36 protein-coding genes and 1 tRNA gene are annotated in these 45,542 nt (G+C 56.7%); 21 read left to right on the forward strand and 16 right to left on the reverse strand.

Annotated elements, in window-relative coordinates:
- Positions 1–753: 753 nt before the first annotated feature.
- Positions 754–1,401 (reverse strand): TetR/AcrR family transcriptional regulator, encoded by a 648-nt coding sequence (locus tag VFU50_09205; protein ID HEU5233025.1) that lies wholly within the window; start codon positions 1,399–1,401, stop codon positions 754–756.
- A gap of 80 nt (positions 1,402–1,481) precedes the next feature.
- Here VFU50_09205 and VFU50_09210 point away from each other — a divergent pair, with 80 nt between their 5' ends.
- Complete coding sequence (locus VFU50_09210; GenBank protein ID HEU5233026.1) at positions 1,482–2,123, forward strand: NAD(P)H-binding protein; 642 nt, start codon at positions 1,482–1,484, stop codon at positions 2,121–2,123.
- A gap of 25 nt (positions 2,124–2,148) precedes the next feature.
- Complete coding sequence (locus tag VFU50_09215; GenBank protein ID HEU5233027.1) at positions 2,149–2,523, forward strand: DoxX family protein; 375 nt, start codon at positions 2,149–2,151, stop codon at positions 2,521–2,523.
- Positions 2,524–2,618: 95 nt separating this feature from the next.
- Here the strand turns inward: VFU50_09215 and VFU50_09220 are convergent, their stop codons facing one another.
- The gene (locus tag VFU50_09220; protein HEU5233028.1) at positions 2,619–3,104 is read right to left on the reverse strand and encodes a hypothetical protein; all 486 of its coding nucleotides are present in this window, start codon (positions 3,102–3,104) and stop codon (positions 2,619–2,621) included.
- A 134-nt stretch (positions 3,105–3,238) separates the two neighbouring features.
- Here VFU50_09220 and VFU50_09225 point away from each other — a divergent pair, with 134 nt between their 5' ends.
- From VFU50_09225 to VFU50_09240, 4 genes are all read left to right on the forward strand, one after another.
- The gene (locus tag VFU50_09225) at positions 3,239–4,516 is read left to right on the forward strand and encodes a vanadium-dependent haloperoxidase (protein ID HEU5233029.1); all 1,278 of its coding nucleotides are present in this window, start codon (positions 3,239–3,241) and stop codon (positions 4,514–4,516) included.
- Positions 4,517–4,750: 234 nt separating this feature from the next.
- The gene (locus tag VFU50_09230; protein ID HEU5233030.1) at positions 4,751–5,275 is read left to right on the forward strand and encodes a hypothetical protein; all 525 of its coding nucleotides are present in this window, start codon (positions 4,751–4,753) and stop codon (positions 5,273–5,275) included.
- Between the two features lie 128 nt (positions 5,276–5,403).
- A complete protein-coding gene (locus VFU50_09235) occupies positions 5,404–5,766 on the forward strand; it encodes a metalloregulator ArsR/SmtB family transcription factor (GenBank protein HEU5233031.1) in 363 nt (120 codons plus the stop codon).
- Entirely contained in the window at positions 5,747–6,274 is a 528-nt protein-coding gene (locus VFU50_09240; GenBank protein ID HEU5233032.1) for an SRPBCC domain-containing protein, read from the forward strand. The genes VFU50_09235 and VFU50_09240 overlap by 20 nt, the downstream gene beginning before the upstream one ends.
- A 254-nt stretch (positions 6,275–6,528) precedes the next feature.
- Here the strand turns inward: VFU50_09240 and VFU50_09245 are convergent, their stop codons facing one another.
- The gene (locus VFU50_09245; protein ID HEU5233033.1) at positions 6,529–8,040 is read right to left on the reverse strand and encodes an IS1182 family transposase; all 1,512 of its coding nucleotides are present in this window, start codon (positions 8,038–8,040) and stop codon (positions 6,529–6,531) included.
- A gap of 189 nt (positions 8,041–8,229) precedes the next feature.
- On the opposite strand from VFU50_09245, the gene VFU50_09250 reads away from it, so the two are divergent.
- Positions 8,230–9,966: a SulP family inorganic anion transporter gene (locus VFU50_09250; protein HEU5233034.1), complete on the forward strand. Its 1,737-nt coding sequence runs from the start codon at positions 8,230–8,232 to the stop codon at positions 9,964–9,966.
- 229 nt (positions 9,967–10,195) lie between these two features.
- The gene (locus VFU50_09255; GenBank protein HEU5233035.1) at positions 10,196–10,456 is read left to right on the forward strand and encodes a hypothetical protein; all 261 of its coding nucleotides are present in this window, start codon (positions 10,196–10,198) and stop codon (positions 10,454–10,456) included.
- A gap of 793 nt (positions 10,457–11,249) precedes the next feature.
- On the opposite strand, the gene VFU50_09260 is transcribed toward VFU50_09255, so the two are convergent.
- Positions 11,250–14,324, reverse strand: coding sequence for a hypothetical protein (locus VFU50_09260; protein HEU5233036.1), 3,075 nt, complete (start codon positions 14,322–14,324; stop codon positions 11,250–11,252).
- Positions 14,325–14,879: 555 nt separating this feature from the next.
- Entirely contained in the window at positions 14,880–15,410 is a 531-nt protein-coding gene (locus VFU50_09265; protein HEU5233037.1) for an ankyrin repeat domain-containing protein, read from the reverse strand.
- A 173-nt stretch (positions 15,411–15,583) separates the two neighbouring features.
- Here VFU50_09265 and VFU50_09270 point away from each other — a divergent pair, with 173 nt between their 5' ends.
- Positions 15,584–16,459, forward strand: coding sequence for an alpha/beta hydrolase (locus VFU50_09270; protein HEU5233038.1), 876 nt, complete (start codon positions 15,584–15,586; stop codon positions 16,457–16,459).
- Positions 16,460–16,588: 129 nt separating this feature from the next.
- Here VFU50_09270 and VFU50_09275 read toward each other — a convergent pair whose 3' ends face one another.
- The 4 genes from VFU50_09275 to VFU50_09290 all read right to left on the reverse strand — a co-directional run bounded on the left by VFU50_09275 (position 16,589) and on the right by VFU50_09290 (position 21,497).
- Positions 16,589–18,169, reverse strand: a complete 1,581-nt coding sequence (locus VFU50_09275; protein ID HEU5233039.1) for an alpha/beta hydrolase-fold protein — start codon at positions 18,167–18,169, stop codon at positions 16,589–16,591.
- A gap of 163 nt (positions 18,170–18,332) precedes the next feature.
- Positions 18,333–19,487 carry a VWA domain-containing protein gene (locus tag VFU50_09280; GenBank protein HEU5233040.1) on the reverse strand — a complete coding sequence of 385 codons (1,155 nt, stop codon included), beginning with the start codon at positions 19,485–19,487 and terminating at the stop codon, positions 18,333–18,335.
- A gap of 58 nt (positions 19,488–19,545) precedes the next feature.
- On the reverse strand, positions 19,546–20,373 hold the full coding sequence (locus tag VFU50_09285; GenBank protein HEU5233041.1) for a hypothetical protein: 828 nt from the start codon (positions 20,371–20,373) through the stop codon (positions 19,546–19,548).
- Positions 20,370–21,497, reverse strand: coding sequence for a peptidoglycan recognition family protein (locus tag VFU50_09290; protein ID HEU5233042.1), 1,128 nt, complete (start codon positions 21,495–21,497; stop codon positions 20,370–20,372). Before VFU50_09290 ends, VFU50_09285 begins: the two co-directional genes overlap by 4 nt.
- 289 nt (positions 21,498–21,786) lie before the next feature.
- Between VFU50_09290 and VFU50_09295 the strand changes: the two genes are divergently transcribed.
- Both VFU50_09295 and VFU50_09300 read left to right on the forward strand, forming a co-directional pair.
- Positions 21,787–23,109 carry a GAF domain-containing protein gene (locus tag VFU50_09295; protein ID HEU5233043.1) on the forward strand — a complete coding sequence of 441 codons (1,323 nt, stop codon included), beginning with the start codon at positions 21,787–21,789 and terminating at the stop codon, positions 23,107–23,109.
- 235 nt (positions 23,110–23,344) lie between these two features.
- Positions 23,345–24,325, forward strand: coding sequence for a PAS domain-containing protein (locus VFU50_09300; GenBank protein ID HEU5233044.1), 981 nt, complete (start codon positions 23,345–23,347; stop codon positions 24,323–24,325).
- 617 nt (positions 24,326–24,942) lie between these two features.
- Here the strand turns inward: VFU50_09300 and VFU50_09305 are convergent.
- Positions 24,943–26,208, reverse strand: a complete 1,266-nt coding sequence (locus tag VFU50_09305) for an MFS transporter (GenBank protein HEU5233045.1) — start codon at positions 26,206–26,208, stop codon at positions 24,943–24,945.
- A 141-nt stretch (positions 26,209–26,349) separates the two neighbouring features.
- Here VFU50_09305 and VFU50_09310 point away from each other — a divergent pair, with 141 nt between their 5' ends.
- From VFU50_09310 to VFU50_09325, 4 genes are all read left to right on the forward strand, one after another.
- Positions 26,350–27,075: a cytochrome c biogenesis protein CcdA gene (locus VFU50_09310; GenBank protein ID HEU5233046.1), complete on the forward strand. Its 726-nt coding sequence runs from the start codon at positions 26,350–26,352 to the stop codon at positions 27,073–27,075.
- 35 nt (positions 27,076–27,110) lie between these two features.
- The gene (locus VFU50_09315; protein HEU5233047.1) at positions 27,111–27,710 is read left to right on the forward strand and encodes a TlpA disulfide reductase family protein; all 600 of its coding nucleotides are present in this window, start codon (positions 27,111–27,113) and stop codon (positions 27,708–27,710) included.
- 18 nt (positions 27,711–27,728) lie between these two features.
- The gene (locus VFU50_09320; protein ID HEU5233048.1) at positions 27,729–28,244 is read left to right on the forward strand and encodes a protein-disulfide reductase DsbD domain-containing protein; all 516 of its coding nucleotides are present in this window, start codon (positions 27,729–27,731) and stop codon (positions 28,242–28,244) included.
- Positions 28,245–28,366: 122 nt separating this feature from the next.
- Entirely contained in the window at positions 28,367–29,245 is an 879-nt protein-coding gene (locus VFU50_09325; GenBank protein HEU5233049.1) for an aldo/keto reductase, read from the forward strand.
- Positions 29,246–29,292: 47 nt separating this feature from the next.
- Here the strand turns inward: VFU50_09325 and VFU50_09330 are convergent, their stop codons facing one another.
- The 4 genes from VFU50_09330 to treS all read right to left on the reverse strand — a co-directional run bounded on the left by VFU50_09330 (position 29,293) and on the right by treS (position 36,622).
- Complete coding sequence (locus VFU50_09330) at positions 29,293–30,399, reverse strand: metallophosphoesterase (protein HEU5233050.1); 1,107 nt, start codon at positions 30,397–30,399, stop codon at positions 29,293–29,295.
- 234 nt (positions 30,400–30,633) lie between these two features.
- Entirely contained in the window at positions 30,634–31,641 is a 1,008-nt protein-coding gene (locus VFU50_09335) for an alpha/beta fold hydrolase (protein HEU5233051.1), read from the reverse strand.
- Between the two features lie 50 nt (positions 31,642–31,691).
- Positions 31,692–33,236 (reverse strand): 4-alpha-glucanotransferase, encoded by a 1,545-nt coding sequence (gene malQ, locus VFU50_09340; protein ID HEU5233052.1) that lies wholly within the window; start codon positions 33,234–33,236, stop codon positions 31,692–31,694.
- Positions 33,233–36,622 carry a maltose alpha-D-glucosyltransferase gene (treS, locus tag VFU50_09345; GenBank protein ID HEU5233053.1) on the reverse strand — a complete coding sequence of 1,130 codons (3,390 nt, stop codon included), beginning with the start codon at positions 36,620–36,622 and terminating at the stop codon, positions 33,233–33,235. Before treS ends, malQ begins: the two co-directional genes overlap by 4 nt.
- 225 nt (positions 36,623–36,847) lie before the next feature.
- On the opposite strand from treS, the gene VFU50_09350 reads away from it, so the two are divergent.
- From VFU50_09350 to VFU50_09370, 5 genes are all read left to right on the forward strand, one after another.
- A complete protein-coding gene (locus VFU50_09350) occupies positions 36,848–38,026 on the forward strand; it encodes an acyl-CoA dehydrogenase (GenBank protein ID HEU5233054.1) in 1,179 nt (392 codons plus the stop codon).
- The gene (locus VFU50_09355) at positions 38,023–38,322 is read left to right on the forward strand and encodes a PilZ domain-containing protein (GenBank protein ID HEU5233055.1); all 300 of its coding nucleotides are present in this window, start codon (positions 38,023–38,025) and stop codon (positions 38,320–38,322) included. The genes VFU50_09350 and VFU50_09355 overlap by 4 nt, the downstream gene beginning before the upstream one ends.
- 35 nt (positions 38,323–38,357) lie before the next feature.
- Positions 38,358–38,861, forward strand: coding sequence for an NADH-quinone oxidoreductase subunit NuoI (nuoI, locus tag VFU50_09360; protein ID HEU5233056.1), 504 nt, complete (start codon positions 38,358–38,360; stop codon positions 38,859–38,861).
- Between the two features lie 90 nt (positions 38,862–38,951).
- On the forward strand, positions 38,952–39,335 hold the full coding sequence (locus VFU50_09365; protein ID HEU5233057.1) for an STAS domain-containing protein: 384 nt from the start codon (positions 38,952–38,954) through the stop codon (positions 39,333–39,335).
- Positions 39,336–39,369: 34 nt separating this feature from the next.
- Positions 39,370–40,329 (forward strand): serine hydrolase, encoded by a 960-nt coding sequence (locus VFU50_09370; protein HEU5233058.1) that lies wholly within the window; start codon positions 39,370–39,372, stop codon positions 40,327–40,329.
- Positions 40,330–40,352: 23 nt separating this feature from the next.
- Here the strand turns inward: VFU50_09370 and VFU50_09375 are convergent.
- Positions 40,353–40,428: transfer RNA gene (locus VFU50_09375), tRNA-Thr, on the reverse strand.
- 136 nt (positions 40,429–40,564) lie between these two features.
- Between VFU50_09375 and VFU50_09380 the strand changes: the two genes are divergently transcribed.
- Positions 40,565–43,264 (forward strand): glycoside hydrolase family 9 protein, encoded by a 2,700-nt coding sequence (locus tag VFU50_09380; GenBank protein HEU5233059.1) that lies wholly within the window; start codon positions 40,565–40,567, stop codon positions 43,262–43,264.
- Between the two features lie 66 nt (positions 43,265–43,330).
- On the opposite strand, the gene VFU50_09385 is transcribed toward VFU50_09380, so the two are convergent.
- A partial coding sequence (locus tag VFU50_09385) for a TIM-barrel domain-containing protein (protein HEU5233060.1) occupies positions 43,331–45,542 on the reverse strand: 2,212 nt, incomplete at its 5' end.

Below are 45,542 nucleotides of genomic sequence, written 5' to 3' on the forward strand. Positions count from 1 at the left end.
GCTCTCGCCGGCATCCATCGCCCGCATCACCGATATCTTGAAATCACGACTGTAGCTGCCTCGGGCCAAGTCCATTGCCTTTCTCCATTCAATGTACTCAGTCCCTTATTTCCCTGTCTCATTTTTGGGGTTCACTCCAAGCTTCTATGCCCCTCCCCCCTCCCCCCTTTTTCGCAAAATACATCTTCCAAAGCACTTAGCTTCTTTTTTCTCGCGTTTTTCCCAATTTAGTACACAATATGTTGTATTCCGAAAATGCGAAATACCGAGATCTTGTTTATTACTACTCAGTAATTACCCTTTCTGCTTCGAGAAGCGCCGGAGGCGCGCCATATGAAAGCCCAGGACGAAGTCCCGCGGAAGGAAGCAAGCGGTTTGGGCCCGGTTAAGCAAACGCACGTTTCCCCGGGATTTTGACCCACAAACTTCGTCGATAACCATTGTGCAGTGAAGTACATAGGCGAGAAGTCCGGCGAGAATGATCGGCTGGGGTAACGCCGAGTTTTCCACGGGGTAACCCCGAAATTTCCACGGGGTAACGCCGAACTTTCCACACGGTAACCCCGAGCTTTCCGTGGGGTAACCCCAGCCCGCCGACATCCGCGCATTCATCAAGCGCGCTTGGCGCCCCATTTCGAAACTTTGTGCTGTCGGTCTCCACGCTCGAATCACACCCATACTTCTGTGCTATGACGAAACAGGGCGAAAGTCAAGCGAATTTCTGGAACACGAATTTGAAGTTGCGCCATCCTGTTAGGTGATCCGGCTCCGTCGTTTGTGAGCGAGCAGCGAATCGACTAGAGTATCGGCCAGCCAGTCCTGGTATTTCTGCGGAGACCAGCCGCGCTCGCTCACCAGCATCCTGTAGACGTCGCCACCGGTGAGCATCCAGAAAATATCGCGTGCTGTCTGAAAGGTGAGTCCTGCTCGCAGCTCTCCAGAGTCGCGAAGGGAAGTGATCATGCTTTTCTCTCCGTCATAGCGCAGACGCTCGCGCTGCTGTTCCAGCTTCGCCAGCTCAGGCGCCACCACGCCGGCGCCTCGCAGCAAATCAAAACTTGCACTTTGCGTGGCGCGGATTTGCCGGGCGACACCGGCAGCGAGCCGCAAACGTTCTTCCGGATCCTTCGCACTTAACGCCTGCCGCACCATCTCCTCGTAATCCTGACCGAACATCGATTGATCAAGAAGCGCGATTAGAATTCCGGTCTTCGATTTGAAGATGGCATAGACGGTCGGGGCCGAAACCTGCGCTGCGCGCGCCACGGCCTCAATCGTCATCCCTGCATAGCCTTCCCGCTCCAATAGCTTTCGCGTGGCTTCGACGATTCGGCTGCGCGTGTCGTCCGCCTGGCGTTCGCGTAGCAACGATTTGTAGGAACGCTTTCCTGTTGTGGCCAAATCGCGATGAATTATAGCATCATATATTAAGTAGTGTAATCTATAACCAATATGGAAGACCAAATCTGGAGAGGGTTTCCGTGACGGGGGCCAATATGCAAATCGTCGTCTTAGGGGCTACTGGCGGTACGGGACTTGAAAGTATCACGCGATCATTGCAGCAAGGTCACTCTGTAACGGCTTTGGTCCGTTCGCCGGAACGGCTCAGGCCATTTCAGGATCGAATCACTGTCAGGCGCGGGGACCTGCTAAGCTCCGCAGATCTTCAGGCGGCTATTGAAGGTCACGACGCCGTTCTATCGGCATTCGGCCCTCGTGTGCCCGTAAAGCAAAATGAAGCACATCTCTTAGAGCACTTCGCCGGCGCGCTCACAAAAGCAATGTTGCATGCGAGTGTTCGTCGCGTTGTTGTGGAGTCAGTTGCCTTCCTTTTCAAGGATTCCCTTTTGCCACCGGTGTATCTGCTCGGTCGATTGTTGTTTCCACGAACGGTTGCGGACGCTTCGGCGATGGAGCAAGTCTTTGCCGAGAGTGAACTCGACTGGACGATGGTCCGATCACCGGAGCTCACCGACAAACCATTTACCGGAAAGTACCGAGTGTTGGAGGGCCATCTGCCGGGCTTCGGCTTCAAGATTTCGCGCGCAGATGTCGCCGATTTCATGATCAGCGTCGTTGCGAATCGCTCCACGATCCGCAAAGTCATCGGCTTGTCGAACTAACCACCGAAACAGAAACGAGGTCTTCATGTTCGTTGCCTACGTTATTGTCACGATTGTGACAGCCGCAGCCAACATCTATGCGGCAACAAATGACTTCATCCGCCCAGCATGGCTCATGAGCAGCATGAGCAAACTAGGAGTGCCAGAATCGCGGCTACCCACATTGGGCATGCTCAAAGCGACAGGAGCACTAGGATTGCTGATCGGACTTGCCGTGCCATTCATCGGAGCGGCTGCAGCAATTTCTCTGATCCTGTTCTTTGCTGCCGCCATCATTACTCACCTGCGAGCAGGGGATCATGGGTTTGGCATCGCCGTGGTGTTCCTCCTGCTCGCGGTTGCCGCCTTGGTGCTCACTATCTATGTGAGAAAGCCGCCTATGTTGGCGTCAATCTCGTAATCGGCAGTTCGCACAGTCCCAAAGGCTCGAGAAGCTATCGCTAGAAGGCGGAAAACCGGGCGATCACGCTGTCCCTGATTTCCTTCGTCTTGTTGTCACTCGGCATTCAGAGAATCGGTATAGATCAGGTACTTCTGCCGGACACGCATGAGTTGTTGCAGCTTCGGCTGATAGTCCTGGGCAATACACCGTGGATCTTTGCCGGACTTAAGCTCCGCCACGGTCGACTGATTCCCCAGCAGTTCGATCAAGCGATCCAACTCCCAATTCGCGGGATAGAGCTTCAACAGCGCGGAGCCAAGTTCCAATCCAAGTTCCGGCGCATCGAGAACAGATCGGTCAGTCACGATCATCTGTAATCCGCCCACGCGCTGTCCGCCTAACCTGGCTGCGATCGCAACGTGCGATTGCCAACCTCGCGGAACCCTGGGTAGACTTTGGGGATTCGCATCCCAGCGCTCCCCAACTGCAGTTCCGCCCTGGGCTAGTTTATTTCGTGCCTGCGGCAGCGGCTTTGTGGCTCTGTCTTTCCGAAGCTGGACTTCCCGAATCGGGAAATTGGAGCTCGAAATAACATCCATCTTCCCATCTGAAATCGAAAAAAGAATTGCTTGACCCGCGATGTAGTTGGGTATAGAGTCCCTGCCCAACCCTACACTGTCATCCCTCGACGTAACGGCCCTCGAACGATCTCTTGCCTCGAAAGGAGAACACCATGTCTCACTCCAGCACTCTCTTCCAGCGCTATTCGGTATTGATGCTCTCGATCTTCCTCTGCATCGCCGCCTTCGCTCGGGCGGACGCTGTGACTGATTGGAACGTGATTGCTGTCAATACTGCAATCGCGAACGGTCAAAGTCCATTTGCTCAAGCACGCTTTGCAGCAATCGCTCAACTTGCCGTCTTTGAAGCTGTCAACTCCATCCGCGGAGACTACCAGCCATATCTCGGCACCATCCAGGCTCCCGCGGGCGCTTCAGTCGACGCGGCGGCAATCCAAGCTGCGTATCGCGTGCTTAGGACGTACTTCCCTAACAGCGCAGCGACGCTCGACATGCAGCGCGCCAACTCACTGGCAGCAATCGCAGACGACCAAGCCAAGACCGACGGCATCGCCACTGGCGAAGCCACCGCTTTGGCGATGATTGCGCTGCGCGCTAACGACGGCTCGTCGCCTCCGCAATTCAAGATTCCCGGAGCGCCACTTCCGGGTGAGTGGCAGGCCACTCCGAGTTGTCCAATAGTCAACGGAGTTGCCGTCGGGCAGTTTCTTCACTGGCAGAATGTAACTCCATTCGGCGTCACCAGTGCTGGGGCATTTCTACTGGATCCGCCACCGGCTCTTACCAGCAACGAGTATGCAAAAGCCTATAACGAGGTGATGACGGTCGGAAACGCTACTAGCACTGAGCGCCCACAGGATCGGTCTAACGTCGCGATCTTCTACGCAGCCTCGTCACCAACCTATGTAATCAACCAGGCTGCCCGGCAGGTTGCGCAGGAACAGGGGCGTTCGATGTCGGAAAATGCTCGGGCTCTGGCACTGATCAATATGGCGGTGAGCGATAGCCTGGTGGCATCCTTCCTCAACAAGTACCACTACAACTTCTGGCGTCCCGAAACGGCAATTCATCTCGGCGGCACAGACGACAATGCGAAAACCGATCCTGACACCACATATAAGCCGTTTATCCTCACGCCGTGCTTCCCCAGTTATCCCTCGAACCACGGCAGCGGCACTGGCGGAGGAGTCGAGGTCCTAAGACGTCTTTATGGTGAGGCAGGCCATTCGATCACGATCTCGAATCCCGCGGTCCCGAACATCGTCTTTCAATACACGACGTTCAAGCAGATCGCCGACGATATTTCCGACGCCCGTATTTATGGCGGAATTCATTTCCGATTCGACCAGGAGGCAGGCTCCGACCTTGGGCGCGCGATCGGCACCGCAGTATATAAAGACAACTTGCGTCGAGTGCACGATGACGAATGAGTAGTCACCTCCTGAAACATCGGGACATCCATCATAAGTAGAAGTAAGGAGAGACGGGGGTCCCTTACACTTGGGAGTTCCCAAAGTGCTGGGATGGTCGTGAACGGTCTTTGATGTGTCCGCACGGCCAAAGCGGCCGGATGCGCCACTCTTGCGCGATGTTTGCGCGACGGTGGGATTCCACGGACGTTTGAACAGTCTCTCTTTGACAGAGACACGCTGGAGGAACGCATCATGACTCTGTTGAAACAAAAATCTCTATCCCAAACTGCTGAACGTCTTGTTCTTCTCGCTGCCTCTGCGTTCCTGATAGTGGCATCCAGTTTGACTACTGCATTCTCGCTGCAGGTTGCGCCGCCGAAGGTTGATGCAGCCGACGTTCGGGCTTTCGTTGGTACCTGGGAAGCAAAATTCAGGGGCAAGACCTTTCAAACCGTCAAACTCGAGAACACGGGTGGAAAGCTCTCCGGCACAGCCAACCACATCGCGATCGCGCTGGACAGCGAGGGAAACTTGATTGACGCGCGGGCGCATGAGGGATCTGACGACATAACTTTTGCGAAAGTTGAAGGGAACATCCTTCATTTCACGTGCACCGGCAAAGCGCATATGAATACGACTACCGGTATCAGCTATCCGGAAAAGACAGAATATGAAATGAAGTTAGCGGGCGAGGGTGAGGCCGAAATTCGTCCTGTTGGAGACGGCGTCGATGCGCCACAACTCAAGCCTTGGAAGCTGGAGCGCGTAAAAAAGTAGACGGCCGATGCCGACGCTCTCTTCCCATTATGGGTTACGGTTTTCTAGTCGGAATTTCCAGGAAACCGGTGCTCCACTTGGAAAGCCAACCTTGCAGTTCCTGCGCCCGCCGTTCTATACTGAACCATATGGTTCAGTATAGAGAACCCGTCCTCGACGCTTCGTTTGCCGCCATCTCAGATTCCACCCGACGCGGCGTTCTGGAACAGCTAGGACGCGCGGATGCTTCGATCACCGACCTGGCCGAGAAGTTTCACATGACGCTGACGGGCATGAAGAAGCACGTCGGCGTCCTGGAGCAGGCAGGGCTCGTCGTCACGGAAAAGGTCGGGCGTGTGCGCACCTGCAGGCTCGGCCGACGCGCACTCGAGAAAGAGGCGGCATGGATCGAGAGGTACCGCCAGCTCTGGGCCGCACGCTTCAACGAACTGGACAAGCTGGTCGACGAATTGAAACAGAAGGAGAACGCCCATGAGCGAAAGAAAAGATAATGCAATCAACTCCACAAAGTACGGCACGACGGCAGAACGGAAATCCGATCGTGAGCTCGTCGTGACGCGAACCTTCAACGGCCCGGCGCATATCGTCTTCGATGCCTGGACCAAGCCGGAACTGCTCAAGCGGTGGTGGGCGCCGAAGTCGTTCGGAATATCCTTCGTTTCCTGCGAGGCCGACGCTCGTACCGGGGGCACATACCGTTTCGTCTTCAGTCATCCCGCCTCGGATCAGCCAATGGCATTCTTCGGCAGGTACGTCGAAGTGACTCCGCCCTCGCGCCTCGTCTGGACGAATGACGAAGGCGATGAAGGCGGGGCCGTCACCACGGTAACCTTCGAAGAAAAAAGAGGCGGCGAGACCCTCGTCGTTCTGCACGACCTCTATCCCTCAAAACAAGCTCTCGACGATGCCATCGCCTCCGGAAGTACAAGTGGCTGCAGCGAGCAGTTCGAGCAGTTGGACCAGCTTCTCGTCTCTGCGGAAACGGGCGTGGGACAGTGATGAACTCATCGAACGCGCGCGAGTGGAAAGGCATTTTGTTTCACCCCTAAAATTCAGAATGAATTTCTTCGCACGTTCCAGACGGAACGTCTTCCCGGTACGGGAATAAATTGAGAATACGTTCCGTCTGGAAGCTGTGAAGAAATTGTTTTCTGTTCATCGGGGCAAGAGTTTCTCCGCTCGCTTCGCTATTGGTACTGAGTCTCCTTAGTTAGAAGGGCTTTTGACAGGTATTGTGGCATGAGGGGACAGCGTCAGGCATATGCTATTCCCAAAGTGGTCTTTCGTTTTATGTTGAACCATCTTGCCAGGTTGTAGCTGAGGCAGGCCCAAGTCACTTCCATCGTCACTTTCAAGCGACTTCGACAACGGAACTGGCGTAATCCGCAGCGCTCCTTCAGCCAAGCATGAGGAAACTCCGCGATTTGAGAACGTTGTGAGTAGATTTGTTGCGCCGGTTCGGTCGCCATCTTCGTCTTAAATGCGGTGGTCGCTGCCGGTTCGTCGATGCGCGTGATCGATCGCCACCAGCCAGGGCGTGCACCGGCGGGAGCGCATTGGCCGCGCAGTGGGCACTTGCTACAAACCGTTTTTCCCGGACGGTACACGTGCCCGATCACGCCACTACCACGGTTTATACGAGCCTGGTGCGTGAGCTTCTGTCCCGCGGGACAGGTAAAACAATCCCGTTTGGGATGGTATGGAAAAGCGCTGGCCAGGAAATTGCCGGTGCGACCGCAGGCGTCCCGCTCCACCGCTCTCCAGCTGTCTTGCCAAGACCCGTAGAAGTCCACGCCGCAATCAGCTGCCACTTGCACCGACGCATGATTGGTGTAATCTCCGTCGGCCACGATTTGCTTTGGTGTCCGACCTAGCGTCGTCGCGCATCGTTCCAGAGCCGGTTTCAGCTGACGGTAATCGATGGCGTCGGTGGTGGCTTCCACATTCACCACCAGGCCGTGAGTTGTGTCCGTGACTAGTTGTACGTTATAGCTGGGTACCGTTCCACCCTCGCCGTTCCTCATCACGTGCGCGTCCGAATCCGTACTCGAGGCGCGCGCCACGAACTCTTTGCGATCGTGTTTCTTCTCTTTCTGCAGACGCTCTACTTCGCGCACCGCCGCTTCCAACCGACTGACCCGCTGCCGCGCCGCTCGCCGTCGCGCGGCAGCTTGACGCTTACACGTGCTCTCCTCTTGCTCGCTTTCTGCATTGAGGATGCGTACTTGCTCGCGCGCCAGTTCCAGATGCGCTTCCAGTTTTTCTTTGCGGCGGAAGCTGTTGCTGCCGGCGTTGGCTTTGATTTTTGTCCCGTCCAGCGTTACTCGTTCCAGTGTGATCAATCCCTCGGCGCTCATCATGCCCAGCACCTGTACGAACAGGTCGTCCAGCGCTGCCTTGTTCTCCGAGCGAAAGCCCGATAAGGTTCGATGGCTGATCGCTTCTAGGCCGCACAGCCATTGAAAGCCCGGCTCAAATTCGCACTGCCGTGCCACCTCGCGTGCCGAACTGATGCCACGGCTGTACGCATACAGCCACAAACTGATCAATAACTGTGGATCGGTGTGATCGCGCCCGGCACGGCCCTCGACTGCTTCAATCTGTGCGTGATAAAGACTGAGATCCAACCGTTCAACCAGTTCCCAAATCGAACGTGCGCTGTGGTCCTCTTCGATAAGTCTTTCCACATCCACAGTGCGCAACACAAGCTGGCGACGGTCAATGGACGCTAGTCGCGGAGGAGGAGCATTCCGATCATTCGTCACACCTGCAGTGTACGAGCATCGATCTTTTCCGCAATAACTTTATCGGGTCGCTCACGTCCCAATTTCTTCACAGCTTCCTGGCACCGGTTTATTCTGCGTCTGCTGTTGTTTTGAAGGCGAACCGAGGCGTTTGCCTTATTTCGCCTCCATCGCCATGCGAGCAGGATATATCGTAGGCCGCTCATTTCCATGTCAGCCCTAGCCGAATGGTCGCCGAAGTCTGTCCTTTTATTAAGGACGTACACGCTCCGCACCTTCCTTTCTGATCTCCTCGCCGGAATTACAGTTGGACTCGTTGCCTTGCCATTGGCAATGGCATTCGCGATTGCTTCAGGAATGTCGCCGCAGGCCGGTCTTTACACAGCTGTTTTTGCGGGGTTCCTGATTTCTGCGCTCGGCGGATCGAGCACCCAGATCGGCGGTCCGACCGGAGCCTTCGTCATCGTCGTTGCCGGAATTGTTGCAAATCACGGCGTCTCCGGCCTTTTCATCTGTACGCTGCTCGCCGGACTCATGCTCATCTTTATGGGAGCGACTGGGCTGGGATCTGCTGTTCGTTTCATCCCGCGGCCGGTTGTGGTGGGATTCACCAATGGCATTGCGATTCTGATCACGAGCACACAAATCAAAGACTTTTTTGGGTTGCGGATAGCCTCCGTTCCCGGCGACTTCCTGGGCCGCATGCATGCGATCGCGGTCAATTTCCGCTCGATTTCGCTCTCGGCGACGTTGTTGTCGCTCATTTCACTCGCGCTCATCATCCTGACTGCCCAATATGTGAAGCGGATTCCAGGCTACATAGTCGCGCTTTTTGTCGGGACTGCGTTGGCGTTGATTTTTAGACTGCCGCTGGAGACGATCGGCACCCGCTTTGGCGGCATCCCGTCTGGATTACCGCACTTGGCTATTCCACATCTCAAATTGAGCCTGGTTCGGCCTTTGATCTCGCCTGCAATTACGGTCGCTATGCTCGGCGCCATCGAATCGCTTATGTCAGCCGTGGTTTCCGACCGCATGAGCGGCGACCGGCACAATCCCAATGTGGAATTGATTGCGCAGGGAATTGCAAACCTGACCTCGCCACTCGTTGGAGGTCTGCCCGCAACCGGCGCGATTGCACGTACCGCAACCAACATTCGCTCTGGCGCAAAGACTCCTGTTTCGGGAATGGTGCATGCGCTCACATTGCTGAGCATTCTTCTGTTCGCCGCGCCGTTGGCGAAGTTCGTTCCGCTTTGTGTCCTTGGCGCCATCCTGATGGTCGTGTCGTACAACATGGGCGAGTGGCGCGAAATTCCGGAACTGCTGCGGTTGAGCAAGCTCGAGATTGCAGTCTGGCTCATTACTCTGCTGCTCACGGTATTCGCCGATCTAACTGTGGCCGTCGAAGCAGGCATGATGCTGGCAATCTTGATCTATTTGCGCAACGTCACGTCGACTACGACCGTCTCGGAAGTCACGGCAGAGTATTTGGAAGATGGTCGCGTCCATATCCTGCAGGACAAGCAGATTCCTCCCTACGTGAGTATCTTCCGCATTCACGGTCCTTTTCTTTTTGGAGCCACTGACAAGATCAACGACGTAGTAGCACGGCTCGACCAGATGCCAGCAATCGTTGTCCTGCGTCTTCGCAATATGACTGCGCTCGACGCGACCGGGGTGCGCGCACTCGAGGAGTTTGCGGACGCGGTCCACGGTAGTGGTCGGCATTTGATCTTATGCGGTGCTTTGCCACAGCCGGCAAAACTCATGAAACAAGCAGAATTTGAGCAGCACGTGGGAGCACAGAATGTATGCGCAAATGTTACGGCGGCACTGGCGCGAGCGCAGGAATTATTCGCGAAGATGTCGCCGGAAGATCAGTCGATGAATTTGCGCAGGCGTAAGACGGATCCTGTTGAAAGTGCCTCTGCAGCCACTGTCTAGCTTCACTCGAAGGCACTACCAAAGCCAGGCGGAACTCGGCGGGATAGCCTGAGACTGTCTCCCATTTGCTTCTCCTCTCCATGGAAGGCGGCGTGGGACTGTCATGAAGTCGTCGAACCGTCCAGCCAGGTAAGAGCAACCGCAAACATCAAAAAGCAACACCAACCGCAAAACCCAAAGACAAAAGCGCCACCCGCTACCGCAGGAGTTTCTGTTAGACTGCTCGGCCGTGGCCGAGAGCGTGCCTTTGGCTTACCTGATCATCTTTCGTTCTTACGGGACATGGTTGCACGGCGATCCGCGCGGATCGGTCGATCGATTTCACAATCAGTATGGCACGCCGGTCTTTCCCCCCAACGCTGCCCGCCTTGTTCAAACCGAGGTCCGGCTCAAGAGAGTCCCTGTTGTGCTCACGGCGGTGCAACGCCAGTCCGTCGAAGGGCGATTCGCGAAACGCGTGATATTCGGAACTGGCTTCTCCGGGCGCTGAACGTAAGGACGAACCACGTCCACGCCGTCATTTCTACCGCGGCACATCCCGATTGGTCCTGAATGCGTTGAAAGCAAATGCAACCCGCCAACTGCGGCAAGACCGCTGCTGGGAAGATTCGAGCAGTCCGTGGTCCGGCGGAGGAAGCAGGCGTTATGTGTGGACCGAAGCGGGTCTGCAACGTGCCATCGACTACGTCATCAATGGGCAGGATGGCGAGGTACCAGACAACTTGCGTTAATCAAGGGAGTCGACACTCGGCAATCGCTGTGAACAAACTTCTAAACTGCTGAGCTGCTAGCTGACTGCAAACAGCAGCGGCAAGCCTTTCATCCTGAGTCGCGTTTGCGCAAAGGATCTCCCGGGATGCTTATGCCTAACACGCGCTTACGAGGCTCTTTGGTCAATTGCCTGGGTTTTGGCGAAGGAGCCATACCGGCGGCATTTCAGTCGGAAATATTGCGGGAGATCCTTCGCCAAAATGCGGCTCAGGATGACAAGTTATAGGAGGGGTAAAACCTGGTGACGACGGGACGTTCCCAAAAACTACGGCAAAGGCTTGGACTATTTTCGCCCGCGGAGGTTCAGGCACCCATAATCCAGCGAGAATGGCGGATCGTCTTCTGCAGCCTGCGCTGTAAGAAATCCGGCGACGAAATCCGGTAACCAGTCTCTCCCGTTTTCCCAAATGCGGAATCAAAAACTTACAAATCGCGCTATGCCTGTTACTTGTTGATTCCTGATTCGGGAATCATTTATCTCTGACAGGTCGCAGGCCGTTCCCCTTTCGCCATCACCTGACGATCAACGTGACTGGCATACTTACCGGTTGTACGCTTGAATTGGAGCTGGTAGCGGTCATTGTGATCGTGTAGGTTCCGGGTGGCGTTCCGGGCGTTGCGGGTGGTGGTGGTGGCGGAGCAGAACCTCCGCCGCAGCTGATGCAGAGCAGCGCGGCGAATGCGCCAATCGCAAAGAACCTCCGTGGAATGTGCCTCCTGGCTCTGTTCCCGTGAGCAGGCAGAACCATTGCCAGCAGGCAGACAGCCCACACCGGCCAAGCATGGCCGCCGAAGTTATCCAAGGGAGACCCGAGCGTCGGCCCAGGCGCCAATTGGGCACGAGCGGCGGTGGTAGTCACGGTCATCGTCGAAGAGTTGCCGGAACTCGGGTTCGGGCTGAAACTTGCCGTAGCCGATGCCGGCAATCCGGTAACACTAAAGGTCAAATTATCGACGAAACCTGCACTCCGCGAAATTGTTACGGTGTAAGTCGTGAGGGAGCCGGCGGAGACAATCTGAGAAGGAGGCGTGGCGGCCAGACTAAAAAGTGGGCCCCCGGGCGTAACCGTAAAGCTGGCAGCGCTGGTCGTGGTCCCATCCAGCGTTGTGACCGTGATGGGACCCGTGGTACTCCCGAAGGGAACTGTCGTCGTGACCGTCCCGGAGTTGCTCACCGTGAATGTAGCCACCCTTCCACCAAAAAAAACGCCTCTGGCCCCAGTTAAGTTCGTGCCGGTAATCGTGACACCCGTTCCAGCCGGACCGTTGGCCGGTGTAAAGGACACGATGGCTGGCGTAACCGTAAAGCGCGTCGTGGTTTTCAAAGGCCCGCTGCCAGGCGTGGTGACCGTGATGGGGCCTGTGGTGGCCCCGCCGGGAACTGTCGTCGCGATTGTTCCGGAGGGGCTGACTGTGAACGTAGACGCCACTCCGTTAAACGAAACAGCTGTGGCTCCGGTGAAGGCCGTGCCGGTAATCGTCACACCCGTTCCAACGGGACCGAAAGTCGGGGTAAACGGGCTGAAGCTGATGCCTTCCAGGAAGGCGATGATGTCGTCGGTGGCGGTGGGCCCAATCGCCGCAGTATTGATCTGGCCGGAAAACGCCGCACCTGGCGAGGTGTTGAAGAAAGACGAGTTATAAAACGCGAGCACATCTTGCAATGTGGCTGCGGAGCCGTCGTGGAAGAACGGACCCAGGTTGGCGATGTTGAAAAGCTGGCGGACGACGAACGCACGCGACCCGCAGGGTGTGCCCTCGCAGGGAAGGTTGTCGACTCCAGCCGAGTTGATGGTCTGGTTCACCACACCAGTGTCGAATAGCGCTCCATCGGTGAGAACCGTCCCGCTGTGGCAAAACGAGCACTCGGCCGCGCCGAAAAAATCATTAAAGCCTCGCTGTTGCGCGGCCGTGACCACGAACCGGCTTAAATTGAACTTGTTCGGATCGTTTCCTGCCGGGAACTCCTGCGCACGCATGAACGCTTCCAGGGCGGCCAACTCATCAGATGTCGGCAGCCGGAAATCTGGGGCCGATCCACCGCTGTTCCGAGCCAGCGTCCGCGGGAAGTGCTGGATGATGGCTCCCGTCGCGAACGATTGCAGATCGCTGAAGTTGCCGCCGAGTCCAAACGGGCCAAATCTTTCGCTCAGGTTCAGTAGGTGGGGAGACTTGCGGAACACGGGCGCGGTCGTCGTTGGGGAAAAGCCATCGATGTTTTCCAGAATGAGGCCACGGCCTTGAGGGAAGTTCAGCGTATCCAGGCTCGTCCTCATCCGCTTCGGATCTTCCAGGCCGAGCACAGACGAACCTGAGATAGCGCCGAGACTTCCTGCGGTGATGCTCGCGACGGTTCCCGTACACGAGTTGCTGTCGCTCACTGTGCCGGACAAGGCCGGGTTCATGCCGCCGTAGACAAGATAGGTGGTCGGTGAAACCTGCGTCAGCACCTTGGCTGTCGCTCCGCTTCCACTCGTTAGCATGCCCTGCAACGTTCCAATGCATGGCGCCGCGCTCGACACCGTGTCGCTCAGAACCAGCGTGTTGAGATTGAAGTCATAGCCGGCATCGAAGCTGGACGGCTTCATCTCGCCGACAAACAGCGGATCAAACGTCGTGGAGACGGTATTGAATCGCGACTGGATATTGCTCGGCGTCAGCGCGAAATTCAGGCTCGCTATGTGACAAGTTGCGCAGGTCCGCCCATTGCCCTGAAACGTCTCGAAGTTGAAAAGGTTCCCGCCCTGGTCGACTTGGGTTGCTACCGGGATGGTGAGCGTCTGTCCCGCATCGTTCGTCGGTGTAGGTGTCGTATTGATGGCGAAATCGGAGTTAGGGACGGAACCGCAAGAGGTAGAGGTGCGTTTCAGGCTGACCGTATTCATGATGGGAAGGGCGGCCGCCGGAGGACCTGCTACAACAGCGCCGTTGCAGCCGCCGGAGTCAGTTCCCGTTTGGGCAGCAGGAAAGCTCCCGTAAGCAACGCAGTCGGTTCGAGAAGACGCGTTGGGGTTCAACGGATTGTTCGTGAAGCACACCATCCCACCAATCGGGTTGAGGAGCGGCGGCATAATGAAATCGGGAGTCGGTGCTCCAGTCAGGTTGGCAAAGTCCTGGGTCGCAATCAACTGCGGGTGAGTATCAGCGGGCACATCGTGCGGGAATCTGAACTTGCCAGTTTCTCTTCCCGCAGCGTCGAAAAACTGTAGCATCACCCTCGATTGAGTCTCGGTAGCCTGCGGGCCCCATAAGTTGCCGCCCCCCTCCTGCTGGATAACGATAAATTGGACTTTGGAGTTGCCATTGACGCCGGCCATGATCTCCTGAATATGGTTCTGTTCATCGCTCGCAACAGCGCGACTCGGAGACAGCAGAAGAACCAAGCCGATCGCCAGGGTATAGGCGAATTGCAGATTCGTGTTCCGGTTAGTCAAGTCTTTGGCCTGCCATTTTCCGTGTTCGTCATACATGGCAGATCCTTGCAACCGGGACTTCCATTTGCTTGAGTGATCTTTAGCGTTAGGGGGAATGCTGCCGGAAGTCGAGCCGCTTATTTCCGTCGGCGTGAGTGTGAACATACTCGTCACTCCATCTTTATCCTCCAACGAGCGCGGTGACTGGCTTTAGCTTGTAGTTCATGGCAAGTTAAGTTTGCTTTCATGTCCTACTGAAAGCCCGGTTTCCGCAGACACGTTTGAGGACTTAGTCTTTCCCGAAGCAGTACGAGTCATATGCACTTGCGCGGAAGAGACAAGCGAGCGACCTTTTACCATATTGGAAAGCGCTAGTCGATAACTAGAAAGTAATTAGCTGCGAGATCAATACGACAAATGCGGGACAGGGTGTGGCAAGAAGAAGCTGCTAAGCCTCTAGCTCCTGGCTATTAGCTAAACACAGATTTTTCGCAATCTATGCCTGCTCTTTGTAATGTCAACGGAAGTTAGCGTCGGTTACGCGTGGATCGACAGTGCGGGCGGCTGTCCGACTATTCCTAATTTGGAACCCGCGTGGGTGGCTCCGTTCATCGCGATTTTCCGTCACTGGGATGCTCTTCGTTGAGAGTTCCAAATTGTTGACGAGGACCCGTCTTCGTCTCGAATGGAACACAGTGAACCTGCCGGCGCTCGCCAATCAATCATTTCTCACGACGCACCATATCGTCTCAGTAAAGCATCGATATCGCGTCTTTCGGTCGGATAACCTGCCTCGTGCACGCGAGCACCGGCGGCCAGCAACTCCTCAATGATAGTGAGATGATCGGCTCGAGGTTCATTGACAGCCGACCATACTGCCGTACCCAGAACAGTACCGTCGTACATTGAGCGAGACTCAAGCGGCACTTTGTGGCGAATCAGCAAACGTACGGCTTCCAGTTGGCCTCGATTAGCAGCCCAATGAATAGCGTCCAACCCGGTGCTTGCTCCGCCCGCAGGTGAAACTCCCCTATTCAGCAAGTACTCAGCAACTTCGGTTCGGCCATTGAAACATGCGCAGGTAAGCGCTTCTGCGAGTTCTTGGTCGTGACCGCGAAACAGCCCTTGTTCCACCCACTGTTCGATTTGTGGCCGCGAGCCCTTTACGCTTTGGAACAGGGGATCAAGATGTGAAAAATCACCTCGTTTGAGGCCGCGCAACGCATCATCCCACGCCGCATTGTTTTTGGAAGTCTGCATGAGCATCGGCAGCCTAGCTCAACCCGCCGGACACATCAAGCACGGTTTACCGCCGACAGCTTAAAAGCCTACTTCCATGGGAATCACCCAAGCGAATCGCGTACCGGTCAAAATCATTGACACCGAGTCTCAACCCGCTTCGCAGACGTGACTCACTGCTAAACTATGCGCCCATGAAACGATTCCTTCGAGTTCTTTGCCTGGTAGGGTTTCTGACCACTCTCGGCGCCGCTCAAGATGTGATTCCCCTTTATCCTGGCACGCCGCCTGGCTCCGTGCAGGAGAGTTATCCCGAGAAAGAATACTTCTCGAAGCTTTGGAACACGGACGTCGTTGCCAACGTGACCAAGCCAAGCTTGATGGTTTTTAAACCTTCTCCAGAGTTGAGAAACGGTACCGCGCTGGTGATTTGCCCTGGTGGCGGTTTCGTGGCATTGTCCATCAGCAGCGAGGGCACCGATGTGGCCAGGTACATGGCTGCGAGAGGCGTGACCGCTTTCGTGTTGAAGTATCGCCTCGCTCATACCGGCGAGGATGCCACACAGGAATTTGCCGCGATGATGGCCAACGGAAAGTTCCGGGAGACGACTTCAAAGGTGGTTCCGCTCGCCATGGCCGACGGATTAGCGGCGGTCACTTATGTTCGGCAACACGCGTCAGAATGGGGTGTTTCCCCGGATCGCGTGGGTATCATTGGATTCTCCGCGGGTGGGGCGGTGACTGCGGGAGTTGCATTCCATTACTCGCCTGAAAGCCGGCCTGCCTTCGTCGCACCCATCTACGCGGGTGGGGAAAGATTTGACGATGCAGTCGTGCCGGCAGATGCGCCTCCCATGTTCGTCGCCGCTGCAACCGATGACAATCTCGGACTCGCTCCGCAGAGCGTTGCTTTGTACCAGAAGTGGCTGGCGGCTCACAAATCGGCTGAACTGCATATGTACGCTAAGGGCGGCCACGGCTTCGGAATGCACAAGCACAACTTGCCTACAGATCATTGGATCGACCGGTTCGCCGAGTGGCTCGAGTTAGAAGGTTGGTTAAAGAAATAGCCTTCCGGCTGAACACTTTTTTGAACTCTCGTCGCAGAGAAGAACATGTTGGACGAGCTCAGATATCAGGGACCACGAATTGGCTGGCAGCCGGTAGCCTGTATCCGGTAGTCGAAATGTGAGCACCCGTCAGTGCGCCGCTCTCGCGACCGCGTACATCTCCTTTGCGATCTGCTTCATCAGTGCCATGCGGTCGCCGTTGGCTTCGTAGAGATCCCCGTGTGTCTTGCCGGGAAGATAAGTGAAGTGAGCGTCTGCGCCGACTTTCTCCAGCGCTTTCTGCAAGAGGCGAGCCGACTCGTCCAGATGGAAGGTGTCGGCCGTGCCTACGATCAGGTGGATCTTTCCTTTTAGATCGCGGGCATTTTTGGGCCACTCGCGTTCCACTTTCTTGGCTATGTCGTAGTGTTCTGCCCAGTACTTGATTACTTCAAGATTTACTTCGCCGGTGTCGCGGTCGAACATCTGCATCGGCGCTCCGCTTGCCGACTTCGGCGAGAAGACCCAGTCGAACGACGCCATCTGCCCTCCATAAGGACCGAGCACCGTTTCCTGCTCCGCGAAGCCTTCGAACGATGCCACGTCTTTGCCGCCCATGCGCACCAGCATGTACGGAGAGCCGTCGGTCTCGCGATAGACATTCGCATGCGCCGCGTAGAGATCTGGGCCGGTAAAGTTGTGGAAGTCCGACGGATCGGGCGACGTGGACCAGGTGCCTCCGAAGATTTTTGGATATGCGACCTGCAGCCACAGCGTTGCCCATCCTCCGCTGGAGTGGCCGTTGAGGAAGCGTCCGCTCGGTTTGGCGTCCATGCGGTACTTGTGTTCCAGCATGGGAATAAATTCCGCGGTGAGCGCGCGTCCCCAGGGACCGTTGTTGACCGAGTCGGCGAATTCGACGCATCCGGTGGGGAACGATTCGTCGAGCATGACGAAGATCATCGGCGGAATCGAGCCCTCTTCCATCATCTTGCGTATCCCGGCGGCTCGCGATGCAATGTTCTCCGCGTTCCCGCCAAATCCATGCGTCCAGTAAACGGTGGGATAGGTCTCCTTCCCATTTCCGTACTTCGGCGGGAGCACAACATAAGCGGTGATGAACACCGGGCGCCCCCAGAACCGGGTGAGATCGGCGCTTTCAAAGTGCACGGGCTCGACGCCGGCCACGAGCGACGGCGGCTTCCATTGAGGATCGTCATTCGCAAATCGAGCCACGCCTTTGCGCTCGGATTCGAGCGTGACACGAACCGGCGCGGTCATGTTCGCGGGATGGAAAGCGCTCAGCGTCGCGACTGCACTTTGAAGATCTCCGCCGGTGATCTCATAGTTGTAGGCGTGGTGGATGTCGAGCAGCGCCTGCACCTGGTAATCGCCGTCCGGCGCCTGGCTGAACGGCTTCGGATATGCAATGTCGTCGGCATCGACATCGATCGACGATCCGGGAGCGAGCGACTCAACCTCGCGCGCCGCGATCCACGTCTCTCCGGGGATAAAGCCGGGCCCGAGTTCCTTCTCGCCGCTGCCTTTGCGCAGGAAGATGAGCAGGCGTCCGGACTGACGCTCGTGAAAGCCGGAGCCAAGCGTCACACGAAAAAAGAGGTGGTGCGCCGGCGCAGAACTCTGCTCACTTTGGGGAGCAGCGGGTTGTTGTCCGGAAAGAATGAAGGCGAACAGAAGAACGGAAAGACCTAAGGCGCGCTTGCGTAGCATCGCGGAATGATAGCAGCGAGAGAAAAGAGGAGGCATAGGAAAAACAGCAAAGACTTCAGGAAGGCCTTCCGCCTGTCACCGTCTTTTTGTCACCATTTTTTTCTGGCCCACTGTTTCAAAGAAAAGCCGACTGCCAATGCATGCTTAGAAGCGGGAGGTCGTCTTAGTCGTAGTATCCATCTCTGGTTTGGACGATGTCGTTCTTTTCTTTGGAGGCTAGATGGATCTTGTGATACGACTCTGTTCCATTATGGTCCGGAGTGTATCCCAGGCTGTATTGATTGCGCAGCTCCTGTTCAATTTGGGAATAGATTTGATCGATCGGCTGTTTTTTGGAGATCTCGAACATGCGTCCGCCGGTTTCTTTTGCCATGCGCTCCAGCACCTTCTTGCCGTCTTCATGCGATTCCTGCGGATAGCCGCCGCGACCTGCGCGGGGGCCGCCCATGCCGCCTAGGCCGCCCCATCCACCGTGTCCGCCGCGGCCGAATCCACCAAAGTTGCCCGGGTCCTCGCCTTTGAAGTAAATGCAATACACGATCGTGTCTGCGCGCTGCGCAGACTCGATTGCGCTGACGAGCGAGGTCTTGCTGCCGCGGTCGTCTCCATCGGTCAGCAGGATGAGCGCTTTGCGTCCTTTTTGTTTCTGCATTAGCTCATCGGAGGCAAGAAAGACGGCGTCATAGAGCAGCGTTCCACCACCGCCAAAATGATGATGACCGCCTCGGGCTCCGCCCGGATATCCGGTTGGTGATCCGCCCGAACTCTGGTTGTCATCGCGCGAACTGGGTTCAATCTGATCGGTAGCCGAAGCCAGCTTCTGCTTCGACGAAGTCAGATCCTGCAGCAGCTCGACCTGGCGATCAAAATGAATCACAAACGCCGCGTCTTTCTCTTCACGCACGAGCTGATCAAGAAAACTGACACTTGCGCTGCGCTCGTCGGGCAAATCCTTCAGCGTGCTCATGCTGGTATCGACGAGCAAACCCAGCTTCAACGGCATGTCGCTCTCGCGCGTGAAGTACTTGATCGTTTGCGGACGCCCGTCTTCCTCCAACGTGAAATCATCTTTAGAGAGATTGTTGATGATTTGTCCGTGCTTGTTGCGCACAGTCGCAAGCAGGTTCACGACCTTCACTTCGGCCGAATACCTGGGAGTATCGGATTGCGCACCGGCCGAGGGCGATGCCGTATTGTCATCGGCGTCTTGGGCAAAGCCAACCGAGAGAAAAGCAGTAGAAATCACCAACACTAGCGCGAACCACCGCCGCCTCGCGCCGAGCGATACAGGGACAGAACAGCGAGTTGCTGAAAACATTGAGAGCTCTAAGTAGCTCTAACCGGAATTGGAAGAAAAAGTTGTGAGGCTTTCGGAGTCACTGGCCGGTCGCGGAACCTTGACGGGTTGCCGGCACCGGGACGTGAGATTTTGGTTTGGTCGTTTGAACCTGTGTCGTTGCGAGCTTCGGGGATTTTGCAAAGATCGGTGGCTTTGGCGTGTTCCTAACGGCGACAACGGTATTCGGCGTCCGCCGTCCCAGACAGCCGCCGCGGCAGGCTGCCAGCTTCGAGGCGCATGACCATGTACATCCGCGAACGACTACTTTGCCGTCCCGCAACATCCGGGGCTGGCAGCACGCCCAGGAGCCTGGGTGACAAGCGAGGGCGACGTATCCTCCAGAGATCGCCTGAAATTGCGTGATGACCGAGAGCATGCGCGTATTTACAAGCTGTTCCTCGCGGCTCCAGGCCGGAACGGTTGGCGCCTTTTGCGCATGAAGCAACGCTGTTTTCACTGAAGATACCTTTGCGTGAAGATCGCGGAAGAGAGTGGCTCCATAGGCTTGATGCCGGTTGCGATATCTCTGCTCGGCGCGCGACGAAATTGCGAGTAATTGGCGGACTCTTTGCAGACGGTCTCGCGATTGCTTCGAATGCTGAAGTTGTCGCAGCAATTGTTTCTGTCGCCCCACCTTGCGAACTCGATGAAACTTGTGTGCGGAAGCACTGAGCTTTTGATTCTCCTCGTCGATCGATGTGAGGCGGTTGTCAATACTTTGAAAAAGGAGCAGTGGCACATCTGAGTTCGAGGCCTGTCGCATGCCGGCGCGTTTTGCATGAATCGCCCCGGCTGATGCCGCCACGGTCGCGAGCCACAGCAGTGTGAAGAGGAGGGCGCATATGCGAATCACGCTGGGCTTCATGATCCCGCTCCAGATTCACGGCTCACTGCCGCCAACACAGTATTGAATTCGAAGCCCTCTCCCGGGCACTCCGTTCGCGAGACGGCGTTATGAAGCATGATGCGCTGCAGTGGAATCGAATACTTTTGCCGCAAGTAGCAACACAATCGAATCAGCGCTGCCATTTGCGCCTTTGTCGGTCGCGCCGCTACGCGCGTGCCTGCGGAACTCGTGTGTGAACTGAAATCGCCTACCAGGGCGATGCCGAGATACGAGTTGTATCCTCGCGCGTGCGCGCCCTCGCAGCGCTCCGGACGACCGCTCACAACCCGCCCATCGGGCAAAATCAGATAGTGGTACGCGATGTGATAGACCTTCCCAAAACAGGAAATCTCGTACCCGCGCGCATAGTGAAACCGGTCGAGAGCGCGTTCGGCCTCCGGCAGATCTCCGCCGGGGATCAGAACGGAATGGTGAATGATGATGCCGGCTGGAGTAATAGTGTTGAAAAACGACGCAACATCCACGCGGTAGAAACTGGTCACGGACGATGACATAGTGCCGTCGCCGAGCAGTTGAGCGCTGTCGAGCGGATGTCCGTATAACTGCTGCGTCTCCCCCGCATTAAGTGAGATCTTTCCTTTGGGCGGAAGGGCGCTCCGCAGCTCGCCGTTCGCGATCGAGTAACCGAAGACATCGCGGCTGGCCGTCACCTGGTCCAGAATGGCGTGCTTCGAGCGCGTCGGCCCCGGCGAAATTCGCAGAGGAGAGCGAAGTTCCAGGTTGCCGGAAATGAGGCGCCGCCGAGCGCGATCACTCAGAACCAGGACGTAGAGGTCAGATTTGAGTGGCGCTGTCGAGGAGGAAAGCAGGTTCACAACTACCGGACTTGTCCACTGCCTTTCAGAATTTCGACACGACGCAAAACCTTGCAGGGCAGCTGTGTCGCGTTCCTGAAATGGGAATACTACCAGACAGGCGGTGCGATTCAAAATCGCGTCAGGTACGGCGAATGCAGGCTGCGAAATGAGCTTTTCCATCTCGTCGCCGATCCGATGCAGTCGCTCTTCTGTGGCGGAGAGTTTGGCCGGCTGTGCAACCGGTGGAGCACTTGAGCTGCGTGGCAGCTCTGGCGGCGGTGGCACTATGACCTGGGATCTCTGCGGCTTGCCGCAAGCCATCAAAAGCGCGACAACTGCGAGAACTACGGCTTGAGCAGATCTGAAAAGAAAATCACGCATGCTCGACGAAACTTGTCACAGGTTGTGTTTGTAGAAGAAGCGGCAGAGTGGGGCGGGGATGCTCAGCGGCAACGAGAATCGCGAGCTACTGTTTCGACATCAGCAAGTTTTGAAAATTGTCCCGGAACTCGGGCCTCCATAAGAGCGAACGGCCAGTCATACTAATCGGGGCTCACGGCTGCTATAGATCGGCATGGGAAATCTGGCAAGCAATTGGCGCGATCAGAGTTTGCAGGCGTTTTCTGCCGACGCGCCCTGGACGGCAGGCAATCTCGAAGGACTGGCTGAAGAGTTACTTGCAAATATTACCGCCAGCGGAGTCGCGATCGTGCGCGAAGATCCTGAAACGGCGGGAAGTCTGGTCTGTGTAGTCAGTCTTGGCACGTGCGTACCGCCGCGTGCAGCGCGTGTAGATCCGAGTTCGGGAATTTCTGGGCGATGCATTCGCGAACGCCGCACCCAGCGCTGCTACGACAGCCGCATAGATCCGCGGGTGGAGCGGGCTGCCAGCGAGCGGCTCGGAATACGATCCCTGGTCGCCGTTCCACTGGTGGTTGACTCACGTTGCATTGGCCTTATCGAAGCTGTTTCCGATCGGCCTGGACACTTCGATGAAGCGAGAGCAGCGGTCGTGGAGAGTGCGGCGAACCGGGCAACAGCACTCCTCGCTGCACAACAGAACTCTTCAGAGTTGCTCAGCGACCATCTTGCAGGATTAACGTACAGGCAAGCAGAGCACGCAATCGACGCTCCTGTTGCTATCCGGGAAGCTGAGGAAAGACCAGCAGAAAACATTCATGTGGATCGCTCCGTCGCGAATGGCCAGACACATTTGCAATCCGCCGACTGGGAGGGAAGTGCACGGAGGCGCTTTTTGCCATGGTCGGCGCTGATCGCGGCGGCATTGTTGGCGGCTTGGGTGAGTTTCTACCTGGTGCACCAACACACAGACCACCGCATCGCGAACTCTCAGCAGAGGACGCAGGCTTTGCCGTCTCGCATACCGGCGGTTCCAGCTATCAGTCCGAAGCAGGAGACGGCAACTCCTCTTACCGGCAAGGTCACTGGAAGTCAGGCGGTTCCGCATCTTGTCGTGGCCGACGGAGCCAAACGTGGCGTGATCTCCGACCAGATTCGTCTAGCTCAGGCATACATGAGTGGTGATGGCGTACCCAAAAGCCGGGAGAAAGCAGCCAGTTGGTACATCATTGCCGGAGAAAAGGGAAGCGCCGGAGCGAAACGGCGGTCCATTGAAGTCACTCGCGGCATGGCGCCGGCCGAGATTGCGCGAATCCGGTTCGACGTCGCGAAGATGCATATGGATGGCATCGGAACTCGGAAAGATTACATCGCTGCCTACACGTGGTTCGAACTGTCGAAGGCCGCCGGTGACATCCGCGTAGAACACGAGGAAGAAATCTTGCGGACCAGGATGCAACCGGATCAGGTGCAGGAAGGGAAGCAGCGCGCATCCATTTGGCTGCAATCCCATTTACGGAAAACACATCGCCACTGATCCACGTTTGTCTGCGGCGTCTTTGCCTAATGGCGAAAGCTAGTGACAGAAAACCTAGTAAACCAGCGAATCAGGCGAAGTATCCGTATCGCAAGGCGGCTCGGTTCTCTCGCAGGCGTTGTGGCATATCGCTGCTCTGCGGCCGCTCTGCGATCACAACCCCCACGGTTTCAGCATCTAAGACTGTCGTATCGTCACCCAACCCGAGCTGCGGACCGGCGGGGCAGGAAAGTCTATGCCGTTCAAAGAGCAGGAACTCATCTTGGCCCAGCAATTGGCTGGTCTCGCCATATGGGAATGGCATGTAGAAAGCGACGAGCTGAAATGGCTTCCTGGCAGCGTGCCTCTCTTTGGGCGTCCAATATGCGAGATCGCACATCGCAAGGATGCTCCGCAGCCTGTTTACGAAGAAGATCGCGTGCGCGTGCAGAATGCAGTTCGGAAGGCGGTGGACGAAGGCGGAGATTTTGATGTCGAGTACCGCGTTCAATGGCCAAATAGAGAAGTTCATTGGATTCGCACACGCGGTCGCATGGTCCAACATCCCGAGCGCGGCAAACTTCTCATCGGAGTGACGCAGGACACAACAGAGACAAAAAATAGAGAGCAGGCACTGGAGGCTCAGGCTCGCCTGCTAGATCTCGCGTATGAGCCCATTCTGGTCCGCGATGCTCAGGACAGAATTACTTTCTGGAACAAAGGCGCCGAACGACTGTACGGCTACACATCCAAAGAAGCGCTCGGCGAAAGGAGCCACGACCTTCTTTGCACCAAATTTCCCGATTCCCTGGAGCAAATTGAAGCTCAGCTTGCCAAGCATACATCGTGGGAGGGCGAGCTCGTTCACCGCACCAAAGATCGGCGGCTCATTCACGTAGCCACTAGATGGCAGCGACTTTCCGACAAAGAAATGTGGACACTGGAAACTAACTTCGACCTTTCCCACCAGAAAGCATTGCAGGTCGCTAAAGTTTGGGAGGAGAAGGCGAAGTTGATCGGGGAACTGTCACACGAGATCAACAATCCCCTTGCTGCGGCTACCAATGCCACCTACATGCTAAGGAGTGGATCCGATCACCCTGTGCAGTACGTCGACATCCTTGAGGAGTCGATCAATAGAATCGCGCGGTTCATTCGCAAGTCGAACGAGCTGCACGAGAAAGCGAGAGCCCACGAGCACCGCCTGGTGCAAGAAAATGGCGATCAACTTCAGTAATTCTGACGTATCTAAGAACTGCCTTAGAAAATGCGCGCTGACCTGCCGTGCCCAGTTTTTTCCGGAACGCCTGAACAAACCTGGGGACATACTCTCGCCAGTTCCCAAGCAGGAATCGTTCTCTTAAGCCTTGGTAGCCCAGACGTAGAGGAACTGGGCGTCGGCCGCCGTGTGCCAGGGGGCGATCTAACTTGTGGCTTGCGCGGTCAGCGCCGAGCGAACGTTTTCCGTGGAATCGCTCAATTTGTCGAGTGGGACCTTGAGCGCTTCACCATCTTTCAACTCGGCCAGTTCCCTCTAGTCCACTCGGTTCACTTTTACCAGCGCGACGAGGCCCTGATAGCGCGCCCGCACAAAATTGTCATACGGCGCTTGCGAGAGGCAATTCCGCGGTGATCGTTGCGACACAAGAACATCGCGCACAGCTCTCGTCCTCGCAAGCTCCTATTTCGGGATTCTCTGAATCGTTTACTCCGGATCGTCCTCCGTCCCGGCTAACAGATTTAGCTGTTTACTCGCGGTTCGCGAGAAAGCAGCTGCGAAGCCACGAAGGCTGAACACCCGTTCGCTACCGCGGACGGTGCCGATTACACCCGCTTCGTGGCTTCGCGGCTTGGTTATCCGGCAGCGGCTATCGCCTTTTCCTCCGGCTTGGGATCGCGCAGCCACAGGTAACCGGCTGTCGTCAATACCGTTAGCAGAACGGCGCTATAGAAGAACAGGCGCCGGATGCCGATCATGTCGGCCAAGGATCCGGAGAGAACCAGGCCTAGCAGTTGTGAGAGCGAAAAGACGGCCATGAAGCTGCTGCTCACGCGTCCCAGCATATCTGGCGGGGTCTCCTGTTGCATTAACGTCTGGGCGGGCACAACGATGAACGCGATCGCGAAGCCGATTCCGAACATGCTCGCGCCGGCCAGAAGAGATGTTTTGAACAGAGCCAGCACAAATGTTGCGAACGACAGGCCGAAGATTCCGGAAAGCGCTACGTATTTCTTGGAAAGCCCTTTCGCAACTGCATTGACGGTCTGCGTGCCTACGATGAGTCCGACTCCAATCATGGCGCTGATCAGTCCGAAGGCGCGCGTGCCGGCATGGAGCTGGTCGCGCACGTAAACGGAGATCAGAGGACTGAAGCAACTGAGGACGAACATCGCCGTCATCATGGCGATCATGACAAACGAGATCGCCGGATGCGTGAGGATGAATCGAGATCCGGCGGTGTAGTCGCGCATGAGGCCGTGGACAGATTTTTCGCCTGCTCCACTTTTCTGGCTAACGATTCGCATCACGACGATGGTCGAGAGCATGGCGGCGGAGAAGATAAAACTTACAGTATCGAGGTAGAAGCAGGAGCTCTCGCCGAGCCAGTAGACGAGCAGTCCGGCAGCAGCGGGCGCAATGATACGCATCGTGTAGAACGCTTGCGACATGAGCGCGTTGGCCGAAAGCAGTCCGTGAACGGGAACGAGCGTGCGCAGGGTTACGGACTGCGCTGGTCCGAAGAAGCTCGAGACCGTGCTTACGAGCAGGAAGATCACGTAGATGTGCTCGAGGCGCGTGACGAAGACCAGTCCCAAAATGAGAACGGCGCGGATCAGGTCGCTCGCGATCATGGTGCGCTTCACGTTCCAGCGATCGACGAAGACGCCGGCGAGCGGCGCGACGATGGTGATCGGGATGATGTAGGCGATCATCACGTTCGTCACTTGCAGAGGCGTGCCATGCCAGCGAAACGTGATCAGGTTGATGACGCCGAAGATAGCGAGGAAGTCACCGAGGATGCTGACCCCCTGTGCGAACCAAAGCCGTTTGAACCCTGAAATTTTCAGGGCATCGCGCATGGAAAGCGGTGCAGGCGAAGTTACAGTGTTAGCGGACACGATACCTCCCAGTCGCCTCATGGGGCGCTGTTGTGGTTTAGTCAGTTGATTTTGTGTTTTTGTGCCGAGCGGTTGGCGGTTGGGACATGATAGCCCACAAATGCCATGGGCGGTTCGCTGCGGCCTGTAAAATTGCGCTATATGCAGACTCTTCCACTGGCACTAACGGCGTTCTTGGCCGGGATCGTGTCGTTTCTTTCGCCGTGCGTCCTCCCACTCGTCCCAGGATATATTTCGCTCATTTCCGGCGCTTCGGTGGACGAGCTGCGCGACGAACAGGCGTCGAATCACATGCGCGCGGTGATGGTGAACTCCATTACCTTCATTCTTGGGTTCACGGTCGTCTTTGTGGCTCTGGGAGCTACGGCCACTTCTGTCGGCAGGCTGCTACGTGAATATAAAGGTCTGCTCGGGCAGATCGCCGGGGCGATCATCATCATCTTTGGCCTGCACCTGACCGGCATCCTGAAGATCAGCGCGCTCTACGCTGACAAGCGCATGCACACCGCAGGTACGGGCAAGACTGCATGGGGATCGTTCGTGGTGGGCTTCGCGTTTGCTTTTGGCTGGACTCCTTGCATTGGCCCAATTCTGGCCGCCATCCTGGCGATAGCAGCATCCCAACAAACAGTGTCGAAAGGCATTGTCCTGCTGGCCATCTACTCGCTCGGGCTGGCGGTGCCGTTTCTGCTGACATCTCTGGGGATCGACCGTTTTCTCGCTTTCTACGGACGATTCCGGCGGCATCTGCACGCAGTAGAAGTCGCCAGTGGAGTGCTGCTGATTGTCATCGGCGCGCTCTTTGTGACACGCCATTTCACAGTACTTTCCGGCTACTTGGGCTTTCTCAACCGCTTTGCACTGTGAAACAGAAGTGAGATGATTTTATTAGGAGACCTTTTGTGAGACGTAACGCTGCCGCCATTGTGATCATTTCCCTTGTAGTCGTAGTCATGATTTATGCGGGCGTTAAGAACTCGCGGCCGAAGGCGTCGGCAATGATTGGCAATCCGCAGCCGCTGGTTTATGGCCAGAGCAACGGCAAAGAAGCTCCTGACTTCGTACTCAAAGATCTCGACGGCAAGCAGGTGAGGCTCTCAGATTTTCGTGGTAAAGCTGTTCTGTTGAATTTTTGGGCGACATGGTGTGGACCGTGCAAAGTAGAGATGCCCTGGTTCGTGGATTTCCAGAAGCAGTATGGGCCGCAGGGGCTGGAGATTGTAGGCGTAGCGCTCGACGATTCCGGCAAAGATGAAATCCAGAAATTCGCCAAAGAGATGGGCGTGAACTACACCGTACTGCAAGGACAGGACGATGTTGGCGATGCTTACGGCGCAGTCGGACTTCCCACCACTTTTTACATCGATCGCAGCGGCAAGATCGTGGATTCCGCCTCAGGCCTGGTGAGTCGCAGCGAGATTGAAGACAACATCAAGAAGGCGCTGGCGGAGGGAAAGTCTGAAGCAGCCACGGCCAACCCTCCGGCTAAGTCGGCTTCTTAGCATCGGCAGGTACCCACTTTGGAGTCACGCAAGCTCTTCTCGTTAACAACGCTGGCGGTACTGATTCTGGCGGTCTGCGCGATTGCGGCCGATCAACCGCGCTCCGCGCATGTTTACGTCAATTTCGAAGGCGCGTCTTCTGCAAGCGTTACACCCGGCAAGCCCGCCGACGTAGATCTGAAATTTCGGGTGAAAGATGGCTTCCACGTCAACTCCAACAAGCCCAATTCGGAACTGCTGATTCCAACCACGCTGAAGCTCTCGCCGCCGAGAGATCTTTCTGCGGCAGCCATCAGCTTCCCGCAGGGCAAAGACATTTCGTTTCCCTTCGACCCCAGCGAGAAACTCAACGTCTATTCCGAGGCATTCACGGTGAAAGCGAAGCTACTCGCCGCACGCGCAGCCCAGGCCGGAAACTTCACTGTCCACGGCGAGCTGCGCTATCAGGCTTGCAGCGACAATGCATGTTATCCGCCCAAGACTGTTCCGTTTCAATTTGATGTTCATGTGGTCGGCGCCTCGGCAAAACGGTAGGACGGCTCTCCGCAAAGTCCGCACATCCGCTAACTAGATCGCCAGAGTCATAGCTTTTCCTCGCTTACGGCCGTGTGGGCCCACCTTTCGCAACTGATGAGCGGATGAAATAATTAGCAGTCATGAACAGAAAGCAAGTGTCGGCAGCCTCGGCCGGACAGGTTTCGCTCGGACGCGAGCTGCGCGTCCATCGCCTCGGATACGGAGCCATGCGTCTCACCGGCGAGGGCATCTGGGGAGCTCCGCGCGACCGGAATCAGGCTCTTGCGGTTTTGCGGCGCGCCATCGAGCTCGAAGTCAACTTTATCGATACTGCCGATTCGTATGGCCCGAACGTGAGCGAAGAGCTCATCGCGGAAGCGTTTTTCCCGTATCCCAAGGGGCTGGTCATCGCGACCAAGGGCGGCTGGCTGCGCCCTGGTCCGAATCAATGGACGCACAACGCTACTCCCACGCACCTGCGCAAAGCCGTAGAAGGCAGTCTGAAACGATTGCGAGTCGAGCGTATCGATGTATACCAATTGCACATACCCGACCCAATCGTCTCGTTGGAAGCTTCGATGGCGACGCTCGCTGATCTGCGCGAGCAGGGGAAGATTCGTGAAGTGGCGCTATCAAACGTGACGCAAGAGCACATCGAGCGCGCACGCAAGATCGTGCCCATCGTCTCCGTCCAGAACCGCTATAGCTTTGCCGATCGCGAGTGGGACTACGTCGTCGATTATTGTGAGAAGAACGGCATCGCATTCATCCCGTGGTTCCCGCTGGGCGCGGGCAAGGTCGCCGGTGACGCGCTTAATAAAGTTGCAAAGCAGCACCAGGCAAGGCCGATGCAGATCGCCCTTGCGTGGCTTCTGCGGCGCTCTCCAGTGATGCTTCCCATTCCGGGAACAAGCTCGATTGAACATCTGGAAGAGAACGTGGCGGCAGCTTCCGTGCACCTGACCCAAGCAGAATTCGAGAGCCTTGCAGGCGTACCGCAGTTGGTTGCGACAAGATAAGGGATCTAGAAGAACAGGAGCAGCTCTGAGCTAACGTTGCCGAGGTCTCACTCGAATTCGAGCATGACGATCTCGGGATTCGAGCCCAGGCGCAGCGGCGGTCCCCAGGTTCCCGCGCCGCTCGAAGTAAATACCTGCATTTTCCCGATTCGGGATAACCCATAGACAAATTCGCGGTAAACGCGGCGCGCCATCCAGCTCCAGGGAATGAATTGGCCGAGATGGGTGTGGCCGGAGAGCTGCAGCGAGACGCCGGCAGCCTCAGCCACGTCAGGATGATCGGGGGCATGCGTCAAAAGAATGCTGGCGCGATCACGGTCGAGGCCAACCGTGTGCAGCACGGAAGCAAAGCGGCTGTGTTGCACGGCGTTTCGATATGGAACGCCGATAATCTGCAAGCCATCTACTTCCACCTTTTCATTGCTCAGCACGCGGACACCCGCCGCCGCAACGGCGTTCAGGAATTTACTGTCATCGCCGAACTGTTCGTGATTGCCTGCCACGAAATATACGCCTTGCGGAACTAGAAGTTTCTTCAACGGCTCTGCCGCTTGTTGAGCGTCAATGGCAGTGCCGTCGTACAGATCGCCGGCAATAAAGACCGCATCCGGCTCTTCCTTCAAAATCTTGGTAACCATGCGTCGCAGGAAGCTGCCGTTGCGGACGTGGCCAAGATGCACGTCGCTGATCAAGGCAGCCTTCCGTCCGCGCCACGCGTCCGGCAGATTCGCGAGACGGACAGTCGTGCGCGTGATCCGCGTGAAGCTTGCGTTGAACATGCCGTAAATTCCCACGACGATCGCAGCCGCCAAAAGAACTTCTACAAGCTGATGAAAGTTGATACTCAATCCCGCCAGTCGCGTTATGCCCAAAATGAACCAAGACAGCAACGCTGCGATAAAGATAAAACTGAGCAAGCCCAGCCAGACTGCAGAAGCCCGATACAGGACGCGAACAAACGCATTCGTATATCGAAACGCCAGCAACGAGCTGCCAATGAAGCTGACCGACAACACACCGAGAATGAGTTTCAATCCGGAGGTAGCGCTGTGCGGAGCCGTAAATGTCCAAGTTTCATACAGAAGGAAGTGCGCCAGGAACAGGATGGATTGAATGACTGCGATGAAACGAATCAACTCTTTTCTGGAATGCATACTGTTGATAAAAAGATGATTTCAGAGTAGCCGAAGATGCGAAAACAGGCTCCGAAAACTCCTGAACGCTAAGCTGCTGAGCTAAGTTCAAGATCGACCGTACCACATTCGCCACGTTTGAGCGTACACAGTGGATCACAGCGCATGGTGGCCATCGTGGCGGCCGTAGTCGCGGCTGCAATTTTCCGGAACACCCTTGCTTCATTCCGTCTCCCAGTCGCCCCGCCATCGTTTTCATTGCGCAAGAAAGTCGCGCGCACGCCGATCGATCTTCTGGGCTTCACAAGCACTCGTGAGATGTCCGCAAGGAGAATCAACCTGCATGAGTTCGGCGTGCAGCAGCTTGGCAAAATCAATCGCCGGCTGCGGCGTTACTGTGTGGTCCTCAGGAGAGACTATGACCAGCACCTTGGCTTTCACAGTGGCTGCGGCGCGTTCCATCGATCCACCAAACGGCGCGGATACGTTGAGAGCCATCATGGCCTGGGCTTGGCGGATGTGATTGTTCGCATCCTGTCCTGGCTCGCGGGTTTCTTTCTCAATGGATGGAAGCACGTCTTCGCGTTTGTGTTCGGAGTTGTAACGTTCGGGAGTGGAGAGCACGAGGCCTCCGATTTCGAATTGCACGGCACGCGAGGGATTCTCTTTGTAGTTGCCGTGGTTCCATCCGGCATCGCTCTCAATGCCATCGATCTCGAGCTGCCATAAGAGTAGATCGTACGGTGCAAGTCTGGGTGAGCCCACAATGGGAATGGCAACATCCATGAAGTCGGGATACGCGACCATCCACTGGAACGTCTGCATGCCTCCCATCGAAATACCCATTACGGCGCGTAGATGCGGAATGTGCAGCACCTGTGTCAAAAGCTGATGCTGCGTGTTCACCATGTCGCGAATGGTAATTTTGGGAAATTGCATTCGCGGCTGCAGCTGGCTGTTCGACGGCGACGATGAGACGCCATTCGAGAGTGCGTCCGCAAGAATGACGTAGTACTTCGCAGGATCGACCAGACCCTCAGGTCCTACAGACGACATGAGCTGTTCGGTCGTGCCACCTGCCCATGTGGGAATCAGTACAGCATTCGATTTCTCAGAATTCAGGGTGCCGAAGGTGCGATAGCCAATGCGGCAATCCCGGAGCGCTTCTCCGCTCTCGAGTTTGACGTCGCCGAGAGAAGCGAATTGGAGTTGTTGAGCGGCAGCCGAAGCAATGAGCATCAACGCGCACAGAATCAATTTCATGCAGGGCATGATACGCGAGGAGTGATGTTTTGCTACCTTGGCGTTAGCTGCTATTGCTTTGTAAGGCTCTGCGGAAGACGATCGTAGACTAGCGCCAAGTCGCGCAGGCGCTCAGCAGTATTCTCGAGAGCCTCTCCGCGCAAACGCCAACGCCAATTGCCAGTCGCTGTCCCAGGAGTATTCATGCGTGCATCTGCGCCGGCGCCGATTACGTCCTGAACGGGGAAGATCACCGTATCCGCTACCGACGCCATCAGCGTGCGGATAAAGACCCAATTGATTTCTTCGCCGTTAAGGTGGAGGTATGCGCGCGTAAATTCGCGTTCTTTGCGAATGTCTTCCTCGGTACGGATGCTGCCCTCGCCGGGCCTGGAGGTCCACCAGCCGACGATGGTGTCGTTATCGTGCGTGCCCGTGTAAGCCACGATATTGCGAGGGTAGTTGTGAGGCCGGAAACTTGGTCCTTGTGGATCATTCCCAAAAGCGAATTGCAGAATCGCCATTCCCGGAAAGCCGAAGCGATGGCGTATGGCTTCGACCTCAGGCGTAATGACTCCAAGATTCTCGGCGAGGATCGGCAGCGGACCGAGCTTCGCCTCTACGGCAGCGAACAACTTCTCGCCGGGAGCTTTGATCCACTTCCCATTCCGGGCCGTTTTCTCGCCGCCGGGAACCTCCCAGTAGGCTTCGAAGCCGCGAAAGTGATCGACGCGCAGCATGTCGAAAATGCGGAATGCCGAACAAAAGCGTTCGATCCACCACGAGTATCCGTCCGCGGCCATGCGGTCCCAGCGATAAATCGGATTTCCCCATAGCTGGCCGGTAGCGCTGAAGTAATCGGGAGGAACGCCGGCAATCTTTTCGGCATTCCCATTCTGGTCGAGGCAGAAATACTCAGGATGCGTCCAGACGTCAGCGCTATCGTGGGCGACGTAGATGGGTAAATCACCCATCACGCGAATATTTCTGTCGCGGCAATAGTTTTTCAGCGCACACCATTGATCAAAGAAGATGAACTGTAGAAACTCCTGCGCGCTGATCTCTCGCGAAAAATCTTTGCGAGCGCGCGCGAGCGCCGCTGGTTCGCGGCGGACAAACTCCCGGTCCCACTTCGGCCAGGCGACTCCTCCGAATTTCTCTTTGAGCACGCGGAATAGCGAGTAATCCGGCAGCCACGCCTGTTCGGCTTCCTTGAATTGATCAAACTTTCGTTTCGTGTCCTCTGGAGCTGAAGCGGCGAAATGCTGAAACGCAAGACAGAGCTTTTGCCGCTTAAATTCGTTTACACGCTCATATTCGACTTGATCAGTGGAGAAGTGAGGCAGATCGTCGATATCGCGGGCGCTGAGCAGGCCTTCGTCGACTAAGCGCGCCAGGCTGATCAGCACGGGATTGCCGGCGAAGGCGGAGAAGCACTGGTACGGCGAGTCTCCGTACCCTGTCGGACCGAGCGGCAGCATCTGCCAGATCGATTGTCCGGCGCTGGCGAGGAAATCGACAAATTCGTAAGCTGCCGGCCCGAAGTCGCCAATGCCGAATGGTCCCGGCAACGACGTCGGGTGCAAGAGTAATCCGGACGATCGGGGAAAGCTCACGGTTCTGGTCCGAGGATTTCCAGTATGCCCACAATGGGAATTCGCGCCCACTCCGGACGGTTTTGCAGATCGGAGAGCACTTCAATCATTCCACGCTCCAGCAGGTAGGCGTCGAGCAGGATGCGGAGTTCATCCCCGCCGATGTTCAGCAGTTGTGTTACTCCCTGCGTGCTCAGATAGCCGTGCAGATACGTGGCTCCGACCCAGCGATACCAGAATCCGGCCCAGCGATGCAGTTGCGCCGCCGATTCTTTTTGGGGAATGATGCCCGGAACTTTTCCATAGAGCACTGCATGTGCGGCATAGTGGAACGAACGCAACATGCCGGCTACATCGCGCAACGGCGAGTACTTGATGCGGCGTTCTCCGATCGACCGCCGCGGATCCCCTTCAAAATCGATGAAGACAAAATCCTTGCCGGTGAAGAGCACCTGGCCGAGATGCATGTCGCCGTGAATGCGAGTGCGAATCGTGGGGATACGGTGATCGCGCAGCGGCTTGAGCCGGGCGCGCAATTCATTTTCTCGGTTGAGCAACTGCTCGGCGTCGCCGCGAATATCGTCTGGCAGATGACGGACGGTGCTGCGCAGTCGCGTGAAGCATCGCGTGGCATGTCCGAGCATGCCGTGGTAAAGACCCTGGCGATAGAAGTCGGTGAAGGGCTCGGGGGTGAAAGCCGCATCGTCATGATTGCGAGCAAGCGCAATGAGCAACTCGCCGGTGCGCTGTCCGAGCAAACGAGACATTTGCTGAAACGACCCGACTAAGTCACACACGACCTGCGGTGCATTCTCTCGTTCCAGATCCATCGGCGTGCCCGACTTAACTTGTGCGAGTCGCGGATCATCCTGCGCGGCCAACGCTCGTTCGAGGAATAATCCAAGATTATCGAGTGCGTAGTTCCATCCGTTCGCCTGATGCGGGATGTAGGACTCGAGGATCGCCGCAGTCGTCACATCTCCCAGGCTATTGCGATATTCGATGTGTCCGGCAAGATGCGGAGCATTGTTGAAGCCTTCCGCCGTGAGCCATTGCAGAATCTCCTGCTCGGGATTCGGTCCCGATTCGAGACGACGGTAGACCTTCATCATCAGACGATCACCGAAGAAGATTCCCGTATTGTTCTGCGGCGAAGGCCGCGGAACTGAGGCCTCGAGACTGGGTCGCTCCGTCCCGAGGATGCGACGCAGCGAGCGCGTGTGTGAACCGGCGAGTTCGCCGCGATGAGTACGTACACGACGACGCCGCGAGATCATGCCCAGCAAGGCATCAGGGAAGCGGCGATCGCGGAAGGCGCTATACAGCAGGCCCTTGGTGCCATCGGCAGATTCAAGGTGCGCGAGGATGAAATCGGCAAGATTCGCGGCAACCTGTTCCGTTTCGGTTCCGTGGGCAACCGAGAGGGGAAGCTGGTAGATCTCAGGCTCGCCTTCGTCGAACTCGACCCTGATCAGCACCAGATAAGAGTTCGTGTCGGGGACGTGCACCACATCGGCGAGCTCGGTAGTGCGGATGCGCCGATTGCGGCTCAGGAACCACGGACGGCCGCGTAGAAAAGATGGCAGTAAGCGTGAGAGCGCCGATTCAACTGGACCAGCGAACACCGATTCCCATGACCCGGCACGAATCGGGCGATCGCGATGCTCACCGAAGCGCGAGCCGGTCGCAGCTTCTCCGACATTCTGCTGCGGTTCCAAAATGAACCAGTAGAACGCATGTGGTCCCAGCGTTATGAGGTAGGGACGTTCGCCGATAGGAGGAAACTCGGTGCCGCCAAACATCTCGACCAGCTTGAATCCCGAGAAGGTGTGCAGATCGAGTTCTGCAGCCTGCACAAAACGCGACAGGTTTGCCACGATCAAAATTCGCTCATTCTCGTACTGACGAATGAAGGCAAGCACGCGGCGATTTTCCGGTGTGAAAAACTCCAGCGAGCCGCGTCCAAAGGCTTTCGAGCGCTTGCGCTGAGCAAGGATGCGGCGCGTCCACCAGAGCAGGGAATTGGCGTTGTTTTGCTGCGCCTCGACGTTCACCGACTCGTACTGATACTCGGGATCGATGATCACAGGCAGATACAGCTTCTGCGGATTCGCGTGTGAGAAGCCCGCATTGCGATCCGAGCTCCACTGCATGGGAGTGCGGACGCCATTACGATCGCCAAGATAGAAGTTATCGCCCATGCCGATTTCGTCGCCGTAGTAGATAACGGGCGTGCCGGGCAGCGAGAGCAGCAACGCATTCATCAGCTCGATCTTGCGGCGATCGTTGCCGAGCAGCGGGGCCAGCCGCCGCCGTATGCCGAGATTGATGCGCATGGGACGATCCTCGGCGTACATGCGATACATGTAATCGCGTTCTTCGTCCGTCACCATCTCCAGGGTGAGCTCGTCGTGGTTGCGCAGAAAGAGCGCCCACTGACAGTTCTCAGGAATGGCGGGCGTGAGTTGGAGAATGTCGGTGATCGGGTAACGATCTTCCATGCGCAGCGCCATGAACAGACGCGGCATGACAGGGAAGTGGAAGGCCATGTGGCATTCGTCGCCATTCCCAAAATAGGCAATCGCGTCCTCCGGCCACTGGTTAGCTTCGGCCAGGATCATTCGATCGTGGTACTTCTCATCGATGTGCTTGCGAATTTCTCTCAGGAACTCGTGCGTCTCGGGCAGGTTTTCGCAGTTTGTGCCTTCGCGTTCGTATAGATATGGGACAGCATCGAGACGCAGGCCATCGACTCCCATATCCAGCCAGAAGTCCATTGCCTGCAGCATGGCTTTTCGCACCGGTGGGTAGTCATAGTTCAGATCGGGCTGATGAGCGAAGAAGCGATGCCAGTAGTAACTCTTCGCGATCGGGTCGTACGTCCAGTTCGATGGCTCGAAATCTTTGAAGATGATGCGCGCTTCTTTGTACTTCTCCGGCGTGTCACTCCACACGTAGAAATTGCGCCAATGCGAGCCGGGCTTAGCGCGGCGCGAACGCTGGAACCATTGATGCTGGTCGGAGGTGTGGTTAAGAACCAGCTCGGTTATGACTCGGAGATCGCGGCGATGCGCCTCGCGCAGAAAGACTTCGAAGTCGCGCAGCGTTCCATACGCCGGGTGCACATCGGTGTAGTCGGCAATGTCGTATCCGTCGTCCTTCCAGGGAGATGGACAAAACGGCAGAACCCAAATCGCAGTGACGCCGAGATCTTGAATGTAGTCGAGTTTCTTGGTCAGGCCAGGGAAGTCGCCCATGCCGTCGTCGACCGAGTCGTAGAACGAGCGGACGTGCACTTCATAAATGATTGCGTCTTTGTACCAGAGCGGATCGTTGACGAGGACTGCAGTCTCGCGCTTTGGAGACGGCTCCGTCTTCAAAGCCGTGGTCTCGAGCTCTCCCGGCATTCCAAGTTCCCCGTGTGCAAACTTAATAGGATGCACCAACCAGCCCAGGTTCTGCATGGCCCAGGATGGCCACAAGAGGTTGGATAACGTATGGTTCCGAGATAGGCGAGGCTGCAACCGTATCTGCGCGTGCATGAGCGGAGCGTTCCCACGCAATGCGTAAGAGCCACGGCAGCTTTTGCTCGAATGATAAAATCTCCTGTTTCTCCCGCATTGGAGTGATTCATGCCTGAAGCCGTCATCGACGCGAGCGCTCCACCAACTCCTCTCACCAGCCTCACTGAAGACGAAATTCTATTCCGCGATAACGTGCGCCAGTTTGCCGAAGAGAAGCTGCGTCCGCTGGTGCGCGAGATGGATGAGAAACAGGCCTTCGATCACGGGTTGATCGAGCAGTTCTTCCAGCTTGGTTTGATGGGAATCGAGATTCCCGAGCAGTACGGCGGAGGAGCGGGCACTTTTTTCGAGGCGATTCTGGCGGTCGAAGAGATCTCGCGAATTGATCCTTCAGCAGGCGTTCTCGTCGACGTGCAGAACACGCTCGTGAACAATGCGCTGCTGCGCTGGGCGACGGAAGAGCAGAAACGGCGTTATCTGCCGCGCATGGCTGCAGATACCGTTGGCGCTTATGCGTTGAGCGAAGCTGGGTCAGGTTCCGACGCATTCGCAATGCAAACACGCGCTGAGCTACGCGGCAACGAGTACGTGATCAATGGGCGTAAGCTGTGGATCACCAACGGCAAGGAAGCTGGAATCTTCATTCTGTTCGCGAATATCGATCCTGCTGCTGGGTATCGTGGCATCACCGCGTTCATCGTAGAAAAGAACTTCCCGGGATTTTCCGTCGGCAAGAAAGAAGACAAGCTGGGTATTCGAGCTTCCAGCACGTGCGAGCTGTTGCTGGAAGATTTGCGCGTCCCGAAAGGGAACGTGCTGGGCGAGGTCGGAAAAGGCTACAAGATTGCTATCGAGACTCTCAATGAAGGACGCATCGGCATTGGGGCACAGATGCTTGGGCTAGCCCAAGGTGCCTGGGAAGCTGCGGCCAAGTACTCGCAGGAACGCAAGCAATTTGGGAAATCTATTTCGGAATTCCAAGGCGTTCAATTCCAGCTCGCGCAGATGGCGACGGATATCCAGGCGGCGCGCCTGATGGTGTACAACGCCTCTCGCATGAAAGATGCACGGCAGAACTTTGTAAAAGAAGCCGCTATGACGAAGCTTTTTGCTTCGCAGGTGGCCGAACGGGTAAGTTCTCTGGCGGTCGAAATCTTCGGCGGCAATGGCTTCGTGAAGGACTATCCAGTCGAGAAGTTTTTCCGTGATTCCAAGATCGGCAAGATCTACGAGGGCACATCGAACATGCAGCTTCAGACCATCGCCAAGCTGGTGCTCGCCAAGTGAGTTCGCTCAAGCACATCCGCAAGTTTCCTCGGCTGGGGTTCACTGAAGAGGCGCGCGTCTACGATCAGAACGGACGCGAGCTCGGCGTTGTCTCTGAAGTAAGCGGCAGCGGGATGGGGCTCGAAGCTCCAAGCGCGTCGGCGATTGAGTCGCTGAGTGTCGGACAGCGACTGCGGTTGAGCATCGTTGAGCCGGGTTCGCGAGCCACAAACGTTGTTGAAGCCGTCGTGCGCTTTCGAGACGGCAATAAATTGGGCGTCGAGTTCGTTGAAGTCATTCCCGACAAGCCGCTCTAATCGGGCACTAAATTACGCGCAGGTATAATCGAAACATGTCCATCGTCAAGAACATTGCCGCTATCGCCAAGGGCATGTCCATCACCTTCAAGGAGATGTTTAAACCGACCGTCGTGGAGAATTATCCCGATGGACCGGGCCCGCTGCGTGGGGCAAAGTTCCAGGAGCGATTTCGCGGACTTCACGTGCTGCAGCGCGACGAGAATGGACTGGAAAAATGCGTCGCCTGCTTTCTTTGCGCAGCGGCGTGCCCATCGAACTGCATTTACATCGAGGCCGCCGAGAACACTGAAGAGAATCGCATTAGCGGCGCTGAACGTTACGCGGCCGTCTATAACATCGATTACAACCGCTGCATCTTCTGCGGTTACTGTGTAGAAGCCTGCCCCACTGACGCGATCACGCACGGGCATGGGTTTGAGTTAGCCACCTTCAACGCCACCAATCTGGTCTATCGAAAAGAGCAGCTCCTCGCGCCAATTCCGGGCGGCAAGCTGCGTTCCGTAAAGCCGGAGCATGAACTCCAGAGCGCGCATTAGGCGCGTCAGGGCTGCTCATCGTCGCACTCTGCCCCTTGCAATGCCCTCCCGCAGGTAGTAGGCTTTCGGCCAACTTCGGTGGGGGCTCCCATGTCGCTAAAACTTTCAGCGCGCATGATTAACGGCGTGAAGATCATCGACTGCAACGGACGCATCGTCTTCGGCGAAGAGGCCAGCCAGTTGCGGGACACTATCAAGAAAGATCTCGCTGAGAACAATCGCATCGTCTTGAATCTCGCGAACGTCAACTACATCGACAGCGGCGGCATCGGCACCATGGTCAGCCTGTTTACCAGCGCGCGCAACGCCGGTGGGGACATCAAACTCCTCCACCTCACCAAGCGGGTTGGCGATCTGCTCCAGATCACGAAGCTGATCACTGTATTCGAGAGCTACGACGATGAACAAAAGGCTGTGAACGCCTTTACCTCTACCGCGAAGGCTTCTGGCGCTTCACATCGCGAAAGCGCTTGATTCAGGTTCAGATCTCAAATCAACCCTGCTCGGAATGAAACTCTCGACCGGTGTACTCTCACTCGCCCTCTGTTTCGTAACGTCACTGACTTGGGGACAAGCTGCTTCATCCTGTTGCCCGCAGACTCCGACCAAAGAAAAACAGCAAGCGCTCTGGCAGAAAGTTCAGGATCGCATCGCTGAAGTGGATCGCCGTCTCGATGGCGCGATGGGCGTGGCCATCCGCGACCTGACCAGCGGAGAGACGTACTTGCTGCACGCAGATGACGTCTTCGCGCAAGCAAGCTCGATCAAAATCACTGTCCTCGCGCAGCTTTATCAGCAGGAGCAGCGCGGCCGAAATGGCGCGAAGAATGTCGGACGTCTCAATGACCTCTACACCGTCCGCTCGGAAGACATGGTGCCGGACAGCTACATCATGCTGGGCCTTAGTCCGGGAGTCACACGCGTCACCAATCGTGACTTGGCGACCATGATGGTTGCTGTGAGCGACAACTCAGCAACCAACGTGCTGATCGACCATGTCGGAATGAGTAATGTGGAGCAGATGCTGGCAAGCCTCGGCCTGAAGAACACTCATCTGCGCCGCAAGATGATGGATCTGGAGGCTGCGCGGCAAGGGCGCGAGAACGTATCCACGCCGCGCGAGATGATGACGTTGCTGGAAGACATCTACCAGAGCAAACTGTTCGACAAAGAGCTCACAGCCGACTTCTTCAAAGTGCTCTCCACGCCAAAGGACAGCAGCATTCCGAAATTGCTTCCACCTGACGTGGTAATAGCAAACAAACCCGGCGAACTCGAAGCCGTACGCAACGATTCTGGAATCGTCTTCGTTCCCAATCGTCCATTCGTCATCTGCGTGATGACAACTTACCTGCACGACGAACGCGCCGGCCAGCAGGCCATCAGCGAAATTGCGTTAGCGGCGTATGACTATTTCGATCGGCTGGGAAAATCGTCCGAATATGGGCGGGCGGTACCCTCGAAGTGAGGACCGGTCGATTAAGGAAGGTCTGGAGCCGACGATCGGACTTGAACCGATGACCTGTCGATTACGAATCGACTGCTCTACCAACTGAGCTACGTCGGCTTCTCCTCTGCGATTTTACTGGGTGATTTGCTGATCGGGCAAACGTTGATGTTGCCTTTGGCTAGCAGCTTAGGAGCTCAGAAGCTTAGCAGCTTGATTTATGGTTACTTTCGAAGGAGCAGTTTCCTCCCGAACTATGCTCAAACGAATCGGATTGTATTTTCTCCTGGTCCTTGCCTCCGTCCTACGCTTCTTCGGCGCCGATTTTGCCATGAAGGTGACCGACAAGAATTATCTCGACACCCAAGGTTTCAGCGTCTTTCTCTACGACAGCACGTACCATCCAGTTTTCGTAGACCAAAAGAACACGGCGATGGAGATGATTCTCCACGGCCAGCGCATCGCTACTAACGGGGACGTGCGCCTGATGCCAACGCCCGAGCAGTGGGACCTCGTGGCAACGCTCAAAGGACGCCACGCCGACAAGGAGAACAACCGGCTCACCGCCGACCTCGCGTTCCCGACCTTCGATTTGAGCTACACGCTGGAAGTTGCAGCGGAACCAGGCGGGGTGAAGGTCAGCATCAATCTCGACAAACCGCTACCGCAGAAGCTCGCCGGACGAGCGGGCTTCAATTTGGAATTCCTCCCCTCGATCTACATGGGCAAGGCTTACCTGGTGGACGGAACAAAGGCCGGCATCTTCCCGCGAACCCCCAACGATCCGATGGTCAAGGTATTGCCGCTAGCTGATGAACCGAAGAAGGCGTACTACCTGGAGGATTGGGACAAAGCCAAGGGATACATGCAGCCTTTGCCGTTCGCCGAGGGCAAAAGTATCACGCTGGGAGTCGACGACGCGCTAGCTCGGGTGAACGTTACGTCGGAGACGGCCGATCTCATGCTGTTCGATGGGCGCGACCGTGCGCAGAACGGATGGTTTGTGCTGCGCTCGCTGATTCCTACTGGCAAGACCACCGACGCGATCGTGTGGCACATCCGGCCGGACGTGATTCCGAACTGGACGCGGCCTCCGATGATCGCGCACAGCCAGGTCGGATATGCGCCGGGTTTCTCCAAGGTGGCGATCCTCGAACTCGACCCCAAGTACAACGCGCCGAAAACGGCAAAAGTGCTGCGCCTGATGGAAGACGGATCGTACAAGCAGGTGTTTGAAGGTCCGATCACGCCGTCAACGCCGTGGCTGCGCTACGTGTATTCGAAGTTCGATTTCACTCCGGTCAACGACCCGGGCCTGTATGTAATTGAGTACGCCGACCAGCGCACCGCGCCGTTTCCGATCTCCAGAGATGCCTACGCGAATATTTGGCAGGACAGCCTCGACCATCACCTTGCCGAGCAGATGGATCACGTCTCCGTCCGCGAAGGCTATCGCATGTGGCACGGCAAGTCGCACCTCGACGATGGCCGCATGGCGCCCGTGGTCGGTGAACAATTCGACGGCTGGAATCAAGCCACGGCAACGGACGGGAAATATAAAGGCGGCGATCACATTCCTGGAATGAACGTGGGCGGCTGGTACGACGCCGGCGACTTCGACCTCGAAGAGCCTGCAGAGCTAAGCGTGATTCAGAATCTGGCTCTCGCGTATCGCGAATTCAATCTCAAGTACGACGAGCTTACGGTGGACGAAACCGCGCGTGAGGTTGAGATGCACCGTCCCGACGGCGTTCCCGATACGGTACAGCAAGTCAAGCACGGCGCATTGCTCATTCTGGCGCAGTTCCACAACATAGGCCACGCGATCCGTGGCACGCACGAACCCGATCTGCGCCAGTACACGCAGGTGGGTGACGGAGCGTCGAAGACCGACGGCCGCATCTACGACCCGAAGCTCGGTCCCAACGAAGTGAAGGGCGACTACTCCGGCAAGCCCGATGACCGCTGGATATTCACTTCGAACAATCCGTTCTTCCAGTGGAATGCCATCGCCGCACTGGCTGCGGCAGCGGACACGCTGAAAGGATGGGACGATGCGATGGCGAAAGACTGCCTCGATACCGCGATCAAAGCATGGAACGACGAGAAGGCTCACCCGACGCAGAATCCTGCGAGAGGCGGCTTAGGCGGAGCGTCTCCAGCCGGCGCTCCCGGAGGCGGCGTGCTCGCTGCCTCGCAGGGAGTGGTGTCTGGCGCACAAGGCGGTCGTAACACACGCGGCACCTCGGGCGCTCCCACAACTTCGAATAGCGCACAGCCATCCCCTCCCGCCGGCTTCCGCCGTGGCGGCTTCGGCCCACTGGATTGGGCCGCGGCTTTGGAGCTGACCATTGCCACCAATGGCGCGGAGCCCTACAAATCCCGCCTGAAGGAATTGTTCCCTCAAATGATCACCCCCGAGCAGATCGGTATCCGCGGTTGGACGGCCGTTCGAGCATTGCCTTATCTGGACGCGAGCGAAAAAGATCAACTGCGCGAAGCGGTCAAGACATATATGGCGGGTCTAGATAAGGAGTTGGAGGCCACCCCGTTCGGCGTGCCTCCAAGCCTGGGCACTTGGGGGGGATCCGGCGCCGTGGTTGACATGGCCATCCGCATGTACTTCCTGAACAAGACGTTTCCCGATCTTGTGGGCTCTGAATACACACTTCGCGCCGTCAATTACATTCTCGGCACGCACCCGGTATCCAGCACGTCATATGTCGCCGGCGTCGGTACAGTCTCGAAAACGAAGACGTACAGCAACAACCGCGCCGACAACTCTTACATTCCGGGCGCCGTAATCCCTGGATACATCATCATCAAACCGGATTTCCCCGAGTGCATCGACGACTTCGGATTCCTCTGGTTCGAAGACGAAGCCGTCGTAGCCGGCTCGGCGAACTGGGTGGTAGCCGGCAACGCCGCGGACGCGATTATCAACGAGGCGAAGTAGGCATTCCTTCCTCTGTGTCCTGTTGTTGTCGGTATTGCTTTTCTGCTGCCGCGGAGCGCTTCGCTTTTACGGTGCGGGCGTTTGCGAGACGGCGAAGCACGTTTCCTGCTTACCTCCCGGCGCTCCGCAGGTAAGCCTCAGTTCCGCTCCCTGTGCGGGGTTGCGAAATTGCAGTGTAAGCGTCTGGGCTGATGCATTGAAGGTCGTCCCGGAAACAGGCTTCCCGTTTAGGGAAATACTTTTCGGCTGCTGCTTGACGCCGTAGATGACAGCTTGTATTTGCGTGAACCAGGGCACGAATGTGCCTTTTTGCGGAGAGATCTTGACTCGCAAAGCGTCTTGGTAGCCCTCGCAGGAATAGTCCACTCGCAGGTATTTGCCTTTGGTGTAGTCGAAGCTGAGGCCGTCGTCCAGGTACAGCGAGCCCTGGCAGGTGCGGTCGGGATAGACCCGGAGTTCGAGCGGTCCTCGCGGTTTCTCGGCGGTGTCCTGCACTAAAGGCTGGCGGGGAATGATTGCTCCGCCGCGCACATAGACGTGCAGCGTATCGAGCGCGGGCTGCACTTTGATTTCTCCTGGACGAAGCTGCTTGCCTGTCCAGTAGTCGTACCAGAGATTTCCGCCAGGCAACATGATGCGGTACTTCTGGACGAACTCGTAGGGCTCAGGAGCGACTAGCAGATCATGTCCGAAAAGATACTGACTGTTGGCCCAGTCACCTTCTATGACTAGTGGTTCCTGGTCGGGATATTCGAGGAACATTGGACGCATGAGTGGGATGCCGTCGCGTGTGGCTTCTTCGATGCTGGTGTAAATGTATGGCAGCAAGCGATAGCGCTCTTCGATGTAGCGCTTACGGATCGCCTCGTGTTGCGGCCCATGCACCCAGGGCTCCTGATCGGCGCTGCCTTTTTCTGTGTGATCGCGGTCGATGGGATTGAATGCTCCCAGCTCGAGCCACTTGGTTAAAAGATCCGGCTGAGGGCTGCCTTTGTAGCCGCCGATGTCGGCTCCCACAATGGGAAATCCGCTGATTCCCAGGTTTTGCAGCATGGGAACGGAGATGCGCATGTGGTTCCATGTGCTCGAATTGTCGCCGGTCCAGGTGGCGGCGTAGCGCTGGCCGCCGACGTAAGTTGCGCGTGTTAGCACAAACGGACGCTCGTTGGGGCGGAGCTTCAGCAACCCGTCGTGCGTGGCCTCGGAGTTCAGCATGCCGAGCACGTTATGGATTTCGCGCTGTGTTGTTGTGCGTGGGGGCTGGCCGGGCTCTTCGATGCGATCGATGGCGTCGATGCGAATGGTTTTGCTTGGTACTTCGAAGACGGCGGGCTCGTTCATGTCGTTCCAGAATCCGGAGACGCCGTCTTTGACGAACTCGGCGTAAAGATTGCCCCACCAGTCGCGTACGGCTTTGCGTGTGAAATCAGGAAAGACGCTTTCGCCGGGCCACACTTTGCCGACGTAGTCTGTGCCATCAGGGTTCTTGATGAAGGCGTCGATGGCTTTGCCGGAATCGTACGGTGCGTATCCGGGTTCCTGCTTGATGTGGAGGTCGGTGATGGCGATGGTGTGCACGCCTTCTTTCAGAAAGTCCTGAACCATGCCGGCGAAATTTGGGAATCTCTGCGGATCGACGGTGAAAACGCGGTTCCCGCGTTGATAGTCGATGTCGGTGTAAATCACGTCGAGCGGGATCTTCTTCTGTTTGAACGTCTGCACGATCTCGCGCACTCTCGATTCGGGAAAGTAGCTGTAGCGGCACTGCTGGAAGCCGAGGCTCCAGAGTGGAGGCAGTGGGGCGCGTCCGACGAGCGCGGTGAAGGTGCTGACTACTTGCTTGGGACGCGGTCCGTAGATGAAGTAGTAATCGACTTCGCCGCCGGCGGCTCCGAACGAATATTCGTCGGGCGATTCTTTGCCGAGGTCCCAGTGCTGGCGGAAGGTGCTGTCGAGAAAGATGCCGTAGCTCGTCCCTTTGCGCAGCGTGAGCAGGAAGCCGAGCGTCTTATACAGAGGGTCAGTGGATTCCTGCCAGCCGTAGGCGTCGGTGTTCCACATCGTGAACGCCTGATTGCGATGGTCGAGCGGGCCGGCTTTGTCGCCGAGGCCGAAATAATGCTCGTCTTGGGGCATCATGCGATGGACGGTGAACTCGTCGCCTCGCCATGTGATGGACGCGGAGTCGCCGGCGATGAATGCGCCGTCTGCTCCTAGAAAACTCACCGTGGAACTGCGGCGATCAACGCGGATGTGGAGCGCTGCGGTGTCGAGTTCG

This window comes from Terriglobales bacterium (assembly GCA_035764005.1).
Classification (GTDB): domain Bacteria; phylum Acidobacteriota; class Terriglobia; order Terriglobales; family Acidobacteriaceae; genus Gp1-AA112.

What these genes read in the sequence shown, in the direction of transcription:
- VFU50_09215 (HEU5233027.1), top strand. Translation starts at nt 2,149, where the DNA reads ATGTTCGTTGCCTACGTTATTGTCACGATTGTGACAGCCGCAGCCAAC.
- VFU50_09220 (HEU5233028.1), bottom strand. Translation starts at nt 3,104, where the DNA reads ATGGATGTTATTTCGAGCTCCAATTTCCCGATTCGGGAAGTCCAGCTT.
- VFU50_09225 (HEU5233029.1), top strand. Translation starts at nt 3,239, where the DNA reads ATGTCTCACTCCAGCACTCTCTTCCAGCGCTATTCGGTATTGATGCTC.
- VFU50_09230 (HEU5233030.1), top strand. Translation starts at nt 4,751, where the DNA reads ATGACTCTGTTGAAACAAAAATCTCTATCCCAAACTGCTGAACGTCTT.
- VFU50_09235 (HEU5233031.1), top strand. Translation starts at nt 5,404, where the DNA reads ATGGTTCAGTATAGAGAACCCGTCCTCGACGCTTCGTTTGCCGCCATC.
- VFU50_09240 (HEU5233032.1), top strand. Translation starts at nt 5,747, where the DNA reads ATGAGCGAAAGAAAAGATAATGCAATCAACTCCACAAAGTACGGCACG.
- VFU50_09250 (HEU5233034.1), top strand. Translation starts at nt 8,230, where the DNA reads ATGTCAGCCCTAGCCGAATGGTCGCCGAAGTCTGTCCTTTTATTAAGG.
- VFU50_09265 (HEU5233037.1), bottom strand. Translation starts at nt 15,410, where the DNA reads ATGCAGACTTCCAAAAACAATGCGGCGTGGGATGATGCGTTGCGCGGC.
- VFU50_09270 (HEU5233038.1), top strand. Translation starts at nt 15,584, where the DNA reads ATGAAACGATTCCTTCGAGTTCTTTGCCTGGTAGGGTTTCTGACCACT.
- VFU50_09275 (HEU5233039.1), bottom strand. Translation starts at nt 18,169, where the DNA reads ATGCTACGCAAGCGCGCCTTAGGTCTTTCCGTTCTTCTGTTCGCCTTC.
- VFU50_09280 (HEU5233040.1), bottom strand. Translation starts at nt 19,487, where the DNA reads ATGTTTTCAGCAACTCGCTGTTCTGTCCCTGTATCGCTCGGCGCGAGG.
- VFU50_09285 (HEU5233041.1), bottom strand. Translation starts at nt 20,373, where the DNA reads ATGAAGCCCAGCGTGATTCGCATATGCGCCCTCCTCTTCACACTGCTG.
- VFU50_09295 (HEU5233043.1), top strand. Translation starts at nt 21,787, where the DNA reads ATGGGAAATCTGGCAAGCAATTGGCGCGATCAGAGTTTGCAGGCGTTT.
- VFU50_09300 (HEU5233044.1), top strand. Translation starts at nt 23,345, where the DNA reads ATGCCGTTCAAAGAGCAGGAACTCATCTTGGCCCAGCAATTGGCTGGT.
- VFU50_09310 (HEU5233046.1), top strand. Translation starts at nt 26,350, where the DNA reads ATGCAGACTCTTCCACTGGCACTAACGGCGTTCTTGGCCGGGATCGTG.
- VFU50_09325 (HEU5233049.1), top strand. Translation starts at nt 28,367, where the DNA reads ATGAACAGAAAGCAAGTGTCGGCAGCCTCGGCCGGACAGGTTTCGCTC.
- VFU50_09330 (HEU5233050.1), bottom strand. Translation starts at nt 30,399, where the DNA reads ATGCATTCCAGAAAAGAGTTGATTCGTTTCATCGCAGTCATTCAATCC.
- VFU50_09335 (HEU5233051.1), bottom strand. Translation starts at nt 31,641, where the DNA reads ATGAAATTGATTCTGTGCGCGTTGATGCTCATTGCTTCGGCTGCCGCT.
- treS (HEU5233053.1), bottom strand. Translation starts at nt 36,622, where the DNA reads ATGCCGGGAGAGCTCGAGACCACGGCTTTGAAGACGGAGCCGTCTCCA.
- VFU50_09350 (HEU5233054.1), top strand. Translation starts at nt 36,848, where the DNA reads ATGCCTGAAGCCGTCATCGACGCGAGCGCTCCACCAACTCCTCTCACC.
- nuoI (HEU5233056.1), top strand. Translation starts at nt 38,358, where the DNA reads ATGTCCATCGTCAAGAACATTGCCGCTATCGCCAAGGGCATGTCCATC.
- VFU50_09365 (HEU5233057.1), top strand. Translation starts at nt 38,952, where the DNA reads ATGTCGCTAAAACTTTCAGCGCGCATGATTAACGGCGTGAAGATCATC.
- VFU50_09370 (HEU5233058.1), top strand. Translation starts at nt 39,370, where the DNA reads ATGAAACTCTCGACCGGTGTACTCTCACTCGCCCTCTGTTTCGTAACG.
- VFU50_09380 (HEU5233059.1), top strand. Translation starts at nt 40,565, where the DNA reads ATGCTCAAACGAATCGGATTGTATTTTCTCCTGGTCCTTGCCTCCGTC.